Genomic DNA, 53976 nt, shown 5'->3' on the forward strand with positions numbered 1-53976 from the left:
CCGAGGGCTTGACCTCTCTTTCTACATGGTGATGATGATGACTTATTTCTCTGCAGTCTTCAGGGTTTTTTACCCTTCTAGTTTTTCGGTCTCTACACAGACGCACTGCCACCAATCCGATTCCATCCTCAACTCGGTTGTTAAATCCCCATGTGGCGAAGATATTTGGCGGGTCACTGCCTGAGAAAATAGATCGATGCCTGGGATTTTATAATAAGATAAAGCCTCTTTCTGATATCAAGAAAAGGGCCTTGTTTGTTGAGATGATTAAACAAAAAATAGAGAAAGGATACCGATCTGGGTTGTTGTTATGTTTATCTCTTTGCTGAGACTAATCTTGATTGTTCATATCTTCATGTTTGTTTACTTCTCTCAATTTACGACCCAAATATTTAGCTCCTCTACGACCGACAAACTTAGCTCCTGCTGATAAAATGCTTTGATCCTGTTCATGAGAATTGTTTGGGTTTTGGGGTTGTTGTTTGTCTCTCCCAAAACTAGCAATAAATTCAAAAGCTGTTATCAAGCCTACTAGCAATATTAGAACGACCAAAAATATCGACATCAGCAATAATCCCAGCAATAGTACAGCACCCTTACCCTTCAGACTAACCAAGATGATGGTGATAATGTTCTCCCACCAAGAACAGCCCCAGCGTCCACAAAATTCTGCCAAAATTAGTTGCATTAGATTTTTACTCCTTAAACTGTATGTCCCTAACTTTTTTGTTCTAACCGCGCTTCGTGCTTTCTTCAAGAGAAGAGCCGATCGCACTTTGGTAGAAATAGCAATCGCCCTGGTAAATTTAGCTAAGTATCAATCACTTTGGCTAAAGAAGGTGGTGCTGGTGGAGACTGAGAGGGTCGGGAAATATAGCTCAGTTTAGGACGACAAGCTTCTATAATTTCGTTCCGAAACTGGTTGATTTTATCATTTTTTGCACAAAACAGAATCAGATTATTTCTACTTGTATAAATGACAATATAACGCTGTTTTACAACAAAAGCCAACACAATAAATATAATACCAATGAAGAAGAAACCGAGGGTTAAAATTCCGAGTCCGAGCAGCCACCAAGTACAGCCTTCCCCAATTTCAACTGCTTTGACATTTTGAATGGGAATGACAATTTCTTTGATTTCTAAGCCAAAAAATGAAGTGAAATTTCCTTGTAAGGTGTCCCCAATAATTTTAAGAGTTCCAGTTCCACTGGTTCGGAGTGGAACTGCACCGACTAATTGACCGGGAAGACCGCTGATTTGTGTAACTGATTTAGACTTCATTTTCTTTGATTATTGTTGTACTAAAAATGACATGGCTCGTACAGAATTTGTTTTCCGCTGTGCCTGAGTTCTTGGTAGGGAAACGGCAGTGCTGTGTACCTACACCGATCGCTCTTCTGAGTTGGTATTACATTAAACCTTTAAGTCTTTCTAGTGCTTTTTTCTGTTTCAGGAATTTGAACTTGGTTACTGTCTTTGCTTTTTAAACAGCAACTTTTTTGTAAATGTAATCAACAGCCTGTTGAACCGTTTCTATGTTCTCCGCAGCTTCATCGGGAATTTCAATGTCGAATTCCTCCTCGATCGCCATGATTAGCTCTACTGCATCGAGAGAATCGGCTCCTAAATTATTGGCAAAATTAGCGTTGATGGTGACTTCACTTGCATCAACTTCTAGTTGCTTGGCAACAACGGCTTTGACTTTTTCATAAATTTGTTGCTTAACCTTATGGCTTGGGGAAGATTCTGCAACAACGGTAGGAGTAGCGGTATCAGTTGTAGTTCGATCGGCATCTAATTCTAATTCCTCTTCCGATTCATCTCGGACTCTGAAGTAGTAAAAGAGATTAGCAACAGCAAAATCAGAGGCTTTTTCCAAATTCGACGCTACTAAACTTTTATGACCCGTTATTTGCCCTTGCTTAATGATATAATCTTCATAATTTTCACGTCGCTGCCGATCGAGCATCCATTCCAGTTGAGTGCGAAGCGCATAAAAATGAGACTTCGGCCGCAAATTTTCATAAAATAACTGTTCGTCTGGGATTGCTAAAGCTGTTGCGGCTGAGTTTTTCTCCACCTTAACAGCCGAGTCAGATTTATTAAAATCAGCACTTTGCAACTGCTTTAACTCACTTGGCGGCAAAGATTTAATCCATTCAATCTGATGAAGCCAAATGTCTAATGCGGCTAAATCGTGATTGTGAATTCGCGTAATTTCAGGAAAAAGAAAGTCAAGCTCTTCGTCTGAGTCACAACAGTCTATAATACCGAGGCCGTCTTGACGGATTTTTTGTTGCAGTTGAGAAATCCGATCGCCCGCAGCACCAAATTCATTCTGCACCTGATACGTGCCGATAATACTTTGCTCGATCGCCCAACCGCACTCTAATCGGCGCAACTGTCCCGCCGCACAGGTTTCTGCCAACAAATGCGGGTTTCTGTAATCGGCTAAAGCTTCAAACAACATCCCCCGCGCCGCATCAATTTCAGCATTGCGGCGGTTGATATCTTCCAGTCGCAAAGCCGATCGCATTCGTTGAATTGCTTGATTAAATAACCCGTAAGCCTGCACTAAGACTAAACGGTGGTTCTCAAATTTTATATCTGCAACAACTTCGGAAATTAATTGCTTAATTTCCGCACCTTGGCCTTTCAAAAGTTGTTCTAAATTGATGAAACCGTTTTCTACTTTAACTTCCAGCTTTTCAACTGCTTTTTTTAGTTTCAATGTCTGGTGCAAATTCACCGCCGACAAGGCTACCCCGGCGAAAGTTCCAACACCAATGACGGCTGTTGTCGCTTGCAGCACGCCCAAACTGGCTTGGACGGCTTGAAAGCCCATGTGCATTTGCTGCATCTGCAAGCCGCCCATAACAAGCTGCATGGGAGAGACTAAGGGGGAGAGAGGGCTATTGTTGAGGGCCGCGCCGACGGCATGGGCCGCAAACTGTCCCGTCGCTGCATCTCTCGCCATGCCGATCGGCACTCCAGCAGATGTAAACACTTGTGCGTACTTGCCAGCCTCGATCGCAGCCTGTACCGCTGCGGGAAATACAAAGTTCATCATCAATTTTTACCCTGGTAGCAAACCACAGAATAACTAATATATTATGATAGTTTAAATAAAAAAAAATTATCACTACGCCCTGCAAATGGACACTTCGCTAATTAGTCCGCAAACGGTTGAGCTTGTTTCGCTGCTGACTGGGCAAAAACTACGAAAAGAGGATATTACTCCGCCTCTGCTTTTTCTGGCGGCGCTAGTGACGGTATTGTTGGGAGTCATTCATGCCGACGGTACGGTAAGTGCTGAGGAAAAGCAGCGATTGCGGACAACTTTTACGGAACTTATCCCCGCTAACAACAGTTTGCGCCCATTGGTAATGCCGATGGTTAAGAGCGTGCAAGACCGGCAAGTTTACAATAAAGTGACGGCGTTGCTGGCGCTGACAGCGTGTTTTTCTGAGGAGGAAAAACTACTGCTGATTAGTTTTGGGTATCAAATGTCGGCGGCAGATGGGACAATAGACGATCGCGAAAAACAGTATTTGCAAAACATCGCCAACAGACTCGGAATTGCTGGGCGATTTTTGACTGTTTTGGAAGCGAGTTTTAGCAATCAAGCAATCAGCGATACAGCAACTTTAGCAGAAGTCCACTCGTTACTCGCTCCAGCACAATTTCAATCTCTCGATTCTATGTTTGTCCGTGCTGCTAGTCACATTATCCAACATTTGCCAGCCAAACCGAAACAGCAAAAAAATCACAAAAATTCAGTCTCGTCCTATCAGGAGTTGAAAAATTTTCAGGAGTATCGGCAACAACTGGATGCTGTTTGTGGAAAACTAGGTTTAACCCTGCGAGATGGAAGCGATCGCAACGTGCTATCTCCTAATTTAACAGAAGAAGTAACAAAGATATCTCGTAAATTGCAATCTCAATGTTTCCGCGTGGCTGTTGTCGGCGAGTTTAGTAAAGGCAAATCAACTTTACTCAATGCTTTGCTGGGCGAAGAAATTCAACCCGTGCGGGATATTCCCTGTAGCGGTACGGTAACGGTTTTGAAACACGGGCTACATCAGCGGGTAATTTGCAAATACAACGATGGACGCGAAGAGGAGATTTCACCTGAGCAATATAAAGATAAAGCATCGATTTCTGAGGAAGCTGCTTTAGGTTCTGTTGGAGATGAAATTGTCAATTCCGAAATCAAAGAAATCATTTTCGAGCATCCGAATCTCGAATTGTGTACCAATGGTGTAGAAATTATTGATACTCCCGGATTGAACGAACAAGCGGAACGCACGTTAGTCACCGAACAGGTTCTCAAAACAACTGATGCGGTGATTTTTTTGACTCACGCTCAAAATGCTTTGACAGAAAAAGAGCGAGAACTCCTGTTGTACTTGAAAAAAGAGTTGAATCAGGGTAAAGATAATGAAGCTGCGAGAAATATTTTTGTTTTAGTTAATTTTGCCGATTTGCTGCGCCGGGAAGGAAGCGGAAAGCAGGTAAGAGAAAAGGTAGAAAGGTTTGTTAAAAATCACAATTTTATTGTGGGTGAAAACCGGATTCATTTTATTTCGGCTCAATCTGCACTTGAGGCAATTTTGGACGGAACGGAAAATGAGTATGTGAAATCTTTTCAGGATTTTACTAAATCTATGGAAGAGTTTTTGACAGTTGAACGGGGGGCGATCGCTCTTCAGCAATCTGCCGCCGGAATTAAGCAAATTATTAATACTGGCTGCGATGAATTGAGTCAATATAGGGAAATGTTAGAAGGAAATTTGACAGTTTCTCAAGGAGATAAGGCGAAGATTTTTGAACAAATGGCGGAAGCAAGCGGCCGCGATGTTAAGATTAGAATTTTAGCTAATGAACTGAGGGAGGAAGCTGTAGGAGAAGCTATTGAATCTTGGAATGAATGGGCGGAAGGATTGGGCGAGCGCCTCGCTACAAAAAGTAATAAATGGACTTCGGAGCATAATCATATTTTGAGCCAAGACAAATTAATTCTAAATTATGCTAATCAATTTGTGTTGGAACTAACACAAGAAATTGATATCTGGATCGAGCAAAAATTGCAGTTTATAGTAAAACAAAAAATAGAAAATTTAGAATTAAAAATTAAAGAAGAGATTTATGCAATCCGACAAGAGTTTCAAGAATTCGATCGGCGACTTAGCACTAGCCTTGTTACTCAATTCAAGAACTTAGGAATAGCAGAAAAGTTGGATAGAATTGGTATCGGTGGACTAGATATCGCTCCCTCAATCGACTCAGATATTGGAGGTGCTGGAGGTTTTTTGGGTGGTTTAGGTCTTGGTGGAGCCGTCGCGGCTATATTGCTGGCGTTTACAGGACTTGGTATTATTCCAGTAATTTTAGGGGGATTAGCGAGTGCTGCGGGTGGCTCATTTGGGTTCGGATGGCTAGATGTTGATGGAATTCATGTTCAGATTAAGCAAAAAGTCTTTGAGTTAGGGTTTAAGAAGTTCGACGAATCTTCGCAGTCGATTTTTGATAAGATACACGAAAGAATTATTGCAGTATTTGAAGAAAGAGTTGAGACGAGTAGCGGTGCTATCGCACAAGCAATGTCGCTGTGGGAAAATTTATTAGAACAGCAGGAAAAGCGCGATCGCCAAAATCAAGCAGAATGCGAGGTCCAAAAAGTTTGGCTGGCTGAAAAACGTCGGGAACTTCAAGAAATAGAAAGGCAAATTGAGGCAGTTTTAAATCAAAGTGCTGGATAATTTACCAAAGCTTGATTTGCGATATTTGTTACTCTAGCTGTTAAACTAATTACGATCGCACTAAACACGATTTCATGCTATGTGGGAGAAAATTGCCGCGCACATCTGTGAAACAGCCGGAGAAACATTTTCGATCGCCAATCGCCGTTCCGTCAGCGGTGGCTGCATCAATCAAGGCTATTCTATCAGCAGCAGTTCCCGCACTTACTTCGTGAAAATCAATCAAGCTTCCCAAGTCGCGATGTTTGAAGCAGAAGCGCTGGGTTTGCAGCAAATGCGGGAAACCCAGACGATTCGAGTACCTGAGCCGATTTGCTGGGGAACTGAGGGGAATTCCGCTTATATTGTGCTGGAATGGCTGGATTTGGGAAGTCGCGGGGGCGATCGAGCTTGGGAAGAAATGGGGCGAAAACTCGCCGAAATGCACAAATACACCCCCCCCAGCTCAGGGCGGGCACGGGGGCACCGCCCCTACACTTGGGGGGGAGAAGAGCTTGATTCTGCCTTGCTGAAGAGACGTTTTGGTTGGAGTGTTAATAATACGATCGGCTCAACTGTGCAAATTAATAATTGGACGGCCAATTGGGCAGAATTTTGGGCAGAACATCGGATTGGTTATCAGTTAAAATTGGCTAGGCGTCGGGGCGGTCATTTTCCGCAAGGGGAACGTTTATTAGAGATGATTCCTGAGTTGTTAGCAGGTTATGAACCTCAACCCTCGCTAGTTCACGGGGATTTGTGGGGGGGAAATGCGGGGGTGACATCTGCGGGGGAACCGGTCATTTTTGACCCAGCAACTTATTTGGGAGATAGAGAAGTTGATATCGCGATGACGGAGTTATTTGGCGGGTTTGCGCCGCAGTTTTATCGAGGATACAATCAGGTTTTGCCGTTGGATGGAGGCTACGAGCAGCGCAAAACTTTATATAATCTATATCACATTTTGAATCATTTTAATTTGTTTGGTGGGAGTTATGAGTCGCAGGCGAATCAGATTATTAATAGAATATGCGGTGAGAAATAGGGATTTTTTATTTCTCACCGCAGATGAACGCAGATGAACGCAGATGTAAGGTTTATCTACGACCGTTGCCGCTTTATTTTTGCTTAGCTGTTGCTTTTTTCTTCGCTTCTTTTTCAGCTTTTTTAGCCGCTTTTTCAGCTTCAAGTTTGGCGATTTTTGCTAGCTCTTTTTCTTCGGCTATTTTATCGAGATAGTAGTGGTAATCTCCCAAATAAGGGCGAAACTCTCCATCCCGGATTTCGACTATTTTGTTGGCGACTTGGGAGATGAAATAGCGATCGTGCGAAACGATAATTACGGTACCGTCATAATTCTGAATCGCTTCTTCCATCATCTCTTTCGCCGGAATGTCGAGGTGATTTGTCGGTTCGTCCAAAATCAGCAAATTCACGGGAGTCAACAGCATTTTTGCCAAAGCTAGGCGGGCTTTTTCGCCGCCGCTTAAAGCGCCAACCTGTTTGAATACTGTTTCGCCGGTAAACAAGAACCGCCCCAACAAAGTCCGAACTTCTTCATTTTTCCAGTCGGGTACTTCGTCGTGAATGGTTTCGATCACGCTTTTATTCAAATCTAAGGCTTCTGCCTGATTCTGTTCAAAGTAACCGGGGATGACGTTGTGGCCTCCCAATTTTACCGTACCTTCAGAAGGCTTTTCTAAACCCATAATCAGTCGTAGCAGGGTGGATTTGCCCGCGCCGTTGGGACCTAGAAAGGCTATACGATCGCCCCTTTCAATTAATAAGTCGGCTCCCAAAAATAGGATTTTTTCGCCGTAGGTGTGCACCAAATCTTCAATTATTGCTACTTCGCGGCCGCTGCGGGGTGCGGGGGGAAAGCGGAAATGCAAAGTTTTTAATCCGCCGGTGGGGGCTTCGATGCGTTCGATTTTGTCTAACTGTTTCTCGCGGCTTTTGGCTTGGGTGCTGCGAGTGGCGCTGGCGCGGAATTTTTCTACGAATGCTTGCTGTTTTTCGAGTTCTTTTTGCTGGCTTTCGTAGGCGCTGAGTTGGGCTTCTCTGGCTTCTGCTTTTTGCAGCAGGTAGGAGGAGTAGTTGCCGAGGTAGGTGCTGGAAACGCCGCGTTCGGTTTCGACGATTTGGGTGCAGAGCCGATCGAGAAATTCTCGGTCATGGGATACGATTACCATTGGGGTTGTCAGCCCTTTGAGGTATACTTCCAGCCATTCGATCGTTTCTAAGTCGAGGTGGTTGGTAGGTTCGTCTAACAGCAGGATGTCGGGTTTTTGGAGGAGAATTTTGCCCAAACTCATCCGCATTTGCCAGCCGCCGCTGAAGGCGCTGACTAATCGATCGCCATCTTCGGGTTCAAATCCGATTTCGGGCAGAATTTTCTCGATTTGGGCTTCTAAACCGTAGCCGTTTAAGCCTTCAAATTGCCGTTGCAGCCGATCCATTTTGTGGATCAGTTCGTCGAGATTTTCAGGGGAGGAGTTTTCCAAGTCTCGATGGACTTGCATCAGGGATTCGTGGACTTCGTTGGCTTCGCTGAAGGCGCGCCAAAATTCTTCTTTGACGGTGCGAGTTGGATCGACTTCAAATTCTTGGGAGAGGTAGGCGATGTGGAGGCTGGCGGGGCGAATGACTTCGCCTGCGGTGGGTTCTATTTCGCCGGCGATGATTTTGAGTTGGGTGGATTTACCGGCACCGTTAACGCCGACTAAGCCGATGCGATCGCCCGGTTTGACTTCCCAGGTGACATCTTTGAGTACGACGCCTGTGGGGTAAATTTTACTGATGTGTTCGAGTCGCAGCATTGTTGTAGGGACTGGGGAAGGGCAGGTTTAGCGGCGGATGGGATGCCGGCGCTGAGGTCGAGTTAATCTTAACAAATTTTAATTATATTTAGACAGTGGCAATATTTTTGATTTGGTGGGACTTACGCGAAGAAACCGGGTTTCTATGAAAAATCGCATATTCTCAACTAGAAATCTACGAATAAACCCGGTTTCTGGCCTCGACGTGGGTGCAGGACTATTTGGGTAGGGCGATCCTCTTCGAGGGCTTCGCTAACGGGCGATCGTGTTGTTTCAGATTGAATTTCTCGAATAATGGTTGAGACTTCTGCACATTATAAATAATAGTCAGTGTCAACCTCGATCGCAAAAGAGAGCGATCGTGCCAGCAAGAGACATTTATCATCAAGTTGTCAAACAGGCTCTCATTAAGGCTGGCTGGACAATTACCCACGATCCGTATACCTTGGCTTGGGCGAAGAGAAACCTATCGATCTTGGTGCCGAACAGCTATTAGTTGCTAAGAACAACGATCGCAAGATAGCCGTTGAAGTTAAAAGTTTGATCGGAGAGTCTAGAATTGCAGATTTAGAGCAAGCTTTGGGTCAATATACTCTTTACTATGACATCTTAAAACGGACGGAATCAGAAAGACAACTGTATCTGGCAATTCCACTAAATGCTTTTACAGAGCTTTGTGAAGGAGAAAATTTGGGTCAGATATTGCTAGATAATAACCGTCTAAATTTGGTTGTTTTCAACCAAAAAATAGAGGAAATAGTACAATGGATAGCTTAAATAATTATCGCAAACTTGTTAAGCAGCTCCTTACTGAATACGCTGAGATTCCCGTTTTTGACAGTAGAACCCAAAATGAAATAATTTTTGATTTGGAAAATGACCGTTATATGTTAATAAATATAGGTTGGTTTAATGAGTAGCGCATTCACCATTGCGTGATTCATATTGATATTATTGACGGTCAGGTGTGGATTCAAGCAAATAATACGGATCGCCTGATTGCTGAGGAGTTAGTTGCAGCGGGAGTTCCGGCTAAATCAATTGTTTTGGGGCTTCAACCGCCTGATGTTAGACCTTATACTGCTTAGGTCGTGCCTACTAGGGAGCAGCAGCGAGAATCTTTGAAAGTATGATGGAGTGGAAGGGATTTGAATTGGAGGGCGAGAATTTATGAGTCGATACAGTAAGGTAAAATGAAGATAATCGCTTAAAGGTTACAACTATGACTTCGGTATCAAGCGGAAAATCAACCATTATTCGCACCGAGCGCGGACTCACGATCGCAGGTACGCGGATTACACTTTATCAACTCATGGATTACATCTGCGCTGGCTATCCACCCAAGCTAATCCACAATCAGTTTTACATAACCGACGAACAATTCAACGCAGCAATGTCCTATATTGAAGCAAATCGTACTGAAGTAGAGGCAGAGTATCAAATAGTTTTGCAACAGGCAGAAGAAATCCGGCAGTATTGGGAAGATCGCAATCGCGATCGACTCGCTCAGATTGCAGGAATGCCGCCAAAGCCCGATCGAGAGGCAGCTTGGGCAAAACTTCAGGCACGAAAAGCTAGACTTGCTGTATCAAGCTGATGATTTTTATAATTGACCATAATATTGAGGGGCAAGCTCTCATGCTTTTTGGCAGCATAACTGCCGGAGGTTGGCTTGATTTACTATCGATTCGCTTCGTGATTTTTGAAGAAGTTCAGTTACCAATTAATAGTAGCGATCGAATAGTTTGGCGATTTGCTCAAGACAACCAGATGATTCTGCTGACAGCAAATCGCAGTATGAAAGGAACAGATTCGTTAGAGCAAGTTATTCGTGAAGAAAGTTCACCAACTTCGCTACCTGTTGTTACTCTCGGAAACATCGATCGAGTGGCTGAGCGTGACTATCGGGAGCAATGTGTCGATCGCTTGATTGAGCTTGTACTTTACATCGAAAACTATATAGGAGTTGGTCGGATTTTCATTCCTTAACACTGTCGGCTTTAAGGGACGATTGAGCGATCGGGCTTTTTATTATTTGTTAAGGGCGATCGCGCTTCAAAAACCTTTAAAGCAGGCGATGGGAGAAGGTTGTAGAAAGGTGAGGGTGATGAGGTGCGAGCGCTTTTAGGAGTGAAGGGGCGATCGTAATTCAAGGGCGTGTTTTTTACTATCAGGGACTTGGTGAAGGGCTAGGTGATGAAATTAACTCACCATTTTTCCAATTTCCTGATTTACGAGTGCCATCAGAATATATAATTATTCCTAAACCGTTGGCCTTGTCATTCTGCCACTGCCCTTCAAAGCGATTGCCATTAGCCCATGTGTATATTCCATAGCCATAATATTTTCCATAAAGCCAATTCCCGGAATAACGATCGCCATTAGACCAAATAATAGTACCTACACCGTTATAGTTGCCATTTTTCCACTCACCGTCATAACTTTGTGTCTCATTGTTTTTAGGGTAAGTCATATTTCCTTTACCATTGATTTCGTTGTCACGAAACTCACCTACATAACGCCGACCATCAGCATAGGTCAAAGTCCCTTTGCCATTGCGCTTTGTTCCGTCATTGCTCCAGTCTCCCTCATAGCGATCGCCATTCTTATAAATATACACACCCTTGATATAACTATTATTTTTCCACTCACCTTCTAGGCGATCGCCATTCGCATACATTAACAAGCCTTTACCATTTCTTTTATTATTGAGCCATTCCCCATCGTAGCGATCGCCATTCGTATAAGTAAATACCCCTTTACCATTCTTTTTATCATTGAGCCATTCCCCATCGTAATGACTATCATTGGTATAAGTAAACACGCCTTTACCATTGAATTTCCCTACCTTGAACTCCCCTTCATAGCGAGCACCCTTGGCAGAAGTCCATACTCCTTTACCATGTGGCTTACTATTTAAAATATCACCTTTATATCTACTACCAGTCTCGTATGTAATCTCATTAGTCAGAGGGCAGAAACCTGCTTGCCAACCAATACATTGTTTAATTTCACTCTGAAAAATATGGATTGACGATCCTACAATAGCTACTATTACTCCACATACTAGGGTTTTGATTATTCCTTGTTCGTTCATAAAAATTACTTAACAAAGCATTGAATAATAGAAGCAACCAACGGTTTGATTATCTACTGCAATAATCAATAGTTGCTTTGAGATAAGGCACTAATTCTCCAAACCAAGTACCCCAAGCCTGTTTTCCTTCACTGCTATTAATGAAAGAATTAACAGAATTTTGCCACTGAGAATCGTTAGCGGGAAGTATCATCCCATATACGTCACAGGAAAGAGGTTGGCTGGGCAATAAAGCAAAAGTATCTACAGGCAATCCTTGTCTGACTGCTTCTCCTACCAAAAGAACCGTATCGCCCGCAAATGCAGTAATTTTACCGTTCGATACTGCTGTTATGCCTAAATATCTTTCGGTAAACTGTACTATTTCAGCACGAGGATATACTCTGGCAACTGCTGCTAAATTAGCAGAACCTTGAAGGACGCCAATACTTGTATTTGACAAGTTGACGTTTCTATTTTGATTTTTGACAAGCAACTGTGTACCTGTAATAAAAAATGCTTGAGAATACTTAATATTTTCGACTTGTTCTTTAGCGCTGCTGATTGTGTTAGGCCCACACTCTATATGCACATTTCCGTTTCTCACGAGCGCCTCGCGATTTTGAATAGTAGAACGGACTGCCACTACATTAACATTTCTGTTTAGTTGTCGGCTGAGGCTGTTTGCTAGTGCACCTGCAAAAGTTGTACAATAGCCTTTCCAGCCTTGTCCGTCTTCATAGCCAAAAAACACAGCATCTTTTCTAATCCCAACTTTTAAAACTCCTGTTTGCTGAATTTCTTGCAACACAGTCCGCGCCCAGCTTGCCGAAGGAAAAAGCACTGTGCATATAATGCTAGATGTTAGAAATATCAGTTTTAATCGCTTATTCATTATTCTATATTGCTACCTATGGAGCACTGCTCGCGAGCTATTAGTGAAATACTTTATCAACTCGATCGCATCTTTGTCAGTGATAAAAAGTGATAAAAAGTGATAAAAAGTAAGGACTTTCCCCAAATTCCCCAAAAATCTCCTCTCAGATAGATGCTCCTAGAGTTAAACTCTTGTAAATAACCTTTCTCACAACCCAACTTTCTTGGCCTACGACAACACCTGCAAATATCTAGCCGAAAAATTCCCCGCAGCCTTCGTCCGCTGGCTGCTACCAATTGACGAACCCACCAGCGTTCAGGTACTCAAAACCGAACTAATTCAAGAGCCCATCCGAGCCGATTCTCTCGTTTTCCTGCAAACAGATAACCAAATCCTGCATCTGGAATTTGAAACCAGACCCTACTCCGACCCGCCGATCGCCTTCAGGATGCTAGACTACTACGTCAGGCTCAAACGGCAATACTCCTGTTCCATCAATCAAGTAGTAATCTTTTTGCAGCAAACAGCCTCAGAACAAGTTTTTGTATCGGAGTACACAGACGCGAACACCCGACACGGATATCGAGTTATTCGCCTCTGGGAACAAGACCCCGCTTTACTGCTGTCAGTCCCCGGCTTGCTCCCACTCGCAACACTATCTCAAACCAACTCGCCGCGAACTTTGTTAGAGCAAATAGCTACTCAGATTGCTACAATAGAAGAACCTACTCAACAAGCGGATTTACTCGCTTGCACCCAAGTGCTCGCAGGTTTGAGATTTGAAAAAGACTTAATCAGACAACTATTTAGGAAGGAAACTATGCGCGGTTCTGTGATTTACCAAGAAATTCGCGAAGATGGCCTCCTTGAAGGAAGGAAAAATGAGGCGCTGTCGTTCCTCAGTCGTCTGTTGATTCGACGTATCGGTACGATCGCACCTGAAACAACCGAGCAAATTCAGACTTTATCCGTAGAAGAATTAGAGGATTTAGGAGAGGCGCTGCTGGATTTTTCAGAAGCCTCAGATTTAACCAATTGGTTGAATGAACATCAGCCTTAATTCCTAAGATATAGCCTCTTATATTAATTTAATGGGTCGTTGCACATATCTCGATCCCCCTAAATCCCCCTTAAGAAGGGGGACTTTGATCAAAATCTTGTCCCCCCCCTTGTAGGGGCGGTGCGACCCCTACTCCCCGTGCCCGCCCGCCCTCTTTAGGGGGATCGGGTTCTATGCAGCATCATAAAAAAATGGTATTATTGTCAAAACTTCACCAAATATATACTTTAAGGAAACTTAAGCCATGACCGTTGATGAAGCAATCGCGATCGCAGAAACTCTCCTCGATGGCGAAGGCTTAAACGACGTGCAAGAGCTCATCTTCAGACAATGCTGGGAAGGCAGACATTCCTATGAGGAAATTTCTCAACTCTCTCAATATAATGATGAATACATCAAAGCGCTGGCGGCTAAACTCTGGAAACAACTCTCAGAGGCTTTTGATGAAAAGGTAAAAAAAAATAATTTACGCTCTGTTTTTAAGCGATACTTGCGGCGAAATCAAGTGACTTTACATCGAACTCAAGTTATTGGAGTTAACCTCAGCGGTGCTAACTTAAGCGGAGCCAGACTATCATTCGCAAACTTAAGTGAATCTGATTCGTCAGCAGATTTACACGGTGCAATTTTAGCTGATTATAATACAGTATCAGATGAAATTATCAAGGCCGAAGACGCGCACAACCAGGGAATTTTGTCGAGCATAGAAGAACGGATTTATCACTGGAATGATTTGCGCTTTCGCTGCGAAGAAGAAGTAAAAATAGCCGAAGCCCTCGATCGCACAAACACCCTATTCTTCCCCAACTCCAAAGCCCGCCTCACCACACCCGCAGGCCGACAAAACCAAGAACCAGATTTCCTCATATTTCACCAAGGCAAATGGGGAATTCTGGAAATATGGCATCCCGACACAGAAAAAGATGAAACGCGCGATCGCCTGTTTGCATCTCACGGTATCAGCATCATCCACTATTGCGACGCTAACAGATGCACAGAAGAACCCGATCGCATTGTCCAAGAGTTTTTAGACATATTGAGTCAGGGATAGGGCGATCGCATTTAGTTAAGGCGTATTTCTGTATCGATCGGCGATCGGGCCGCACGATTCAATGGTAAAATAGGAATAGTAAAGCGTTCTCAGTGGCTATGCCTGCCAAAGATCGATTTCATGAAGCCGTAAAAGTCGCCCTCCAAAAAGATGGCTGGACAATTACTGATGATCCACTTACAATCCCGATCGAGCGCCTCAGCAACCTCTACATTGACTTTGGAGCAGAGAAGTTACTCATAAGAATTAATACGGGATGCGGGAAACTCAGTGGCTTCAGCCCTGAGAGGGAAGCGACTCGGGGGACTTCAGTCAAGAGTGTCTTTCTTAATTAGCAGAGTGATGCGGATCTTCGATGTATTTCCTAACAACTTCACTACTAATATTGCCTGCGGTACTAACAAAATAGCTGCTCGTCCACAAGGACGGCAGCTTTTTTAATTCTGGAAATTCAGCCCTTAAATTATGACTAGAACGTCCCTTGAATGCCTTGACAACTAACGCAGGAGTATCCATCGGCTTAACCGCTACAAATAAGTGTACGTGATCTGGCGCTACTTCCAGAGCTAAAATATCCCAACCTTTCTCGATTGAAAGTGCTAAAAATATTTCACGCAGCTTAGTTGCTACACTGCCAACCAGAACTTTTTTCCGGCGTTTGGGATAAACACAAAATGGTAATTAAGTAGGAATTTGACGTGGTTGTGAGTCTGGTACTCAGGAATTGGCAACATAAAGTTTTGTTGTTATGGATTGACTTATCCACTATACTCACCTAAACTAAATAAATCAACTAAATTTCGGGAAAAAGAGGTGACTAAAGTCAAAAAAACAATGGGAGTGCAGCAAGTATTGTTGTCTCCTACCAAAGAAATTGAAGCCGTATTACAATATCTTTGTCGGCAATCCGGCAAGCTGTACAATAGTGCTGTTTACTTCGCTCGTCAAACACTTTTCAAAACAGGAAAACTGTTGACTGGAAAATTTGATTTATCTTTTGAACCGTCAATCGCAAAGTCGATGGTTGCTAAGTCGCTGCCTTCAACGCCTATGCAACAAACTTTGATGTCGGTTACGGAGGCGTTCAAAAGCTTCAAAGAGTTAAAAGCTTTGTATAGCAAAGGTCAATTGCACTTTAGACCCAAGCCTCCGAGCTATTTAACAGGCTCTAAATTGTTTAAAGTCGCCTACCCAAATTCTGGTGGATTAAAGCCAGCGCTTGTCGGCGACCAGTTGAGATTTTCCCTGGGCTTAACAGTACGGCGCTGGTTTGGGGTTTCTGAATTCTTTCTACCTATGCCGTCAAATATTGACTACACAAAGGTTAAAGAGTTCACGATTCTCCCTAAGAATGGCGCTTTCTATTTAGAAATGTCTTACGAAGTAGAATGTAAACAACATGATTTGGATTACAATCAAGCTCTATCAATTGACTTGGGGACGGCTGACAACTTAGCAGCTTGTGTTGACACGCTTGGAAATTCTTTCTTGGTTGATGCTCGCGCCATGAAGGCGATGAATCAACTTTGGAATAAGAAAGTAGCGACTAGAAAAGAAGGAAAGCCCACGGGTTATTGGGACAGTTGGTTAGACCGCGTAACCCGCAAGCGCAATCACCAGATGCGCGATGGTGTCAGCAAAGCTGCAAAGTTAATTATTGACCATTGTTTGAAACACGGTATCGGTAATCTAGTGATTGGATGGAACCAAGGGTTTAAGTCCAATGTTGATATGGGCAAACTGAACAATCAAAAGTTTGTTCAGATGCCATTAGGAAAACTGAAAGATCGCTTAAAGCAACTTTGTAATTTACACGGCATTAAGTTCACTGAAACAGAAGAAGCATACAGCTCTAAAGCTAGCTTTCTTGATGGAGACTTCCTACCCAGGTATGGTGAAAAACCGCTTGGATGGAAAGCATCTGGAAAGCGAATTAAACGTGGATTGTATCGCTCTGCTAATGGAACTATAATTAACGCGGATCTGAATGGCGCGGGCAATATTCTAAGAAAAGTAGCCAGTAAGTTAGGTGTAAAACTTGACCGACTGGGTAGACGGTGTTTGGCCACCGTAGCGAGAATTAGACTTTAGTAATAACTAGAGTTATTCTGTCAGCAGAATCTCAGTGGCTTTAGCCCGCTTGAGTGTCAATGCCGAGCGCAAGGGTCAAAAAATCGCTGTTGAGGTCAAAAGCTTTCTTGGAGCCTCTACACTTTCGGAATTTCATACTGCCTTGGGTCAGTGTCTTAACTATCGCTACGCACTCGAAGATACCGATCCCGATCGAAAACTTTACCTCGCCGTTCCTGTCAGCATTTATGACGACTTTTTTGTTGTTCCCTTCATTCAATCCGTCATTCAAAGGAGTCAAACCCGTCTCATCGTCTACGATCCTACCAGAGAGGAAATCAGACAATGGCTAAACTAGATCGTTATCGAAATGCCGTGCAGCAAGCCTTACTCAACTATGCTCAGATGCGTTCTGGAACTTCTAGCAATTCAGAGTTAGAACTCCAAATTCTGTTCGATCCACAGCGCGACCATTACCAATTAGTGTATGTCGGCTGGTACAAAAGTAAGCGTGTCTACGGCCCGATTTTACATCTCGATATTAAAGATGAAAAAATCTGGCTACAACTCAACACAACGGCAGACGATATCACCCTGGATTTAATGGAATTAGGTATTGCTAAAGATGATATTGTTCTGGGGTTCCATGCACCCTATATGCGCCAATTTACAGAATTTGCCGTAGGTTAATAGCATTCTGCTGCATCGATTGCTTTATTGTATCGATTAATCGATTGCTCATACTGGTTGTGAATCGCCACCCAAAACCGATTCCCGCAAATTCTGCCAGTACGCAGCCGTAACGGGTTCCCCATCCGAGTCTAAACCCTCTTGCAGCAAACCTTCTAGTTTAGCTTGTGCCTGTTTTCGCTGGCGATCTTGCTGCACCAAGTCTAGAAAATACTCTACCGCACTGGCATAAGCCCCTGCCTGAATTTGATCCTCAATATAGGTTTGCAGCTCTTCTGGTATGGCAAGAATAACGTTCATCGTCAACACAGATTTAGGATATCTATCATTGTATCGATCGGCGATCGGGCAGCGCCATAAAAATTAAAATTAGCAGCTTGAACATCGGTTTGACACTTTTGGATGTTCACGACTTAAAAGCTACTCGATCGTACCTACAAGAAAACTGGTCTATCTACATCAACCATACTTCCCAGAAGCTACAGCAGCAGCCAGTCGCTCCATACCAGCTCGAACAATCACTGCTAAGTCACTCAGTGGCATACATTGAATTTTCTTAAGCAGATCGTTAGTATCTACGGGTTCCTGCACCGGCTTGCCTTCGAGATGAGCCATAAGCTCTTCCATCGTAAAGCCTGCTCTTGTCGCAATCTGAGTCAAATTTTTCGTATCTGGAAGTACCTGCCCCTTTTCCCAATACAAGACAGAAGCAGCAGAAACTCCCAACAGCTTGCCAAAAGCGGTCAGACTCATCGAGCCCCGCGCTAATTTAACAACCTCACTCAGTTTTTTCTTAGCTTCTGCGTCCACGGTATCAGCCACGAGATAACCACAACTCCTAGTTTACAGATAAATTTGCTTCATATTCATTCTCCAGCAGCCTCAGCCGACGCAGCGAATCTATCCGCTACAGCTTTAGCAATTAGCGCCACCTGACTCAGAGGCAAAAACTGAATTTTTTTGAGAATATCGTTAATTTCTGAAGGTTGCGAGACTGGATTGCCATCCAAAATGCTGAGAAACTCTTCCAGAGTATAGCCTGCTCTCGCTGCGAGCTTACCCAAGTTTTCCGTCTCTGGAACCGTATCGCCCCTTTCCCAAAGCTGAACAGCAGTCGCAGAAACGCCTAAAAGCTTACCAAACGCTCGCTGACTCATTGTTCCACGAGCAGTTTTGATGATTTCACTAAGTTTTTGTCTATTTTGGATGTTCACAACTTAAAAGCTATGCGATCGTATCTACGAGTCTACTTACGAACAGATACATCAACTATATTTCCCAGACGACTCAGCCGCCGCCGCGAGTCTATCCATCACGGCTCTACCAACCACGGCTAACTCACTAATTGGTATACATTGAATTTTTTTCAGCAGATCGTTAGTATCTACCGGTTCACGCATGGGTTTGCCTTCCAGATGAGCCAGCAACTCTTCAAGTGTAAACCCTGCCCTCACAGCAATCTGAGCCAAATTTTCTGTATCTGGGATGCTCTGACCTTTTTCCCACAACTGAACCGCAGTCGCAGAGACACCCAGAAGCTTGCCGAATCCCCGCTGACTCATGGAACCGCGAGCTAGTTTGACAATCTCGATCAATTTTTTTTTAGCTTCTGCGTTCACAACTGCCGTCACTACTTAATCCCACATAATTCAGTTTACTTCCCAACTCCCAAATTTTCCACTTGCAATTCATAATTACACTTGACACAGGGGCGCATTGCAAGTAAACTAATAATTACAACCTAAGTGTTGATACGCCGAACGGGTCGCTAAACAAATGGTTCTGAGCTAGGAACCCAACATAAGGGGACAGCCCGATCGAACTTTGAAACCGAAGACAGACATCAGGGAAAGTAAAAATGACCAAGAGACGCAATCTAAAAACTCACAAGCCCAGCCGCACCCGTCAAAGCCTTACAGCCTCCGGTTGGCTAAAACCCCAGCGCTGGCAAATCTCCAAAATAGAAGCAGCCGAAGCCTTGAGAATGCCCGTCAACCGCATAGTCAAAGTTTACCCCAAACAACATCAAGTAATAGTCGTTTACCTGAACAAGAAAGGACAAAAATGCAGTTCCTTTTTCAGCTACAGACTATTTGCCAGATGGCAACAAGAGGCGATCGCAGCAATTGCCAGTTGTCGAAACCAGCAAATCCTAGCACCCCTAGAAGTCATTGTACAATACGACCTCGAACATTTCAAATATCCAGTAGCGATCGCCGATGCAATTTGGGAAGCCCTACTCAACCAGATCTCCCGCGTAACAAGGGAACTGAGGCTGAGCAAACAATGCGCCTAGCCCCCCATCACTCCATCAATTAGTAGAAGCAGCCAACTCAGCCAAACGTTCCTGCTGATCCTGAGAAATGCAAGTTTGAATAATCCCCTCAATATCTCCTTCCAAAACACTATTGAGCGAGAAATTTTCCCCCAAACGGTGGTCGGTAGCCCGATTGTCCTTATAGTTGTAAGTGCGAATCTTCTCCGATCGCGAACCAGTACCAACCTGAGCCAAACGCCGCGACTTCACCTCATCCTGCTGCTCCCGCAACTTCATCTCATAGAGCTTAGCCCGCAAAATCTGCATCGCCCGCTCCTTATTCTGCAACTGACTGCGCTCCTCAGTACAGAAAATCCGAATTCCCGTCGGCTTGTGAAACAAATCCGCCGCAGTTTCCACCTTGTTCACGTTTTGACCGCCAGCGCCGCCCGATCGAGCCGTGCTCATCTCAATATCCTTCGGATCGATGTGAATCTCCACATCATCAACCTCCGGCATCACAGCCACCGTCGCCGTCGAAGTATGCACCCGGCCGCCAGCCTCAGTCACAGGCACTCGCTGCACCCGGTGTACTCCAGCCTCAAACTTCAGCTTGCTGTAAACGCTGTCGCCTGTAACTTCCAGAATCACCTCTTTAAAGCCGCCCATTTCCGCCAGCGACTCGCTCACCAACTTCACCTGCCAGCCTTGAGTTTGAGCGTAGCGCGAATACAGCCGCAGCAAATCTCCCGCCCAAATACTAGCCTCATCTCCGCCAGTACCCGCCCGAATTTCCAGCATAATATTCTTGTCATCGTTCGGGTCGCGGGGGAGCAGCAAAACCTTCAAACGACTTTCCAAATTCTCCAGCTTCGCCTCAAGTTCCTGAACTTCCAGCCCAGCCATTTCTTGCATATCTCGATCGCCCGCGGCTTCCTTGAGAACCTGTCGCGCGCCCACCAAATCTTCCTGAGTGGTTTTCCACAAAGCAAAAGTATCGACCACTTCCTCCAAGGACGATCGAGCTTTCGCTACCCGTTGAAACTCTTGATTGTCCCTAGCCACATCCGGGTCAGCCATGCGGCGAGTCAACTCATTAAAAGTTTGCTCTACCGACTTCAATTTATCCAGCAAATAAGATTCAGCCATTGTCAGTTGTCCTTTGTCAATCGATTTTAGATTTTAGATTTTAGATCTTAGATTTTAGATTTGAAGAACAGTCGGGATAGAATCTCGATAGAACTCAACTGCCTGCATAGCGAAGTCTTCAATCTAAACTCTCCAATCCGAGGGCGGATCGATTTTAGATTTTAGATTTTAGATTTTAGATTTTAGAACTCAAGAGCAGTTAGGATAGAATGTCGATCGAACTCAACTCGATCGAACTCAACTGCCAGCCGTAGCAAGTCTTCAATCTAAAATCTAAAATCCAAGGGCGGTAAGTTGCCAGTAGAAAGAACTACTCTCAACAAACTGCGGACAAATGACAATCCGGCTACTTCTTCTTTTTGCCTTTAGCTGCTGCCTTAGAAGCATCTGCTTTCGGGTCTTCCATTTTCAGCGGTCCAGAGGAAGCATCTGCCTTCGGCATTTCTACCTCGGTCATGCCGTATTTCCGCATAAAGCGCTCCACACGACCTTCAGTATCAATAATCTTCTGAGTGCCAGTATAGAAAGGATGATTTCCCGACCAGACATCAACTTGAAGCTTTGGTCTAGTGGAACCCACAGTCATCACAAGTTCCCCGTTGCAATAAACCTGAGATTCGGGATACCACTCAGGGTGAATGCCTTCTTTTGCCATTGTTTTTTACTCTCTAATTTTTGACTTTACAACCATTTTAGCTGCCGCAGGACTTGTACACCAACAACAGCACGAATTTTGCCTTATATCTATTGCAACCAGGAATCAGGAATGGGAAATAAACTTCCAAAAAAGGCAGATATAATCTGGATAGATAATTTTTGCCTTTTCCTTCGTCCTTCTTCCTTCTTCCTTCTTCCTTCTTCCCTCGATTACCGCTTCGAGTATTGAGGAGCTTTGCGAGCTTTCCGCAAACCATACTTTTTCCGTTCTTTGGCCCGCGGGTCGCGAGTCAAATAGCCCTCAGTCTTCAGAGGCTTGCGGTTGTCCGGGTCTAATTGACAAAGTGCTCTAGCGACACCCAAGCGAATCGAGTCAGCCTGACCTGTCAAGCCACCGCCTTCGACTTTTACCAAAATGTCGTACTCATTTTCCAGACCCAAAGTTTCCAGAGGGGCCTTAGCGAGAGCCAAATAAGTAGGATTGAATTGCAGGTACAAATCCCCCTCTTTACCATTGACAGTCAGTATGCCAGTGCCGGGAACCAAGCGCACCCGCGCTACGGAACATTTGCGGCGGCCGGTACCCCAGTACACAGCGCGACCCGATGTATCTGTTGCTTGCATTACTCATTTCCTCCCGGAATCGTGTGAACAATTAATTCTTCTGGTTTTTGAGCTTGGTGCGGGTGGTTGGGGCCAGCGTACACCTTCAGTTTAGTAAACAGTTGTCTGCCCAGAGATGTGTGAGGCAGCATTCCCCGTATAGCTTCTTCGACAATTCTTTCGGGCAAACGTGCTTGCAATTTGGCAAAAGTTTCTGTTTTCATGCCGCCCGGTCTTCCAGAATGGCGGCGGTAGATTTTCTGGGTGCGTTTTTTGCCAGTAACAGCGATTTTGTCAGCATTGATGACAATTACGAAGTCGCCGGTATCCATAGAAGGAGTGTAAGTCGGTTTGTGTTTCCCCCGGAGGTACATGGCAACTTCAGTTGCCAGACGGCCCAGCCGCTGGTCGGCGGCATCGACCACGTACCACTTGTGCTCTAGGGAGTCTTGAGTAGGGACGTAAGTTTTGTTCATTGTTTGTTGTTAGTTGTCTATTAACTGTTAACTGTTGTTAGTTGTCAGTTGTCAGTTGTCAGTTGTCAGTTTTTAATTGTTAGTTGTCCTTAGTTTTTTATTAGTAGTTACCTAATGACTAATGACTAATGACTAATGACTAATGACTAATGACTAATTTTGGCTGGGTGTCGTACCAGACCTCTGGGGGAAAGGGAAATTCTGAATAGCCAACCCGCAGCAGGCACAAGCCTTGAGCGGGAGCGGCATATTTTACCATTTCTCGGCGTTCGTTGACCCAGATATCGGTGAAATTGTCGATCGGCCTTTCCCCGCGACCCACCTGCACCAGCAACCCCACCAGCAGCCGCATCATCCCGTACAGAAACCCGCTCGCCTGAACCTCAATATAGATAAGAGGCCCAGAACGCTGACACTCTGCCGCTTGTACGTCCACCCAGGAATGGGGGCGGGCAGAACCCGCGCGGTGGAAAGCAGCCAGGTGATGCCGCCCGATGAGCGGTGTCAAAGCTGTCTGAATCAAAGATTCATCCACAGGAGCGTGATAGCAGTGCCAAGCAAAAGGACGCACAAACAAATTAGGGGTCGGGTCTGTATAAAGGGTGTAGCGATAGCGCCGCCAACTGGCTGAGAACCGAGCGTGCCAGGTAGGTTCCACCTTTGCCGAAGCTCGAATTAAAATATCTTTTGCCAGTCGAGAGTTGAGAACGCTTGCCCAACGGTGAGCCGGAATTGGGCCGTGGGCATCAAAATGGGCTACTTGAGCAGCAGCGTGAACTCCCGCATCCGTTCTCCCAGCAGCGTGCAGCGTTACCGGGCGTTCCAGAACAGTCGATATTGCTGTTTCAATTTCTTCTTGTACTGTACGCTGGTTCGGCTGTCGCTGCCAACCGTGAAAGTTAGTGCCGAGGTATTGGATTACTAGAGCAACGCGCTGTATCGATTGGGGATTTTCGATTGGGGATTTTGGATTGTCAGTCATAAATCACAAATCTCCAACCCAAAATTGAATTAAACCAGTTCAACGATCGCCATTTCGGAATTGTCTCCTTGACGGGGGACTGTTCGTACTACGCGGGTGTAGCCCCCGTTGCGCGAGCCGTACCGTTCTTGTGCCGCCTCAAACAAGGCGTGTACTAACTGTTTATCGTAGATATAGCCCATAGCTTGGCGGCGAGCGGCCAAGGAGCCATCTTTTGCCAGGGTAATCATCCTGTCCGCCTCTGAACGCAGCGCTTTGGCGCGGGCGAGAGTGGTAGTGATTTTACCGTGGCGGATTAATTCGGTGGTCAGCGAGCGCAGTAGGGCGCGGCGCTGGTCAGCCGGTTTGCTGAGTTGGGGAACGCGACAGCGGTGACGCATAGCAGTTGGTAATTGGTAATTGGTAATTGGGCGCCGGGATAGTCCGCGATCTAGGGGGGTGAATTCTTTAACTTAAAAACTCACCTACTTAAAATTCAGAACTTTTTTACCCGTTACCCGTTGATTAACTTTTAGCTGATTTTTCCTGTGGCAAGGTAATGCCCAAGCGTTTTTGTAAAGCTTCAATCACTTCTTCTGCGGACTTCTGCCCGAAATTCTTGATCTCGAGCAAGTCTTCTTGGGTATAATCCAATAAGTCTGCGACTGAGTTGATCTGAGCCCGCTTGAGACAGTTGTAAGCCCGGACGGACAACTGCAATTCTTCGATCGGAATTTGGCTAGTAGGATCGGCTTCACCGGGATACTCTGGTTTGAGAGAATCTTGGGTGATGTCTTTGAGAGGTGCAAATAAATCTACCAGGATGTGGGCAGATTGACTCAAAGCTTCTTGAGGCGTCACGCTGCCATCAGTCCAGATTTCCATAATCAGCCGGTCTTTCTCGACCGTGCCGCCTACCCTAGCATCTTCAACGCTGTAGTTGACTCTGCGAATCGGCATAAAGATGGCGTCAATTTGGAGAAAATCCAAAGCCGATCCATCATCGCGACTGCGGTCTACTGCTCGGTATCCGATGCCTTTTTCAATTCTGAATTCCATTTCCAGAACTGAGCCTGGGGAGAGAGTTGCAATGTACTGGGATCGATCGATCAATTCCACCTCTGAGGGCAAATCGAATCGATCGGCCGTTACTGTTACAGGCCCCTCAATCCGCAACCTGCCGATTTGCGGCTGCTGAGAATGAGTTTTGAGGACGACCTCTTTCATGTTCAGGAGAATTTCTAGAACATCCTCACGTACCCCTTCGATCGTGGCAAACTCGTGATTGACGCCCGCGATTCGGACTGAAGTTACTGCTGTTCCTTCCAAATTTGACAGCAGAACTCGCCGAAGCGCATTCCCAACAGTTGTTCCCTGACCGCGATCGAGCGGTTCCAGGACGAATTTTCCGTACTGACTCCGGTCTTTGTCAGTGTTAGACTCTATACATTCAATTTGAAACTGCGCCACGGAGTGACCTCCCTTTTCCACTGTGGATTTTTGATTTTTGATTTTAGATTGCAGAGCATACCCCTGAATGGATTTCGGATTTTGGATGGACGGGGCAACAGTTAGAAGCATTAGTTTTTGACTTTAAGCAGTTAGCCATTATCCAAAATCTAAAATCTAAAATCTCAAATCGTTTTAGACTCTACGCCGCTTGGGAGGGCGACAGCCGTTGTGAGGAATTGGGGTAACATCTCTAATCAGGGTAATTTCCAGTCCCGCCCCTTGCAGCGCCCGAATAGCAGTTTCTCGACCTGCTCCGGGTCCGCTCACCATTACTTCTATTTGGCGCATTCCTTGGTCATTGGCTCTGCGGGCAGCACTTTCTGCTGCTGTTTGAGCCGCAAAGGGAGTGCCCTTCTTAGCTCCTTTAAAACCGCTGGAACCTGCGGATGCCCAGGATATCACTTCGCCGTTGAGGTCGGTAATAGTTACAATCGTGTTGTTAAAGGTAGACTGGATGTAGCCTACCCCATTGGGTACATTCCGTTTCTGCTTTTTTGCACCAGATTTCTTGCCTGTTTGTGGTCGCGCCATATTAGTCTCTTTAACGTTTCTCTCAACTAATGTCCCGAAGCGCTAGGAGCCAGCAGCCCCCAGCGTATTTTTCCCAAAAAGATGTTACTTCTTGGAAGGAGCCTTTTTCTTGCCCGCAACTGTTCGGCGGACGCCACGACGGGTTCTGGCGTTGGTACGGGTTCGTTGTCCCCGCACCGGCAGACCCAAACGGTGACGCCGACCGCGATAAGTTCCGATGTCCATCAGGCGCTTGATGTTCATTGACTCCCAGCGCCGGAGGTCTCCTTCGATTTGGTATGTTGTTTCTACATGAGCCCGCAGAGCTGTCACGTCGGCCTCTGTTAAATCCTTGACGCGAGTGTCAGGATTTACGCCTGTTGCAGCGATAATTTTTTGGGCCCGCGACAAGCCTATTCCGTAAATGTATGTCAGACCTATTTCGACGCGCTTATCGCGTGGAAGGTCTACCCCGGCAATCCGTGCCACACTTTTTGTCTCCCTAGTTTTCCTGTTTGGCTACAATGTTCAATTAGGATGCACCTGGGTGCAGTGCCCAATCTTCTTTTTTTCTAACCTTGGCGTTGTTTGTGTTTCGGGTTAGTGCATATCACCATCACTCGACCGCGACGGCGGATGACGCGACATTTCTCACAAATTTTTTTGACAGATGCTCGAACTTTCATCTTTCTTCCTGCCTGGAGAACCCCGCTCTACCGGAGAACAGGCACGCTGGGACTGCCCGTAGAGCGGTGGGAGGAGAGGCTGGGCAAGGTGTAGACCTCTCCTCGATTAAATTGTATAAAGTGCGGGTTGTTTCATGAAGGAGCCCGCTTGCACCCACTCCCATTGCTGGGGTAAAGTTCGCCTGCACAAAACAAAAATGTTGGCGAGCGATACTTTTACGGCGTAGCAATGACTTAACCCGGTACACCGGTGGGTTGTTGACGCCCTTCTCGGCAACACTACAAACGTAGCATTATAGCATAAATTTGAAGCTTTTTACCAAATTCTCTCTAATTAAACTTAGAATTAGTTTTTAGAAAGTTTTATCTAAGCCTATTTTTTCCGAAGGCGATAAGTAATCCTGCCTTTGGTCAAGTCGTAGGGAGTCAATTCGACTTTGACGCGATCGCCAGGCAGAATTTTGATGTAGTTGCGGCGGATCTTGCCGGAAATGTGAGCTAGCACGTTAAACCCATTATCTAGGTCAACGCGAAACATCGCATTGGGCAGGGATTCCGTCACTGTCCCTTCCATTTCAATTAAATCTTGCTTAGACAATTTGGTATTTACCTCAACTCTACATTTGATTAACTAGGAGTGTCCCGGCGTGAGCCTCAAAACCTATTTACTGGTAGGAGTCCAACGGGAACGGGGGGCAATAATTAGGGCGCCTCGTTCGACTTCTTGACTCAACCAACGGATCGCTTTAGCTTTACTTGAGTAAAGTTGTGGCAATTAGTATCGAGTTCAATCCGGTCTCTAGCAACCCTCACAAAACCTGATAGCACAAAAAGCTCCTAGTTAACATATCTTAGCAAAAGCTTGTGAGTAACAAGCTGTATTGAGAGGGTTCAAGAGTCGATCGAGAGAGATTGTTGCAGTTCTGCGGTGACTAATTCCATTGCTCGATCGCCATCAACCGCAACTAACTGTTGGCGGCCGCTGTAAAAATCAATCAAAGGCTCAGTTTGTTCGCGATAAACTTGCAACCTGCGGCGGATCGTCTCCTCATTGTCATCCTGCCGGCCCCGCGACAGCAGGCGAGACACCAAAATGTCGTCAGGCACGTCAAGATTAACAGCTTTGAGACCCGATTTTGGGTTGGGTGTACTCCCCTCGGCACCGCTAAGCTCCAGCAGCAGTTTGTCTAAAAAAGTTGCCTGGGCGACTGTGCGGGGAAAGCCGTCAAGAATCCAGCCCGCATTAGCGTCCGGTTCATTCAAGCGTTCCTGCACGATATCCATCAGCAATTGGTCGGGAACCAACTCACCCCTGTCCATGTAAGCTTGCGCCTTTAGACCCAAGGCAGTTTTCGCCACCACGCAGGCGCGCAGGATTTCGCCCGTAGAAATGTGGGGTATTTTCCAGAGAGCGCCTAATATCTGAGCCTGAGTTCCCTTTCCCGCCCCTGGAGGCCCCATGAAAATAAATTGCATTGCGATTACTTCACCATTCCTTCATATCGTTGGGAGATGACGTAAGTTTGAATTTGCTTAGCAGTTTCGATCGCCACACCTACTAGAATCAGTAGGGAAGTTGCGCCAAAACCTCTAAAAGTTTGCACGCCGATCGCGCTTTCTACAGCAGTTGGTACAATGGCCACCAGACCGAGAAAAATCGCTCCCAAGAAAGTCAAACGGTTCAAAACCTTCTCCACATAATCACTCGTTTTCTGACCCGGACGAATTCCAGGAATGCTGGCGCCCATTTTTTTCAAGTTCTGAGACATATCTACGGGGTTGACAATCAACGAAGCGTAGAAATAGCTGAAGAACAGAATCAAAGTCAGATAAAACAGCGCGTAAGCCCAAGGCGTCGGCCCGTTCGGACTCAAAACATTAGCAACTTGAACCAAAAACGGGTTATTGAGAGACTGAGCGAGGAAAGAAGGCACAATCAACACCGAAGATGCAAAAATAATCGGCATCACTCCGCCTTGATTCAAGCGCAGGGGCAGATAACTCCGGCTCTCCCGATAAACTTTGCGGCCGACTTGGCGGCGGGCCGAAATAATCGGAATGCGGCGAGTACCTTCCTGAACAAAAACAATCCCGACAATCGTCACCAAAAAGACCAGCAGCAGAACGACTACACGGCCGACAACTTGCGTGTCCCCACTTTGAGCCAATTCAAAAGTTTGTCCCAAAGAGCGCGGCAATACCGAGACAATATTGATAAAAATCAGCAGCGAGGCTCCGTTCCCGATACCTCGCTCCGTCACCACTTCCGATATCCACATCACAAACATGGAGCCGGCTGTCAGAGCCAAAGCAGTTTGTGCTATGAATAAAGGCGATGGAGATTGAGCAAAAGGGCTGACCCAAATCGCAATGCCAATACTTTGCAAAATTGCCCAGCCCAAAGAAACGTAGCGAGTAATTTGAGAAATCTTGCGCCGCCCTGCTTCTCCTTCATTTTTCTGCAACTCTTCTAAGCTTGGCAGAGCCGCCGTTAGAAGTTGCACAATAATTGAAGCATTAATGTAGGGCAAAATCCCCAGCGCGAAAATCCCCAAAGCTGACAAGCCACCTCCTGAGAACAAATCCAAAAAGCCAATTAAAGGGCTATTTTCGACGTTTTGGGCAAAGGCGACTCGATCGATGCCGGGGACTGGCAAGTGGACACCCAGGCGTACTAAAATCAGTAAGCCAATGGTTACGAGGATGCGGCCTCGTAAACCAGCAGCTTGAGCCATCTGCATGAACGTCTCTTGTGCAGTTGGCGCTTTCTCTCTACTAACGTCCATAGTTACGATTTGGGATTTTAGATTTGGGATTTTCGACTAAATCATTTTCTGATAGCAAGAAGAGAGGATTTGAGATTTGGACATACTCTCAAACCTCAAATCTTCACGCAACTAATTCGCAACTTCCGCCTGCAGCTTCAATTTTTGTGCGAGCACCTGCGGTAAAAGCCGAGGCGCGCACTTGCAAAGGTACATTCAGTTCACCATCTCCTAAGATTTTCAGCGGCCCATCGTCTGTGGTGACAATTTTGGCTTGGATCAAAGAGGTGAGAGTAACTTCGGTGTTTGCTGGCAGCGATGCTAATTTACTTACATTAATGGTAGTGTACTCTTTCCGGTTCACTAGAGGGAAGCTTTTCAACTTGGGGAGACGGCGGTAGAGAGGATTTTGACCTCCTTCAAAACCGGGTCTAGTGCCGCTACCGGCTCTAGATTTTTGACCGCGCATCCCTTTGCCGGAGCTCGCGCCTTGACCGGCAGAAATACCTCTGCCCAAGCGTCGGGGGCGCTTTTGGGAGCCTGCTTTGGGTCGGGCGTCTTGCAATCTCATAGTTTTAGTAATTGGTAATTGGTAATTGGTATTTAGAGAGGGGGTACGCAGTAGTTTTGAGTGCGTGAGTTTTGAGTTGCGGATTTTTTTATTTTCACCGCAAGCACTTAACACTCAAAACTTACAGTTTCCCGTTCTCGCGTGCCCTAACCGTAGAGATTTTCTACTGGAATTCCGCGCTCTTGAGCAACTTCGGACAAGGTGCGGAGGGTGGAGAGGGCATTGACTGCGGCTCGGGCGTTGTTTAAGGGATTTCCAGAACCTAGCTGTTTGGCTAAGATATTGCGGACTCCTGCGAGTTCGAGAACAGTTCGCACTGCTCCCCCTGCAATTACCCCGGTTCCCGGAGCGGCCGGCCGCATCATGACTTTAGCTCCGCCACCGTCACCGTTGATGGGGTGAGGGATGGAGTTAGATTTGGTGAGGGGGACTTCAATTAGGTGCTTTTTGCCGTCAGCGACGCCTTTTTTAACGGCACCGATTACGTCGCTAGCTTTGCCGACTCCTACTCCAACTTGACCGCGTTCGTTGCCGATAATGACTATGGCGCGGAAGCTGAGTTTTTTACCACCTTTGACTACTTTGGTAACGCGCCGAATCTGAACAACCCGTTCTTGCCATTCGGATTCTTTTTCGCGCCCTTTGTTGTTGCTGCTGCTTTTTTTCTTGTTGCGCTGTTCTTTTTGTTCTGCCATAGTTTTGTCCTGTGGGAATTAGTAATTGGTGAAAGGCGATCGGCAAGTGGTAATTGTTTGAGTAAAAAGTAAAAATAGAAGAAATCTGGATTTTGCCTTTTAACTTTCAACTTTTGACTTTTTACTTTTTAATTACTCATTACCCGCTACCCATTACCCCCTCTAAAAGTCTAACCCGGCTTCGCGAGCTGCTTCTGCGAGGGCTTTGACACGACCGTGATAGAGGTTGCCCCCCCGATCGAATACGACTTTGACTATGCCAGCGCTGGAACAGCGTTTGGCAATCAACTGACCGACTTGCACGCTCGCGGAGCAGTTGCCGCCAGAACTGAGAGCTGACTTCAATTCGGGATCGAGGGTTGACGCAGCAGCCAAAGTGTGCTGTGCCGTGTCGTCGATTACTTGAGCGTAGATGTGCTGATCTGAGCGAAATACCGCTAGTCTGGGACGTTCGGAGGTGCCGAACACCTTGCGCCGCACCCGGCGGTGTCTGCGCTGGACTGATTCTTTGCGAGTAAGCTTCATATAAATACTCGGTAAATGGGAAACGAGCGAGTCTTTAGACCTGAGAGAGAAATGACACTTCGGATTTGCTCCTCGGAGCCTCCCTTGCGGGGTGATGTTAGCTTCGCCAATGTTTTAAGAGCTTTTTAGACTTGCAACACTATCTCAGTGACCTTAAGACTGTTTAGTTGCAAATGACAGAGCAGGGAACTAGCTACGCATTCTCCCGGTGTCGTGACTCCAAAAACGTAGACATCGAAAGTCTTAGGCTGGTCAGTATGGCTTGCGGGAATTGCCCCTACAAGCGAGCGTGTCTTTAGACCTGGGTTACTGACGGTTACTTCTTACCTGTTTTGCCTGTTTTACCAGCTTTGCGACGGACAACTTCGCCACTGTAGCGAATGCCTTTTCCCTTGTAGACTTCGGGCGGACGCACCGCACGGATGCGGGCTGCTGTATTGCCTACGAGTTCTTTGTCAATGCCGGAGACAATGACGTTGGTGTTGCCTTCAACTGCCATTGTGATGCCTTCTGGAGGGGGCATTTCAACGGGTTTGCTGTAACCGACGTTTAAAATCAGGTTCCGTCCTTGAACCTGTGCCCGATAACCTGTGCCGATAATTTCGAGACGCCGCTGAAAACCTTGAGATACACCTTCGACCATGTTGGCGACTAGGGTGCGGCACAAGCCGTGCAGTTGTCTGGCGACGCGAGATTCGTCTCTGCGGGTAACGAGTAAAGTCTCGCCTTCAATTCCCATGAGGATTTCGGCTGGGATAACTCGGGAAAGTTCACCTTTAGGGCCTTTGACGGCTACTTTTTGACCGTCTAGGGTGACGGTGACTTTCGTGGGGATGCTAATCGGACGCTTGCCAATTCGCGACATAGTTTTTTGTCCTTTGTTTTTAGTTATTAGTCCTTGATTATTAGTGCTTAGTTATTAGTCCTTAGTGATTGATTTTTGAGTCTGTTGCCAACGACCAGTGACTAATGACTAATGACTAATGACTACCAAACATAACAAAGCACTTCACCGCCCAAACCTTGGCGTCGAGCTTCTCGATCGGTCATAATGCCGCTGGAGGTAGAAATAATGGCTATGCCAATTCCGCCTAACACTCTGGGCAATTCTTTACGGTTCGAGTAAACGCGCAGTCCTGGTTTGCTGACTCGCTTAAGTGCCGTGATAATGGGCTTGCGAGTTTTACCTTTGTACTTTAGAGAAAGCACTAAATGTCGCTTGACCCCTTCTGCTTCTGCTTCTTCAAATTCGCCGATGAAGCCTTCACTTTTGAGGACTTGGGCGATGCTGCGGGTCATTTTTGTAGCTGGAATTTGCGTTGTTTGGTGGCGCGCCATGCAAGAATTGCGAATGCGCGTCAACATATCTGCTATGGTATCGTTAGCTGCCATCTTTTGCTTCTTACTCTAGTGCTTAGTTGTCCCGGAACGGCATTCCCATTTCTTTAAGCAAGGCGCGTCCTTCTTCGTCGGTGTTTGCTGTGGTGATAATTGAAATGTCCATGCCTCGAATTTGATCGATGCGGTCATATTCTATTTCTGGAAAAATTAGCTGTTCTCTCAGACCCAAGCTGTAGTTGCCGCGCCCGTCGAAGCTTTTGGGGCTGATGCCGCGGAAGTCACGGATTCGGGGGAGTGCGAGGTTGATCAGCCGATCGAGAAAATCGTACATCCGATCGCCGCGCAGCGTCACCATAACGCCGACGGGTACTCCTTTGCGGATTTTGAAGCCTGCGATCGCTTTTTTCGCCCGCGTCACCACTGGTTTTTGACCGGTGATGATGCCAATTTCGTTGATCGACGAATCCAGTGCCTTAGCGTTTTGAGATGCTTCTCCCAAACCGCGGTTCACTGTGACTTTGACGAGTTTGGGGACCTGATGGATATTAGTATATTTAAACTGATCCATCAGTGTGGGAACGATTTTTCCTTGATAAAGAACCTTGAGTTTGTCCGGCATAGTTTTTGTGTTTCGTTAACTGTCCCTGGGCTTGGTCAGGGAATTATTAGTTGTCAGTTGACTGTTGTCAGTTGTCCGTTGTCAGTTGTCCGTTGACTGTTGTCCGTTGACTGTTGTCAGGAAAGCATTTGTCTAATGACTAATGACTAATGACTAATGACTAATGACTAATGACTAATTATCGATGATTTCTCCAGTTTTTTTGAGCTGTCGCAGTTTCCGGCCATCTTCGCTAAATGTATAGCAAACGCGGCTAGCTATTTTTTCTTTTTCGGAATAGTGCATGACATTGGAGCTGTGAATGGGAGCCTCAAACGTGAGTATTTTCCCGGACTCTCCCTCTTGCTGGGGCTTGACGTGCTTGGTTCTGATGTTTACACCTTTAACAATTACTTTGCTGACTTTAGGATATGTCTTTAAGATTTCTCCGACTTTTCCTTTCTCTTTGCCAGTAATTATTTGCACGGTGTCGCCTGCTTTGACGTGCATTCTGTAGCGCTGCGGCTCGCTAGTTGGTTTACCCTTTTTTCCGTACATTTTAAAGTACCTCCGGGGCTAAGGAAACGATTTTAGTAAAGTTTTTGTCGCGCAGTTCGCGGGCGACGGGGCCGAAGACGCGCGTGCCTTTGGGGTTGCCGTCTACGTTGATAATAACGGCGGCGTTATCGTCAAAACGAATGCTCATGCCACTGTCGCGGCGCAAACCTTTGCGGGTTCTGACAACGACGGCCCGAACGACATCTGATTTTTTGACGGCCATATTGGGGATGGCGTCTTTGACGACGGCAATGATAACATCGCCGACTCCGCCGTAGCGACGGTTGCCGCCTCCCAATACGCGGATGCACATCAGTTTGCGGGCTCCGCTATTGTCGGCGACATTGAGGTATGTCTGGGGTTGAATCATGGTGATTGTTGACTGTTAACTGTTGACTGTTGACGGCTAATTGATTAATCAAGTACCGATCGGGCGATCGCGAGATCGCAATTAACTGTTAGCCGTTTTTTGTCCCGAAAATCTCAGCAACCGTCCAACGTTTGGTTTTGCTCAGTGGTCTAGTTTCAGTGATGCGAACGCGATCGCCCGATTTGCACTGATTTTCTTCGTCATGAGCTTTGTAGCGCTTGGTGCGGACTACGATTTTGCCGTATTTGGTGTGGGAGGAGCGGTTTTCGATTGCTACCACGACGGTTTTATCCATCTTGTCGCTGACTACTACGCCAACTCGTTCTTTAATTGCCATAGCTACCTATTTTTGTTGTGCAATTGACTTGTTTTTAGCTACTGTGCGATCGTCGGCTCGGCTGCTTCTGACTCTTGGCTGACTGCTGCGGTTGCAGCAGGCTGTGCTACCTGTTTAGCTGCGGCTGATTTTGCTGCTGCTTCTTTCTCAGCAACGATTTGGCGCTCGCGTTCAACTGTCATCAATTGAGCTAGGCGGTGTTTGGCGTGCTTGAACAGGTGAGGCTTTTCCATGCGGCCGGTAGCTTGCTGGAGCCGCAATTCCATTAGTTGGCGCTTGACGGCTAAAATTTGCTCTGCTACTGCAGCATCGCTTAATTCTCTAGCTTCTTTAATCTTGGTCAAAGACATAATTGTGTGCTTTCTCGTTAGCGAGCGGTATGACAGAAGACAGAATTGTCTCGCTTGGCTGAAGGTCGAAGGAAAGAAAAGTTATGAAAGCCAGATTTTAAAATGCTGTAGCCGTTTAAAATGCTGATTAATACAGACCTAATTCTACCTTCGCTCTTCGCTATGACTGGTCTTCTTCGCGAGTGATGAACTTGGTTTTAATTGGTAATTTGAAAGATGCCAAACGCATTGCTTCGCGGGCAGTTTCTTCACTTACGCCGCCAATTTCAAACATTACCCGGCCCGGTTTGACCACGGCAACCCAAAACTCTGGTGAGCCTTTACCAGAACCCATCCGGGTTTCTGCTGCGCGCTGGGTGACTGGTTTGTCGGGAAAAATGCGAATCCAGATTTTGCCGCCCCGGCGGATATAACGGGTCATGGCGCGCCGTCCGGCTTCTATTTGGCGGGAAGTAATCCAGGCGGGTTCGACTGCTTGGAGCGCGAAGTCGCCAAAGCTAACTGTGTTGCCGCGGGTGGCAACACCGCTCATTCGCCCGCGCTGTTGTTTGCGGAATTTGGTTCTTTTAGGGCTTAACATGGCGAAAGGGAGTTGGGTAATTGGTAATTGGTAATTGGTAATTGGTGATTGCTAATTGCTAATTGGTTTGGAACAACTGACAATTAACAAGTGACAACTAACAGTTAACAATTAGCTAGCCTTCGTTCGATCGATCTTCAAAGTTCTGGCGACGGCGCTTTTGTTTGGTGCGGGGCACTGCTGCATTTGGTGCAGCCTCTTGTTCCTGTCCGGGAATAATTTCGCCTTTGAAAACCCAAACTTTAATGCCCAGAATACCGTAGATGGTTTGAGCAGTGCAGTAGGAGTAGTCGATGTCAGCCCGCAGCGTGTGCAAGGGGACTCTTCCTTCGCGCGTCCATTCGGTACGGGCGATTTCTGCGCCGTTGAGGCGTCCGCTGACTTGAATTTTGATGCCTTGGATGCCGACTTTTTGGGCGCGGGTGATTGCTTGGCGGACTACTCGGCGGAAGGATACGCGCCGTTCTAGTTGCTGAGCGATGTATTCCGCGATCAGTGTGGCATCGGCGTCTACTCGCTGAACTTCGACGACGTTGATGCGGATTTGGCGGTTGCTACCGAGTTGCTGCTGCAAACCGACGCGCAAGGTTTCGATGCCTGCTCCGCCGCGGCCTACGACAACGCCTGGTCTGGCGGTGAAGACTTCTAGGTCGATTTGATCGGCTTTCCGCTCAATTCTGACCGAGGAAATCCCAGCATTGCTGAGGGTTTTACGAACGTACTTGCGAATTTTATAGTCTTCTTGCAAGAGTTCTGGATAGTTTTTGGGATCAGCAAACCAGCGAGAGCGGTGCTCTTGGGTAATGCCGAGGCGAAAACCAATTGGATGTATTTTTTGGCCCATAATAGTTGATGAGTTAATTGGTAATTGGTAATTGGTAATTGGTAATTGGTAATTTGTGATTACCCATTTTTTTCAACTTTAAGCTGTTTATTACCTATTACGTTTTTCCCTGGTTTAGTTTTCTAGGAGCGGAGCTACTACTACGGTAATGTGACAGGTTGGCTTCCGAATTTGGTAGGCGCGACCTTGAGCGCGGGGTCTAAAGCGTTTGAGGACTGGGCCTTGGTCTGCGTAAGCTTGAGACACTACTAGCTTGGATTTATCCAATCCTGCGTTGTGTTCGGCGTTGGCTACTGCCGATCGCAAAACTTTGACGATTGGTTCGCAGGCGCGGTAGGGCATGAATTCGAGTAAAATCAGCGCTTCTTGATAGCTTTTGCCACGAATTTGGTCGAGGACTCGGCGCACTTTGAAGGGGGATGTTCTGATGTAACGGGCGATCGCCTTAATTTCGGATGTGGTATCTATAGCCATTTCGATTTCGGTAATTGGTAATTGGTAATTGGGCAAAAGGTAATTGGTAATTGGTAATTTTTTTTTTCCGACTACCTATTACCTGTCACCTAATTCGGCTATCTTTTCGCCTTTTTATCACCACTTTTCGCGTGACCTCTAAAGGTGCGAGTGGGGGAAAATTCTCCAAGTTTGTGACCTACCATTTGGTCGGTGAGGTAGACGGGTACGTGCTGTCTGCCGTTGTGAACGGCGATCGTGTGACCTACCATTTGGGGCAGGATTGTGGAAGAGCGCGACCAAGTTTTAATTACTTGTTTTTGGCCGGCGGCGTTGAGTTTTTCGATTTTTGTCATCAGAGCATCTGCGACAAAAGGCCCTTTTTTTAGCGATCGAGACATGATTTTTTTAGTAATTCAGGAGTCATTAGTCAGAATTAAGCAGTCATTGGTCATCAGTCCTCAGTCATTAGTTAGCAGTTAATAACTAAGCACTGAAGACTGCTGACTGATGACTAGCTTTGTCTGCCGCCCTTGCCGCGCTTGGAAGCTTTGCGGCGACGCCGGACTATTAAAGCGTCGCTGCGCTTGTTTTTGCGTCGAGTTTTTGCACCCAATGCTGGTTTACCCCAAGGAGTGACAGGCCCCGGACGCCCAATAGGAGCTCTGCCTTCGCCACCGCCGTGCGGGTGGTCTACCGGGTTCATGACGCTACCGCGAACGGTGGGTCTGCGACCTTTCCAGCGGGTGCGGCCGGCTTTACCCAGGCTGATGTTTCTGGCGTCGGTGTTGCCGACTTGACCGATGGTGGCGTAGCAGTCGGCGCGGACTTTGCGCTGTTCGCCGGATGGCAGTTTGAGGGTGACGTAGCTACCTTCTTTTGCCATTAGCTGAGCGCTGGAGCCGGCGGAGCGAACGATTTGTCCGCCTTTTCCGGGTACTAGCTCGACGTTGTGGATGCTGGTACCGAGGGGAATGTTCTTCAGGGGGAGGGCGTTACCGATTTCGATCGGCGCGTCTGGGCCTGAGACAATTACTGTACCGACGTTTAAGTTGAGCGGGTGCAGGATGTACCGTTTTTCGCCGTCTTTGTAGAACAGGAGGGCGATGCGGGCGTTGCGATTGGGGTCATATTCGATCGCCTTGACGGTAGCGGGAATGCTGTGTTTGTCGCGGCGGAAGTCAATGTCTCTATAAAGCCGTTTGTGACCGCCTCCCCGGTGGCGACAGGTGATGACGCCTCGGTTGTTGCGGCCTTGTTTGGTGTGCTTGTTGCTGGTTAGAGACTTTTCTGGCTCTGATCTGGTAATTTCAGCGAAGTCCGAGACGGTTTGTTCTCGGGTGCTGGAGGTATAAGGTCGGTAAGAACGGATGCCCATAATCGATCTATTTTAGATTTTGGATTTTGGATTTTGGATTTGACGTTTATCGATTTTAGATTTTAGGTTGAAGATTGGCGATCTTTGGTTAACTTACGAGTCTTCTGGTTCGAGAATTTTCACCAGTTAACCGCAATTTAAAATCTAAAATCTAAAATCTAAAATCCAAAATCGTCTAGACTTCTGGGAATAGGAGTTTGCGGATCGAGTCTCCGTCGGTCAGAGTTACGGTTGCTCGCTTGTAACAAGGTTTAAAGCCGACGAATTTGCCAACTCGACGCTTTTTGCGCGGCGGGTTTTGGGTGTTGACGCCGATGACTTTGACCTTAAATAGTTCTTCGATTGCAGCTTTGATTTGAGGCTTGGTCGCTTTGGGGGCTACGTCGAATGTGAATTGATTTAATTCCATCATTCGGGTAGCTTTCTCGGTGAGAATCGGACGCTGGATCAAATCTGCGTAGTCGCGGGGGTCGATTTTACTCACCGTAAATCTCCTGAATTTTAGCTATGGCTGTAGATGTGACGATAATTTTGTCAGCCGCGAGAACGTCGTAAACATTCAGGGATGTTGCCAAGATGACGTTTACTAATTCGATGTTGCGTCCTGATAAGTAGACGTTTGGTTGCGGTTCTGGCAAGATTAACAGAACTTTTGTATCGGGTTCGATGCCCCAGCGGGCGATCGCACTCAGCAATTCTTTGCTTTTGGGTCTCGGAAATTGCTCTGCAAATTCTTCAACCACAATGATGTCTTCGGTGCGACTTTGGAATGCTGTCCGCAAAGCGAGACGGCGTTCCTTTTTGTTCATTTTGACTTCAAAGTCTCTCGGTTTTGGCCCGAAGATGACACCGCCGCCCCGCCACAGCGGAGAACGGATAGAACCTGCTCTGGCTCGACCCGTGCCTTTTTGACGCCAGGGTTTGCGGCCACCGCCTCTGACTTCCGATCGAGTTTTGGTGCAAGCATTTCCTTGACGAGCGTTATTCAGTTGCCGCGTCAATGCTCTGTGAACGATGTGAGACGCATTTTCTTCTTTGGCTACGCGCAGTTCTAAAGTTGTTTCCCCAACTTCTTCGCCTTGCCAATTTCGGACTACACAATTAACCATATCTTTTGTCCTTTGTCTGTTGTTAGTTGTCTGTTGTTAGTTGTCTGTTGTCTGTTGTCTGTTGTCTGTTGTCTGTTCTCAGGTCTTAGTTTTCAGCTCTTAGTTTTCAGCTTTTAGTTCTTAGTTATTGCTTGCTACTAACGGCCAACCACTATCTACTGACTGCTGACTACTGACTACTTACTACTGACTAACGTCCTACTTTTTTCTCAGGCACAACATTGACTAAGGCGCCAGCTTTGCCGGGAACTGCTCCCTTAATTAGCAGTAAATTCTGCTCTGTATCCACCCGGACAATTGTTAGTTTGCGGACGGTGACTTGAACGTTGCCCATACGTCCTGCCATTCTTTTACCGGGATAAACGCGACCAGGAGTAGTTCCAGGTCCGATCGATCCAGGCTCGCGGTGGTTCTTGGAACCGTGAGACATGGGGCCTCGTTTAAAGTTGTGGCGCTTTTGAAAACCTGCAAAACCTTTACCGATGCTTGTACCGATGACATCTACTATTTGTCCCGGTGTAAAGGTATCTGCTTTTAGTTGTTGACCTAATTCAAATGAACTGGTGTCTTCCAATCGGTATTCCTGCAAGTGGCGCAGTGGATTCGCCCCCGACTTGGCAAGGTGTCCTAGTTCTGGCTTGTTGAGAGCCTTTGGTTTGACTTCGTTGTATCCAACTTGAACGGCACCGTAGCCGTCAGTTTGTTTTGTTTTGATTTGAGTTACTGTACAAGGCCCTGCTTGTATGACGGTGACGGGGATGGCTCTCCCTTCGGCGTCAAACACTTGAGTCATGCCTAGTTTAGTGCCAAGAATGCCTACAGACACGGATTTTCTTCCTTTTATTTACGCAAGAGGTTTCGGATTGCGAAGTTTTCGTCAATCCGCTTGCTCTTGTGCAGAAACATTTATTTCAGTGTTCCTGCAATTAACTGTTATCAACCAACAGCCTTCCTCGGTGTTTAAAATTTGAGTTTTAAATTTGGGAGCGAGCTTGTGGAAGTCTTGCAAGGGTTGAGATTCGCGGCTTTTTACCTGCTAGATCTCCGAGTTTTGTCTCGGTCTTGCTTGTTTGCGCCAGGACTTGAGCAGCAAACTACTCAGTATCCTTTACGGCGACAATTCACAATAGTACATGAAGTGTTTGGCGTTTGTCAAGGCCCGGATGAGAATTTTTCGGCTCAACTTTAGCATTTATAATATTTCCAGCTCGCAAGCAGCGATCGACCAAATTTTGATACAGCAGGAAACACAAATTTATGGGACTGATTACGACGGGATCTGATCTAATTCGGGATTTGGAAAAGTCGGGGTCGCTGGCCCTGTACGTTCCTTTAGAGGGAGGATTTGAGGGGCGCTACCTCCGCAGGCTGAGGGCTGCGGGCTACGGTGGGTACACGATTTCGGCGCGGGGTTTGGGTGATTTGGCGATGTATTTGACCGGGGTTCACGGCGTGCGGCCGCCGCATTTGGGCAAAAAAACTACTGGAAATGAAGGGGCTGTGGGTTATACGTACTTCGTGCCGCCGCTGTTGCAAACTCAATTAGACAATTTGCCGCCGAAAGCAAAAGGACTGGTGCTGTGGATTATTGAAGGGCAGATTTTGTCGAGTCAGGAGATTGAGTATTTGACTGTTTTGCCGACGTTAGAACCGCGAGTTAAAATAGCAGTTGAGATGGGGGGCGATCGAGCTTTTAGCTGGAAGCCACTTAAAGATGCTTTAGTTGCAGCTTAAATTCCGGTATTTGCGATCGCAAATCAACTAAAAAACGCAGCGAGCAACTAAAGCTCAACAGCTTCTGCTCGCTGGTTTTGATATTTTTGGAACTTAATTAACAGGAAAAATCTTATGCTTCAGAACCGCGATTATACCATAATTATTGACAAAAGCGGCAGTATGTACACAAAAGACCAGATAGGCGGTAAAAGTCGGTGGGCGCTCATGCAAGAATCGACGATCGCATTGGCGAATAAATGCGAAGAACTCGATCCTGATGGCATAACAGTTTATGTGTTTTCCGGTCGCTTCAAGCGATATGACAACGTAACAGCAGCTAAAGTCGTGCAAATTTTCCAAGAAAACGAACCTTCGGGAACTACGAATTTAGCTGCTGTTCTGCAAGACGCCCTGAACAGTTATTTTCAGCGCAAAGCATCCGGTAAGACCAAGCAAAATGGGGAAACAATATTAGTGGTGACGGACGGGGAACCGGACGATCGCAAAGAAGTGATGAAAACCATTATAGAGGCTTCGCGGAAGCTCGATCGAGATGAAGAGCTGGCGATTTCTTTCATTCAAGTAGGGAATGCGCCGGAAGCTACTAAGTTTCTCAAAATATTGGATGACGAACTGCAAAGCGCCGGGGCTAAATTCGATATCGTTGATACTGTCACGATGGATGATATTGAAGGAATGACCCTGACAGAGGTATTGCTGAATGCAATAACTGATTGAGGAGGCGGGCGAAGTTCACGCGATTATATTTGGGCTAGTTGGCCCAGCAGCATTTTTTAGGGGGTTTAAGTTATGGAATCTATCGATCGCCTGTTAGGTGAACTTAAGGCAGAGTATCAAGCATCTCAAAAAAATGCTGAGTTGAAAAGTCAGACGCCGGTGCAAGCACAAGCGCCTGTGCCACAAGCAGCAGTGCCGTCAAATCAAACATTTAAAACATCAGATATAAATTTGTATGCTGGTTCTTTGGATAAGGATTTAGCTCAAATTAAGGCTGAGTACGAAGCACAAAATCAAGCTCAGGAAGCAGTTTCACAGCAACCGCTTAAGGCTGAGCACGAAGCACAAAATCAAGCTCAGGCAGTGGCTTCACTGGAACCGCAGCCAGCAGAAAAAGTGGCGGGGCAGCAGTTGGACGTACAAACGCACAGACAGAAAGTTAGGCAAGCTCAGGTTTGGCTGAAAAAGTTGGATAAAAATTCCGATGAGGGATATTGGTTCGATCAGTTTGCTTTTAAGTATTCTTCGAGGATAGATGCGGCGATCGACTATTTGCAAGCGGTGAATGAGTTTGATTGATTGAACTACACGGTATTCACAATTTGTCAGGACGTTTTTGGGTTAATTGCCATCTCTATTTGTGGTAAGGACACGGCAGTGCTGTGTCTTTACAAAGGGTAAAATAAATATCACTTGTATCATATCAAATCCGTTAGCATCGGAATAGTAAATCCGAGTTCACTGTTCACTGTTCACTGTTCACTGTTCACTGTTCACTGTCAACAGTCAACAGTCAACAGTCAACAGTCAACCGTCAACCGTCAACATCATGTATGAGTGTAACCGGAAATGATATCACGCGGGATTTAGGATACGGCAGTGCCGTATCCCTACAAATTGCCAGCAAATAAATATCATTTATAGGAACACAGCACAGTTATTTCCTGTGGCTGCCACAACCACGGGGAGGATTGATCCTATACTAAATTTTTGGCCACAGATGTAGGATTCAACAAAAACAAAGCCGCCTTTTTTGCTGTATCTTCAGATAGCTGAATTTGTTTTAACTCAACAATACCTTCACTGATAAAAGTATCTCTCAAAGCAGCTTTTTCTCCGCTGTTAAAACTCGTTTCGTAAAACACTTCTCGAATTCCAGCCGCAATGACTAATTTCAAACAATAGATGCAGGGTTCTAAGGTGACGTAAATACTAGCCCCAGCAGTAGATATACCGTGTTTAGCAGCTTTGGCGATCGCATTTGCTTCCGCGTGAACCGCCCTTGAGGGCAAAGTTTTGCTCGCGTCGCAACTACTCAAACCTGGATAGCAGAAGCCTTGAGTAGTACAGTGTGCCGAACCTGACGGCGAACCGTTGTAACCCGTTGCTAAAACTTGCTTGTTTTTAGTTATCACGGCGCCTACAGGAAAAGCCAAACAAGTCGATCGAGTAGCAGCCAATTTTGCTAACATTAAAAAGTATTCATCCCAAGTCGGTCTGTCTTCTTCTAAATTCATCGTCTATCCTGGATGTATTGCTTGCTCGTTTTCAGACACTCGGCCGCCTTTTGCAATTCTATTCCCAAATAACCAATATGATCGGGTTGGATGGCAGGGGAAGCCGCACAAATTTCTCGCACTAACTTGAGAGGGTTTTTTCCAGAATAACAGGTGACAACTTCGCCGCTGCCCGGAGTGGTTTGCGTGACAACTATTTGATTGTCTGCTACTTCAACTAAAAAATTGCCCGCTGCATCGAAAAAGTCTCTATCTTCGCAGATTTTAGCATATTGGGTTTGAATAAGTCGATCGGCATTTTCAAAGGTATCGTCATACAAGTGAGCCGATTGACTCAGCGTTACCAACGGGCCCATTGTCAAATTATAATCGGAACGCCTCGCAATTTCATCTCGAATGTGCTGCTGCAAAGCCCGCAAGCCCATTGCATTTGCCGGCCAAGCCGCAAACATATCGTTACTGCGGAGAGTTGCTGTTAGCGATATTTCCTCATCCACAACTCGCACCCAAATGTGATTTAAACAAGGACTGCCGCTGTGCTGGTGGTCGGAGGAACCGTCAGGCCTTCTGTTAATATTTCCGCCGGCATCCCACAAACTAATTACAGCACTTGCCGCGTCAATTTCCTTAATTAGTTTGGCAATAACTTCTTCAATTTGATCGCGTCCAAACCACGACCGCATCCGCTGTGCGTAGGTATATTTAATGCCTTCGTTATATGGGGCATCTTCCAGCATTTGCGGTTTGTACTGTTCGAGAAAATCACGGTCTATTGGTAAGTAATTCGGTTCAGGAAAATAGAACTCCGCAGGTTCATCTGTAATCACTGCCATTAAGTCGATTAATTCTTGCCACTGTCCGTCGTAACCAGTCGGCCGCAAGGTGCCGGTGGTCTTAATTCGGTGGATAATTTTTACCCAAGTTTCGGCGATAGTTTTGCCTTCGATTCTGTGTCCGTATTTCTGGCCGGGGAGTACAGTCGGGACGATTTCGACTAACGGAAAAGTTACGGGTTCTCCCCAAGGTTCCACAGATTCTTTTTCGGAAAAAGACTTGACAAAGGTCACTGTGTCGGCTATATTTTGGGCTTCTTTCCATTCTATTGAATGACGCAATAGTTCTAAGGCTTCTGCCGCTATTTCAATATCAATGTAGCCAAATATTGAAGATTTAATTAGCCAGCAATCTCTACCAGTATCGCTTTTTCCCGCTTCAAAGCCGTTGCGAAAAAAGTCGAGTAAGCACGCGGCAGCACCGGAGTTGCTGTCTTCTTTGGTAGCGTTGAGAATTACTAAAAAGCGGACGTGGGGATTGCACAGCAAGTTTCTAATTAAGAAGTTGATGCCGCGAGTAGGAGAGTATAGTTGTCCGATGACAGCAAACTCGTTGGGTTGTAATTTTTTGCCGTTAGCGCAGCCCTTGGAAAGGATCGCACTTTTTACTGTCCAGCCGCTGACAATGGCTGTTTGCCCCGTTCCACAAATTAATTGATTTGGTTTGTATAGGGGTTTGTACTCAAATTTATTGACGAGATTTGTGGCTGTCATGGTTTACCGTTTTTTGCACCGCGTAAGCTGTTGGGCATCTAAATTGTATTTTTTGGGCGGGCGAGACGCCCAACCCCTACTCCCCACAAGACTTTTCTTAAATTTGACTCTACAATTTAAATGCACTTCAGCTTACTACTATATCAATAGTTTGGAGGGTTTGAAGAGGGGATTAATCAGGTTTCTGCTGCCGCTGCAACGATTTGTTATACTGCGTCAACGCAGATCCTTGCCTGAATGTCTTTTACAGCGATCGCCCTCACCGGAATTGAAATCACAAACTCTGTACCTTCACCTAAAGTTGAGTTAACTTCTAGAGTTCCAGAGTGTTTCTCGACTACGATTTGATGAGCGATCGCCAATCCCAGCCCTGTTCCTTGCCCCACGCCTTTGGTTGTAAACAAATGCTCAAAGATTTTTGGCTTCACCGCATCCGTAATGCCAATCCCATTATCCTGAATTCGGATCACTGCCTGAGATTCCGACAATTGGGTTTTGACAGTAATCTGGTTGGGGTTGGCTTTGATCTGAGCAAAACTGCGTCCTTTATTTGATTCCTCAAGGGCATCGATCGCATTTGCCAGCACATTCATAAATACCTGATTCAACTGTCCCGCAAAGCATTCTACCGATGGCAGATCGCCATAGTCTGTGATGACTGCAATTTCCGGGCGACATTCGTTGGCTTTGAGGCGATGCTTGAGAATCAAGATTGTGCTGTCAAGCCCGTCGTGGATATTGTAAGGAATGGGGCGATCGCAATCCGAACGCGAGAAGGTTCTTAAACTGGTGCTGATTGTGTGAATGCGATCGACTCCTTCTTGCATCGAATCAATTAACTTGGGTAAATCCTCTTGTAAGTATTCCAAGTCTATTTCCTCCAGGAACTCCTGTAGCGTGGCACTTGGATAAGGGAGTTCTTTTTGGTAGAGAGCGATAACTTGAAAGAGGTCTTTTATACAATCCTGAGCGGGTTTCAGATTACCAGCAATAAAGCCAAGCGGGTTATTAATTTCGTGCGCGACACCCGCCACTAAATTGCCCAAAGCAGACATTTTTTCGGTGTGGACTAACTGAAGCTGAGACTGTTGCAGTTGTGTGAGTGCTGCTTCTAAATCAGCGGTTTTCTCAGCTACACGCTGTTCGAGATTTTTAGTTAACTGCCGTAGCTGCAAATGAGTTTTTACCCGTGCTAGCACCTCCTGTTCTTGAAAGGGTTTGGTGATGTAGTCCACAGCACCCAGGACAAATCCTTTCACCTTACTATCGGCATCGGAGAGAGCGGTCATAAAAATGATGGGAATACTTGCGGTTTTCGGATCTGCCTTCAGACGCTTGCAGGTTTCAAAGCCGTCAATTCCTGGCATTTGAACATCGAGTAAGATCAGATCCGGAGGATAAGCTTGGACTCGCTTAAGAGCGCGATCGCCATTGATTGCGGTTGCTACTTCGTACCCCGCATCACTTAAAGTTTCACAAACTACTTCTAAGTTTGCAGGGGTATCATCCACTACCAGAATTAATTCAGGACTAGACATCGGCTTTCTTCTCTGTGAGATGTTGTTGTAGCAACTCTTCAATCTCTTCGGCTTTAAATTGCTTGGCCAACTGAAGAATTTTTGAGGCAAAATTAGCGTAGCGAGGGTTAGATTGAGCAATATGCTCTGTGTGCGATCGTAGCCGTTTTAAGTTGCCTTGTTGTGCCAATTCTAGTAACTTTTTTAAGTCTACCGCAGAAGGAATAATCATCCCTTCTGGGTTCTCTAATGCAGTGGTTGGAGTGGATGGTTCAGACTCGTTGGAGCCGGTCATTTCATATTTCCATTTTAATTCCAAATGAGTGGCTAAGAGGTTAAATAATTCACTGACTTCCACTGGCTTTGCCAGGAAATCATTTCCCCCTGCATCTAAACTCATCTGTCGATAGGCTTGTGATACTGATGCAGAAGAGACTACGATCTTCTGGTGTTGCAAATCCTTTGCACTCCGAATTTGTTTGAGCAGTTCAAAGCCGTCCATGACTGGCATTGCCAAGTCTGTAATCACTAAGTCAGGTTGAGACTGTCGTATTTTTTCCAATCCTGCTTGTCCATTTTCTGCCTCACTAAGTTGGAATCCTAGCGGCTCTAACAAGTTGACCAGAACGGCTCGGTTTTCCCAACGATCGTCTACTACAAGTATGCTGCGTCGTTGTCCTTCGTAACCAATAATTTGTTTTCCTGTTGTGAAGGAGTTTTGCTGTACCCAATCGGTGGCGATCGCCAGTTCCACCTCAAAAAAGAACTCACTCCCGACTCCGGGTTGGCTGTTAACTTGGATTTGTCCGTTCATAAGTTGGACAATTCTTTGGCTAATTGCCAGTCCTAAACCGGTGCCCTCGGCTTGGCGCTGGCGATCGCCCACTTGTTCAAAAGCCTGAAAAATTTTCTCCAAATGATTGGGCGCAATTCCTACACCCGTATCCTCAACTTGAAATTTGAAAGCAGGAGTGGATGGATTGGGAGGATTCTCAACTACGGCAACCTTGAGCGTGACAGAACCTTTGTCGGTGAATTTAATCGCATTTCCCACCAAGTTGAGTAACACCTGACGCAGCCGTTTTTCATCGGCAAAAATCCCTTCAGGCAAATGTGGATCGGGCTCGTAAACGAAGCCAATGTTTTTTTGGTCGGCACGAATGCGGCAGATTTCAGCGACACCTTGGAGGAATGAGGGAAAGTGAATCGCTTGAAGTGCGAGTTCTAATTTACCGGCTTCAATTTTGGACAAGTCCAACACATCGTTAATCAGCGTCAGCAAATGAGAACCACACTGGTGAATGATTTCTACCCCATGACGTTCTTTCGCTGGCAATGCGCTGCTGCGGTTGAGGATTTGAGCATAGCCCAAAATACCGTTGAGGGGAGTGCGGAGTTCGTGGCTCATGTTGGCAAGAAATTCGCTTTTTGCTTGGTTTGCGCCATCGGCTACCAGTTTTGCTTCTTTCAGTTCTGCGGTGCGTTCCTCAACACGGCTTTCCAGTTCGATAAAGGAGGCTTTGAGTTGACTCGCCATCTGATTAAAGGAATCTGCCAGCGATTCTAATTCACTAATGCCTTGCACCTGAAGTGTTTGATCCAACTGTCCCGAACTAATTGCCTGACTGGCTTTTTGTAGCTGCAAAATCGGTTTGGTAATCCAACTCGAAGTAAAAAGACCCAGTATAGTCGTCACCACCAAAGCCCCTAGACACAGCAAAATTGTGGTGCGAGTATTGGCATTGATTTGTGCCATGAAATCTGATTCAGGCACTACAACGACGCTGAACCAATCGATACCTCGTTCGTCTCGAATGGCGGAAACCTGCACGAACTGCCGTTGGTTGGCCAGCATAAAATCAAGCTGTTGATTCTGTGCAATAGCGTTGAAGTTGCCAAATCGATCGAGGATGGCTTGCGCGGTGGTACGAATTACAAGATTTTCAGACTTGACGGCAGGAATTTGTTGCAACTCCTCATTTTTAAGATCCAGAATGTAAGGCTGTTTGATCATGGAACTGGCAATCAGATTGCCCGATCGATCTACGATAAACGTTTGTCCCGTTTGACCCACCTTCAACTCGCTCAGAAAACGATGAATCTTGTCCAGCCGAAAGGTGCTTTTTTGCACCCCTAGTAACGTTCCATCGCGATTGTAAATCGGCTGGGATAGAGCCAGCGTAGCCGATTGATACGAACTGCTGACGTAGGGCACAGATGTCCAGGCTGATTTTCCAGCTTTCTGTACAACTTGATACCAGGGTCGAGTCCGAGGGTCAAACTCTGCCTGAGTTTTGAGCAGTGCGACTCGTTGACCTCGATCGTCAAGTTTGTAGAATTGGCGTTGAGGTAGACGCGCTTTGTCACTGAGGCGAGAAACGATGCCGTCATTGATTGTTGTCTCTAGGGCAATATTCATTCCATCCTCTAAACCAATTTGCACGTCTTCGAGGGTATTTTGGCTGACTAACCGCCACAAAGTTCGTTCCAGTTTGGTGAAATCTGTTAAATCAAGCTGACTCTCTTGGGCGGCAGCTACGATCACTTGTCCGGCAATATAAGGTTTTTCCACATAGTTTAGAACTTGCAGGTTGAGGCGATAGCTCATCTCTTGTCGTAACTGACTGGCAACTTCATTGACTGCCTTCTGTCCATTTCTCAGAGAAATATATCCCGTTAATCCAACTGCTGCAAAGATTTGTACAACAAACGGGACAATCAAGAGCGATCGCAGGGAAAGTTTGCGCTTAAGTTTAAATAGATTCAGGGATGAGTTTGGCAGAGACATGGTAGTAGCTTCTCTATAAAATAGACTTTGAGGAATTGCTAGCTTGATATTCAATCCACCTTGGTAAAGCTTTCAAGGCGCTTAAATTCCTGCCTAGACACCGACGCTAACAATTAATGTCGTACCTCCAACCAGCAGTCGCATTAGCAAGCTGCAAGTGGTTTTCTCTTTCTCACGCAACTGCAACAATCGCCCTCGTTGGTTGATGTGCCGTTGGTTGCTGGAGTGGCTGGGAGACTGCGATCAGCGGGCGATCTGTTAGCCGAGTGTTTTTTTAGTAAATCGGGCGATCGTTCTGGCTCAAATTTAAAGGCGATCGCACTCCACCAACAATCTCTCAACCTCATTCCAATGGAAGACTACCGTTTACAGAAAATCCCAAAGAAAGCCCTGGGCTTTTAGTCGTGGGATGAATCTGCTTACCCTTTAGGGTCAGTCCTTTTCAGTCTATGCCGCAGTCCCCTAATTAGATGTTAACTGTATCAATACTTCAAAGTTACCTGTAGGTCGATCTTAAACTCGATTTGATCGTTCCCACATTCTCATTAAACCCAGTCTTAAGCTAAAGTTTCTCACCGTGAGTTTCTCTTTTTAGGATTTTAATAAATTAGTTTAACAAATACCTCAAGCCAACAATTCACTCACAGCTACGCTAAAACCTGCAAGCACACTTTGAGTGTTAACAACTTCATCCGTATTAAACAACCGCCAGCGTTGCCCTGCATTGACAAATATTAATCTAGCTTCAGGAAACAACAACCAAACTTCTAAACATCCCGATTCCAAATATTCCTGAGCTTTCGCAAATAACTCTTCGCCGCTATCTTCCGGAGAAGCAACTTCCGCTATCAAAGGAAAACTTTGGGAAAATGCTGTAAAATTGCCTGATTCTGGCAGCAGTTCAGGAGTAATGTAAGCAACATCGGGACGGCGACCCTGTTTGTTAGTGCGGCAAAGTATTTCGGTGAGAACTTCTCCTCCCTGTCCGCTGGAGTCTTTGTAATTTCCCCAGTAACGGGCTAATTTAGATTGAGCTAGACTGTGCTTGAATGTCATTCCTGTTTTCTCCACTAAGTTGCCGTCAACCCATTCCATTCTATCAGCAGGTCTGACTAAAAAATCTGCCAGAGATATGACTTTTTTAGGCTCAGATTCTGGCGGAATTTCTGGTATGTTTTCTAATTTTTGCGGTAATTCTGGCTCGGAGTTTTGGTCGGGATTTTTTGGTATAATTATAGTAGCTGTCATGCTCGCAACCTCGGTTTAACGATTATAAATTTACAAGCGATCGCTCTCGATCGCATTCGATGACATGATTGAAATTGGTAGATTTTGTCTTTTCAACTTAGCCGGACAATTTATATATCATAGCAATTCAGAAAGGTGACTTTCATGATTCTCTCAAACCGTTTTTCAGAAGCCCTCACCTATGCCGCCGAATTGCACGCTACCCAAGTTCGCAAAGGTTCCGGCGTGCCCTACATTGCCCATTTGTTGGGCACTGCTAGTATAGCTTTAGAATATGGGGCCAATGAAGATGAGGCGATCGCAGCTTTGCTTCATGATGCGATCGAAGATCAAGGCGGCGCCACCACCCGCGAAGCCATCCGCCGCCGCTTTGGCGATACCGTCAATCGATTTTAGATTTTAGATTTTAGATTTTAGATTGAAGAATTGACCCCACCGATAAATTCGGGGGGCAAGTTTCATCAGATACAGGTTTTTTATTTCTGGACGGATGAATCACGTGGCGGGTATCCTGGATGCTTTCGGTCACAGCGATTGTAGACGGCTGTACCGACAGTGACGCGACGCCGAAACCCCCTTGGCGTCAGCGAAAACAAGCTTATATCGATCGCATTTCTACGGCTTCTGCCTCGGTCAGATTAGTCTCGGCTGCTGATAAACTTTATAATGCTCGATCGATCCTGAAAGATTCCCGTCAATTAGGAGATACTGTTTGGGAACGCTTCAAAGGCGGCAAAGAGGGTTCTCTCTGGTATTATCGTTCTTTAGTAGAAGCATTCCGCAAAGCTGAGTTAACGCCTATAGTTGAAGAATTAGACCGCACAGTTTTAGAATTGGAACAGTTTTCTGAACGCTGAAAGATGAAGGTAAAAAGCACTAATTATCAATTACCAATTACAATTAAAAAATGGCAAATGTTCGCTTAGAAAATATTACCCGACGCTACCAAAACGTCACCGCGATCGAAAACATCAGCTTCAAAATCCCGGACGGGGAATTTTGGGTATTAGTCGGGCCCTCCGGCTGCGGGAAATCCACAATTATGCGGACAATTGCAGGTTTAGAAACCGCTACTTCCGGCAATCTTTACATCGGAGATAATTTAGTTAACAACATTCCGGCGAGACAGCGGGATGTAGCAATGGTGTTTCAAAATTACGCGCTTTATCCGCACATGACTGTCGCAGAAAACTTGGCATTTGGATTGCGGATGCGGAATGTTGACCCGACTAAAATTCAAGAACGAGTCGAAACAGTAGCCCGATCGCTCTCGATCGACCATCTCCTCAAACGTAAGCCCAAACAGCTATCAGGCGGACAGCAGCAGCGGGTAGCACTGGGAAGGGCGATCGCCCGCGAACCGAAAGTATTCCTTTTAGATGAACCGCTTTCTAACCTCGATGCTCAACTGCGAGATGACACTAGAGCCGAGCTTAAACAACTGCATCAACGGCTGGGAATTACCACAATTTACGTCACCCACGACCAAGTGGAAGCGATGACTTTAGCGGATAAGATTGTAGTCTTAAATGGGGGAAAAATTCAACAAATTGGAGACCCGCAAAGCATTTATGCGAAACCAGCTAACCGCATGGTTGCAACATTTTTAGGCAATCCCGCCATGAACATTTTGCCGGCCATTTATACTAACGAATCCTTTCAAATAGGAGAGCAAGCTTTAGCCTGTCCGCCCTCGATTCAGAAAAAATTGCAGGCGAGAGAAGGACAAGGATTTGATTTGGGTATCCGTCCAGAAAATATAGAAATCTTTACGCCACAAACAGTAGAAGATGATGATGATTTGAAAACCGATGTTTGGGCTTTAGAAAAAGTTCCCCTCGATGTAGAGGTAAAAGTAGTGGAACCTCTGGGGCGAGAAACTTTAATTCGGGCGAGTTTGCCTTCGGGGAGCGCTGAAACTACTGTACAGGTGCAAGTACCTGCGAGTGTTCGCTTGCGATCGGGCGATCGGCTGACGGTACAGCTTGACTTCGATCGACTATTTATATTTGACCCTTCCACCGGTGAAGCGCTGTATCCTTAACGGGCTTGAACAGGACTTACGCACGGGTAATCAGCCACCGCAATACGCTTGGGTTAACACTGTTAATTCCGGGCGAGATCCCCCTAAATCCCCCTTAAGAAGGGGAGTAGGGGTTGACTTTGAACAACTTCTTGTCCCCCCCTTCGTAGGGGCGGTGCCAAGAGTGCCCGCCCTCTTGGCTAGGGGGGATCAGTCTTATCTGAACCGTATTGAATCAGCCACCGGGGTTTTTTTAGTCGCCGTGCCTAAGTCCTCTTCAATCTAAAATCTAAAATCTAAAATCTAAAATAGACTGAGCCTTCCAGTGGGAAAGTCTCGATTCGTAGTTACAAAAATTTACACTTGACATTTATTAATTTACCAAGTAATGATACGATTAGTATTGGCACAACGACAAAACGTCCCCCCAAAAGCTGATATTTCCTGAATCGGGGCGATCGCGACCCACAACGCCAGCATCTTCGCGCTAAGAAGCGGCTTTACGCCCTCACTTGGGAGCAACTGGCGAACCCAAAACTCAGAAAAACGTTCTAGCGGCATTTTTAGATGAATCCCGACAACCTGCCTCAAATGCTGCAAACAGGATTTCACCTAACTTTAGGTGCAACTTCCTTTTTAATTGAGACATTGCAAGATCCCCTGAAGCGAGAAGAAAATCTTGACAAACTGAAGTCAGATTTTGGCCAGCTAGCCGATGATCTGCTGGAAAAAGGAGAAATGACTGAGCGAGAAGCCCGGAATTTTGTAGATACTATTTTCTCTCAACCGGGCGATCGGGAGAATGCAGACAGCGAATCTGTCTCGTCCAAGCAATCAGATGCAGCGACTGATGCTCCTCCCGAGTCGGTTGTACAGCCTAACGTAAAGCTAGAGATTCAAGAATTAACAGCACACATGGCAGCGCTCAGAGCCGAGTTGGAAAATTTGCGCGCCGAAAATTCCTAGTATTAAAGAATCAAGAGTCTTTAACACAGCCGGAGTTTACTTGCCAACTTAATTTAAGAGAACCAAACTTTAGTCATTTTCCCATTTTTCAGAACCGATCAGGTCGGCGATGCGATCGCGCAGCAAGAAGTCGCATTTTTCTAATTCGCACTCTACACAAGCCCATTCCCGGGGGGGAATGAATTGGCACAGCGTGTAGATAGGCTGTTGGCGGCTCAGCACGCCCTCGTGGACGAGGTGACGCGCTTCATCTTGGATCACATCTAAAGAGTATTGGATTTGGGGAATAGTGGAGTGAATCATAATGCGCCCTCAATGTTTTACTAAAAAAATTTATGGCCCTGGTAATAATATAGTCCAAACTTACGAATATGGAAGTTAAATTTTGTCCGTATACAGCTATACAATTCACTGCCGTCAATTTAAAAAAATTATAGGAACGATCAGTAAGTGATGGGATCTGTCTTAGGATGTGGAGAAGCAGCACATTTTCCCCACAAGCAGGCGGATCTGCTGGAAAGCTCTATTGAGAACTTAGGAACCCGCGTCCAATTCCCGGTTTCTGGATACTTCGCCACCAAAGGCAGAATTTCTCGCGAGAAACCGGGTTGATGAATTTCACTCCTAACGCAGCAAGCAACAAAGGAAAGATTCCGAAGTCGGGCAACTCAAGCATTGCCCTTTGCGTCAATGCCGAATAGCACTTCTAGAACGATAGATTGCGCTGCCGGCATCTGCCCAAAACAAAATACATAGGGAATACTCGGAGGCAAGTGTGGCAAAAATTGCTCTAAAACGTAGGGACTGCCGTAAATTAACACGGCTTGCAGTTCTCCCGTTTTTAATAATTTCTTAAACCAATCTTGAGCTGCTTCGGTCAAACCAGCACTGCCTCGGAAGCAATTGCCGCGAATGAAAATTTGCAGCAGTGTCGGAGAAAAATGCTCTGCACCTGTATTATCAGCGATCGCCCCTGTGCGATCGTCAATCAGTTGCAATTCGTAACCAAACTGTTCGGGAAGGGCGATCGCCGGAGTGTGGTTTCCCAAAAACTCGCACCCCAAAACATCATCTACAACAATCAAATTCCGCAAAAGCTGGTTTTCTGCTGGTTTTGCCACCTGCAAAGGTAGATTGCCGCCAAATTTCAAAGAATCTCGCAAAATATCGGCAGCAGTGGCCCTTGCCTGGGGAGTTGCCAGCAAACCTAAGTCGATCGACTCGATCGATTCTAAATTCTTGCT

General features: G+C 46.1%; 68 protein-coding genes and 4 pseudogenes (1 of these 72 only partly in view). 23 read left to right on the forward strand and 49 right to left on the reverse strand.

All coding sequences use genetic code 11. From position 1 onward, the window contains the following. The coding region (locus QUB12_RS09480; protein ID WP_333306529.1) for a hypothetical protein at positions 1-184 on the forward strand (184 nt) is incomplete at its 5' end. A gap of 147 nt (positions 185-331) precedes the next feature. Here QUB12_RS09480 and QUB12_RS09485 read toward each other — a convergent pair. The 3 genes from QUB12_RS09485 to acpP form a co-directional block, all read right to left on the reverse strand. Then, positions 332-688, reverse strand: coding sequence for a hypothetical protein (locus QUB12_RS09485; RefSeq protein WP_333101778.1), 357 nt, complete (start codon positions 686-688; stop codon positions 332-334). Positions 689-810: 122 nt separating this feature from the next. Beyond that, positions 811-1284 (reverse strand): hypothetical protein, encoded by a 474-nt coding sequence (locus QUB12_RS09490; RefSeq protein ID WP_333147641.1) that lies wholly within the window; start codon positions 1282-1284, stop codon positions 811-813. 202 nt (positions 1285-1486) lie between these two features. Continuing rightward, positions 1487-1717 (reverse strand): acyl carrier protein, encoded by a 231-nt coding sequence (acpP, locus tag QUB12_RS09495; RefSeq protein ID WP_333283457.1) that lies wholly within the window; start codon positions 1715-1717, stop codon positions 1487-1489. Between the two features lie 1441 nt (positions 1718-3158). Here acpP and QUB12_RS09500 point away from each other — a divergent pair. Continuing rightward, a complete protein-coding gene (locus QUB12_RS09500; RefSeq protein WP_333306531.1) occupies positions 3159-5765 on the forward strand; it encodes a dynamin family protein in 2607 nt (868 codons plus the stop codon). Between the two features lie 79 nt (positions 5766-5844). Next, positions 5845-6789: a fructosamine kinase family protein gene (locus QUB12_RS09505; protein ID WP_333306533.1), complete on the forward strand. Its 945-nt coding sequence runs from the start codon at positions 5845-5847 to the stop codon at positions 6787-6789. A gap of 73 nt (positions 6790-6862) precedes the next feature. On the opposite strand, the gene QUB12_RS09510 is transcribed toward QUB12_RS09505, so the two are convergent. Further along, on the reverse strand, positions 6863-8563 hold the full coding sequence (locus tag QUB12_RS09510; protein ID WP_333306534.1) for an ABC-F family ATP-binding cassette domain-containing protein: 1701 nt from the start codon (positions 8561-8563) through the stop codon (positions 6863-6865). Positions 8564-8924: 361 nt separating this feature from the next. On the opposite strand from QUB12_RS09510, the pseudogene QUB12_RS09515 reads away from it, so the two are divergent. The 4 genes and pseudogenes from QUB12_RS09515 to QUB12_RS09530 all read left to right on the forward strand — a co-directional run bounded on the left by QUB12_RS09515 (position 8925) and on the right by QUB12_RS09530 (position 10552). Beyond that, positions 8925-9340 (forward strand): annotated as a pseudogene (locus QUB12_RS09515) (element excision factor XisH family protein). Continuing rightward, positions 9328-9651: pseudogene (locus tag QUB12_RS09520) on the forward strand (XisI protein). The pseudogenes QUB12_RS09515 and QUB12_RS09520 overlap by 13 nt, the downstream one beginning before the upstream one ends. Positions 9652-9785: 134 nt before the next feature. Then, positions 9786-10160, forward strand: coding sequence for a DUF433 domain-containing protein (locus tag QUB12_RS09525; protein ID WP_333147652.1), 375 nt, complete (start codon positions 9786-9788; stop codon positions 10158-10160). Then, positions 10160-10552: an ACP S-malonyltransferase gene (locus QUB12_RS09530; RefSeq protein ID WP_333147654.1), complete on the forward strand. Its 393-nt coding sequence runs from the start codon at positions 10160-10162 to the stop codon at positions 10550-10552. The genes QUB12_RS09525 and QUB12_RS09530 overlap by 1 nt, the downstream gene beginning before the upstream one ends. A gap of 181 nt (positions 10553-10733) precedes the next feature. Here QUB12_RS09530 and QUB12_RS09535 read toward each other — a convergent pair whose 3' ends face one another. Together QUB12_RS09535 and QUB12_RS09540 are read right to left on the reverse strand one after the other, a co-directional pair. Then, a complete protein-coding gene (locus tag QUB12_RS09535; RefSeq protein WP_333306536.1) occupies positions 10734-11660 on the reverse strand; it encodes a hypothetical protein in 927 nt (308 codons plus the stop codon). 49 nt (positions 11661-11709) lie between these two features. Further along, positions 11710-12534 (reverse strand): amino acid ABC transporter substrate-binding protein, encoded by an 825-nt coding sequence (locus QUB12_RS09540; RefSeq protein ID WP_333300287.1) that lies wholly within the window; start codon positions 12532-12534, stop codon positions 11710-11712. A gap of 205 nt (positions 12535-12739) precedes the next feature. On the opposite strand from QUB12_RS09540, the gene QUB12_RS09545 reads away from it, so the two are divergent. From QUB12_RS09545 to QUB12_RS09555, 3 genes are all read left to right on the forward strand, one after another. Beyond that, on the forward strand, positions 12740-13576 hold the full coding sequence (locus QUB12_RS09545) for an Rpn family recombination-promoting nuclease/putative transposase (protein WP_333142816.1): 837 nt from the start codon (positions 12740-12742) through the stop codon (positions 13574-13576). 244 nt (positions 13577-13820) lie between these two features. After that, complete coding sequence (locus QUB12_RS09550; protein ID WP_333306539.1) at positions 13821-14627, forward strand: pentapeptide repeat-containing protein; 807 nt, start codon at positions 13821-13823, stop codon at positions 14625-14627. A gap of 98 nt (positions 14628-14725) precedes the next feature. Next, positions 14726-14962 carry an element excision factor XisH family protein gene (locus QUB12_RS09555; RefSeq protein ID WP_333142818.1) on the forward strand — a complete coding sequence of 79 codons (237 nt, stop codon included), beginning with the start codon at positions 14726-14728 and terminating at the stop codon, positions 14960-14962. Here the strand turns inward: QUB12_RS09555 and tnpA are convergent. Further along, a pseudogene (tnpA, locus tag QUB12_RS09560) lies at positions 14955-15361 on the reverse strand (IS200/IS605 family transposase). The gene QUB12_RS09555 and the pseudogene tnpA sit on opposite strands and share 8 nt — an antisense overlap. Positions 15362-15440: 79 nt before the next feature. Here tnpA and QUB12_RS09565 point away from each other — a divergent pair. The 3 genes from QUB12_RS09565 to QUB12_RS09575 are packed head-to-tail and all read left to right on the forward strand — an operon-like array spanning position 15441 to position 17387. Then, positions 15441-16718 (forward strand): transposase, encoded by a 1278-nt coding sequence (locus QUB12_RS09565; RefSeq protein WP_333300285.1) that lies wholly within the window; start codon positions 15441-15443, stop codon positions 16716-16718. Between the two features lie 34 nt (positions 16719-16752). Beyond that, complete coding sequence (locus QUB12_RS09570) at positions 16753-17055, forward strand: element excision factor XisH family protein (protein WP_333142820.1); 303 nt, start codon at positions 16753-16755, stop codon at positions 17053-17055. After that, entirely contained in the window at positions 17043-17387 is a 345-nt protein-coding gene (locus QUB12_RS09575; protein WP_333101792.1) for a XisI protein, read from the forward strand. The genes QUB12_RS09570 and QUB12_RS09575 overlap by 13 nt, the downstream gene beginning before the upstream one ends. Positions 17388-17435: 48 nt before the next feature. Here the strand turns inward: QUB12_RS09575 and QUB12_RS09580 are convergent, their stop codons facing one another. From QUB12_RS09580 to QUB12_RS09595, 4 genes are all read right to left on the reverse strand, one after another. Then, positions 17436-17687, reverse strand: coding sequence for a hypothetical protein (locus tag QUB12_RS09580; protein WP_333142821.1), 252 nt, complete (start codon positions 17685-17687; stop codon positions 17436-17438). A gap of 159 nt (positions 17688-17846) precedes the next feature. Then, the gene (locus QUB12_RS09585; protein ID WP_333142822.1) at positions 17847-18209 is read right to left on the reverse strand and encodes a helix-turn-helix domain-containing protein; all 363 of its coding nucleotides are present in this window, start codon (positions 18207-18209) and stop codon (positions 17847-17849) included. A 44-nt stretch (positions 18210-18253) separates the two neighbouring features. Beyond that, positions 18254-18544, reverse strand: a complete 291-nt coding sequence (locus tag QUB12_RS09590) for a helix-turn-helix domain-containing protein (RefSeq protein ID WP_236504535.1) — start codon at positions 18542-18544, stop codon at positions 18254-18256. Between the two features lie 108 nt (positions 18545-18652). Continuing rightward, a complete protein-coding gene (locus QUB12_RS09595) occupies positions 18653-19018 on the reverse strand; it encodes a helix-turn-helix transcriptional regulator (RefSeq protein WP_333032907.1) in 366 nt (121 codons plus the stop codon). Between the two features lie 227 nt (positions 19019-19245). Between QUB12_RS09595 and QUB12_RS09600 the strand changes: the two genes are divergently transcribed. Continuing rightward, positions 19246-19683, forward strand: coding sequence for a hypothetical protein (locus tag QUB12_RS09600; protein ID WP_333306541.1), 438 nt, complete (start codon positions 19246-19248; stop codon positions 19681-19683). Between the two features lie 15 nt (positions 19684-19698). On the opposite strand, the gene prfA is transcribed toward QUB12_RS09600, so the two are convergent. The 31 genes from prfA to rplC form a co-directional block, all read right to left on the reverse strand. Next, the gene (prfA, locus tag QUB12_RS09605) at positions 19699-20793 is read right to left on the reverse strand and encodes a peptide chain release factor 1 (RefSeq protein WP_333057797.1); all 1095 of its coding nucleotides are present in this window, start codon (positions 20791-20793) and stop codon (positions 19699-19701) included. A 346-nt stretch (positions 20794-21139) separates the two neighbouring features. Beyond that, a complete protein-coding gene (gene rpmE, locus QUB12_RS09610; protein ID WP_333306543.1) occupies positions 21140-21448 on the reverse strand; it encodes a 50S ribosomal protein L31 in 309 nt (102 codons plus the stop codon). Between the two features lie 212 nt (positions 21449-21660). Beyond that, positions 21661-22074 (reverse strand): 30S ribosomal protein S9, encoded by a 414-nt coding sequence (gene rpsI, locus QUB12_RS09615; RefSeq protein WP_194067224.1) that lies wholly within the window; start codon positions 22072-22074, stop codon positions 21661-21663. Beyond that, the gene (rplM, locus tag QUB12_RS09620; protein WP_015178725.1) at positions 22074-22529 is read right to left on the reverse strand and encodes a 50S ribosomal protein L13; all 456 of its coding nucleotides are present in this window, start codon (positions 22527-22529) and stop codon (positions 22074-22076) included. The genes rpsI and rplM overlap by 1 nt, the downstream gene beginning before the upstream one ends. Before the next feature lie 139 nt (positions 22530-22668). Beyond that, entirely contained in the window at positions 22669-23511 is an 843-nt protein-coding gene (truA, locus tag QUB12_RS09625; protein WP_333057795.1) for a tRNA pseudouridine(38-40) synthase TruA, read from the reverse strand. Positions 23512-23540: 29 nt separating this feature from the next. Beyond that, positions 23541-23891 carry a 50S ribosomal protein L17 gene (gene rplQ, locus QUB12_RS09630; protein ID WP_242719721.1) on the reverse strand — a complete coding sequence of 117 codons (351 nt, stop codon included), beginning with the start codon at positions 23889-23891 and terminating at the stop codon, positions 23541-23543. Positions 23892-24015: 124 nt separating this feature from the next. Further along, a complete protein-coding gene (locus QUB12_RS09635) occupies positions 24016-24960 on the reverse strand; it encodes a DNA-directed RNA polymerase subunit alpha (RefSeq protein ID WP_332958426.1) in 945 nt (314 codons plus the stop codon). Positions 24961-25134: 174 nt separating this feature from the next. After that, positions 25135-25533: a 30S ribosomal protein S11 gene (rpsK, locus tag QUB12_RS09640; protein ID WP_332978136.1), complete on the reverse strand. Its 399-nt coding sequence runs from the start codon at positions 25531-25533 to the stop codon at positions 25135-25137. A gap of 84 nt (positions 25534-25617) precedes the next feature. Further along, positions 25618-26001, reverse strand: a complete 384-nt coding sequence (rpsM, locus tag QUB12_RS09645; RefSeq protein WP_006634981.1) for a 30S ribosomal protein S13 — start codon at positions 25999-26001, stop codon at positions 25618-25620. An 83-nt stretch (positions 26002-26084) separates the two neighbouring features. Further along, positions 26085-26198 (reverse strand): 50S ribosomal protein L36, encoded by a 114-nt coding sequence (gene rpmJ, locus QUB12_RS09650; RefSeq protein WP_015178722.1) that lies wholly within the window; start codon positions 26196-26198, stop codon positions 26085-26087. A gap of 373 nt (positions 26199-26571) precedes the next feature. Next, on the reverse strand, positions 26572-26796 hold the full coding sequence (gene infA / locus QUB12_RS09655; RefSeq protein ID WP_006276978.1) for a translation initiation factor IF-1: 225 nt from the start codon (positions 26794-26796) through the stop codon (positions 26572-26574). Between the two features lie 293 nt (positions 26797-27089). Next, the gene (locus tag QUB12_RS09660) at positions 27090-27674 is read right to left on the reverse strand and encodes an adenylate kinase (RefSeq protein ID WP_333142826.1); all 585 of its coding nucleotides are present in this window, start codon (positions 27672-27674) and stop codon (positions 27090-27092) included. Between the two features lie 5 nt (positions 27675-27679). Then, the gene (gene secY, locus QUB12_RS09665) at positions 27680-28984 is read right to left on the reverse strand and encodes a preprotein translocase subunit SecY (protein ID WP_333142827.1); all 1305 of its coding nucleotides are present in this window, start codon (positions 28982-28984) and stop codon (positions 27680-27682) included. A 103-nt stretch (positions 28985-29087) separates the two neighbouring features. Continuing rightward, entirely contained in the window at positions 29088-29534 is a 447-nt protein-coding gene (gene rplO, locus QUB12_RS09670) for a 50S ribosomal protein L15 (RefSeq protein ID WP_006634984.1), read from the reverse strand. 146 nt (positions 29535-29680) lie between these two features. Further along, complete coding sequence (gene rpsE, locus QUB12_RS09675) at positions 29681-30229, reverse strand: 30S ribosomal protein S5 (RefSeq protein ID WP_190745441.1); 549 nt, start codon at positions 30227-30229, stop codon at positions 29681-29683. Between the two features lie 162 nt (positions 30230-30391). Further along, the gene (gene rplR / locus QUB12_RS09680) at positions 30392-30754 is read right to left on the reverse strand and encodes a 50S ribosomal protein L18 (protein WP_333142828.1); all 363 of its coding nucleotides are present in this window, start codon (positions 30752-30754) and stop codon (positions 30392-30394) included. 316 nt (positions 30755-31070) lie between these two features. Next, positions 31071-31619, reverse strand: coding sequence for a 50S ribosomal protein L6 (gene rplF / locus QUB12_RS09685; protein WP_333039622.1), 549 nt, complete (start codon positions 31617-31619; stop codon positions 31071-31073). 122 nt (positions 31620-31741) lie between these two features. Then, complete coding sequence (gene rpsH, locus QUB12_RS09690) at positions 31742-32146, reverse strand: 30S ribosomal protein S8 (RefSeq protein WP_190657976.1); 405 nt, start codon at positions 32144-32146, stop codon at positions 31742-31744. A gap of 22 nt (positions 32147-32168) precedes the next feature. Continuing rightward, positions 32169-32714, reverse strand: a complete 546-nt coding sequence (rplE, locus tag QUB12_RS09695) for a 50S ribosomal protein L5 (RefSeq protein WP_006634989.1) — start codon at positions 32712-32714, stop codon at positions 32169-32171. Between the two features lie 174 nt (positions 32715-32888). Continuing rightward, the gene (gene rplX / locus QUB12_RS09700; RefSeq protein ID WP_333057790.1) at positions 32889-33251 is read right to left on the reverse strand and encodes a 50S ribosomal protein L24; all 363 of its coding nucleotides are present in this window, start codon (positions 33249-33251) and stop codon (positions 32889-32891) included. A gap of 1 nt (position 33252) precedes the next feature. After that, the gene (gene rplN / locus QUB12_RS09705) at positions 33253-33621 is read right to left on the reverse strand and encodes a 50S ribosomal protein L14 (RefSeq protein WP_333101805.1); all 369 of its coding nucleotides are present in this window, start codon (positions 33619-33621) and stop codon (positions 33253-33255) included. 88 nt (positions 33622-33709) lie between these two features. Then, the gene (gene rpsQ / locus QUB12_RS09710; RefSeq protein ID WP_006634992.1) at positions 33710-33958 is read right to left on the reverse strand and encodes a 30S ribosomal protein S17; all 249 of its coding nucleotides are present in this window, start codon (positions 33956-33958) and stop codon (positions 33710-33712) included. A gap of 38 nt (positions 33959-33996) precedes the next feature. Next, positions 33997-34308, reverse strand: a complete 312-nt coding sequence (rpmC, locus tag QUB12_RS09715) for a 50S ribosomal protein L29 (RefSeq protein WP_333101806.1) — start codon at positions 34306-34308, stop codon at positions 33997-33999. Between the two features lie 160 nt (positions 34309-34468). Further along, positions 34469-34888: a 50S ribosomal protein L16 gene (rplP, locus tag QUB12_RS09720; RefSeq protein WP_333057788.1), complete on the reverse strand. Its 420-nt coding sequence runs from the start codon at positions 34886-34888 to the stop codon at positions 34469-34471. Between the two features lie 115 nt (positions 34889-35003). Beyond that, complete coding sequence (gene rpsC / locus QUB12_RS09725) at positions 35004-35732, reverse strand: 30S ribosomal protein S3 (protein ID WP_242719701.1); 729 nt, start codon at positions 35730-35732, stop codon at positions 35004-35006. 114 nt (positions 35733-35846) lie between these two features. After that, a complete protein-coding gene (rplV, locus tag QUB12_RS09730) occupies positions 35847-36206 on the reverse strand; it encodes a 50S ribosomal protein L22 (protein WP_015178707.1) in 360 nt (119 codons plus the stop codon). A gap of 98 nt (positions 36207-36304) precedes the next feature. Further along, positions 36305-36586, reverse strand: a complete 282-nt coding sequence (rpsS, locus tag QUB12_RS09735; RefSeq protein WP_006634997.1) for a 30S ribosomal protein S19 — start codon at positions 36584-36586, stop codon at positions 36305-36307. 113 nt (positions 36587-36699) lie between these two features. Next, positions 36700-37563: a 50S ribosomal protein L2 gene (gene rplB, locus QUB12_RS09740; protein WP_333057787.1), complete on the reverse strand. Its 864-nt coding sequence runs from the start codon at positions 37561-37563 to the stop codon at positions 36700-36702. Positions 37564-37738: 175 nt separating this feature from the next. After that, on the reverse strand, positions 37739-38047 hold the full coding sequence (locus QUB12_RS09745; protein ID WP_006634999.1) for a 50S ribosomal protein L23: 309 nt from the start codon (positions 38045-38047) through the stop codon (positions 37739-37741). After that, positions 38040-38672, reverse strand: a complete 633-nt coding sequence (rplD, locus tag QUB12_RS09750) for a 50S ribosomal protein L4 (protein ID WP_190657994.1) — start codon at positions 38670-38672, stop codon at positions 38040-38042. The genes QUB12_RS09745 and rplD overlap by 8 nt, the downstream gene beginning before the upstream one ends. Before the next feature lie 190 nt (positions 38673-38862). Further along, positions 38863-39498, reverse strand: a complete 636-nt coding sequence (gene rplC / locus QUB12_RS09755; protein WP_333039608.1) for a 50S ribosomal protein L3 — start codon at positions 39496-39498, stop codon at positions 38863-38865. Between the two features lie 431 nt (positions 39499-39929). Between rplC and QUB12_RS09760 the strand changes: the two genes are divergently transcribed. The 3 genes from QUB12_RS09760 to QUB12_RS09770 all read left to right on the forward strand — a co-directional run bounded on the left by QUB12_RS09760 (position 39930) and on the right by QUB12_RS09770 (position 41705). Next, positions 39930-40406: an NAD(P)H-quinone oxidoreductase subunit N gene (locus QUB12_RS09760; protein ID WP_333306546.1), complete on the forward strand. Its 477-nt coding sequence runs from the start codon at positions 39930-39932 to the stop codon at positions 40404-40406. Positions 40407-40520: 114 nt separating this feature from the next. After that, positions 40521-41126 carry a VWA domain-containing protein gene (locus QUB12_RS09765; RefSeq protein WP_333142830.1) on the forward strand — a complete coding sequence of 202 codons (606 nt, stop codon included), beginning with the start codon at positions 40521-40523 and terminating at the stop codon, positions 41124-41126. 72 nt (positions 41127-41198) lie between these two features. Next, positions 41199-41705: a salt stress protein, Slr1339 family gene (locus QUB12_RS09770; protein WP_333306549.1), complete on the forward strand. Its 507-nt coding sequence runs from the start codon at positions 41199-41201 to the stop codon at positions 41703-41705. Positions 41706-42103: 398 nt separating this feature from the next. Here QUB12_RS09770 and QUB12_RS09775 read toward each other — a convergent pair whose 3' ends face one another. The 4 genes from QUB12_RS09775 to QUB12_RS09790 form a co-directional block, all read right to left on the reverse strand. Further along, positions 42104-42643, reverse strand: a complete 540-nt coding sequence (locus QUB12_RS09775) for a dCMP deaminase family protein (protein ID WP_333306551.1) — start codon at positions 42641-42643, stop codon at positions 42104-42106. Next, positions 42640-44190: a thymidylate synthase gene (locus QUB12_RS09780; protein ID WP_333306553.1), complete on the reverse strand. Its 1551-nt coding sequence runs from the start codon at positions 44188-44190 to the stop codon at positions 42640-42642. The genes QUB12_RS09775 and QUB12_RS09780 overlap by 4 nt, the downstream gene beginning before the upstream one ends. A 206-nt stretch (positions 44191-44396) precedes the next feature. Continuing rightward, positions 44397-45728 (reverse strand): response regulator, encoded by a 1332-nt coding sequence (locus QUB12_RS09785; RefSeq protein ID WP_333306554.1) that lies wholly within the window; start codon positions 45726-45728, stop codon positions 44397-44399. Beyond that, positions 45721-48549 carry an ATP-binding protein gene (locus tag QUB12_RS09790; RefSeq protein ID WP_333306556.1) on the reverse strand — a complete coding sequence of 943 codons (2829 nt, stop codon included), beginning with the start codon at positions 48547-48549 and terminating at the stop codon, positions 45721-45723. Before QUB12_RS09790 ends, QUB12_RS09785 begins: the two co-directional genes overlap by 8 nt. A gap of 153 nt (positions 48550-48702) precedes the next feature. Between QUB12_RS09790 and QUB12_RS09795 the strand changes: the two genes are divergently transcribed. After that, positions 48703-48897, forward strand: a complete 195-nt coding sequence (locus tag QUB12_RS09795; RefSeq protein WP_333306558.1) for a hypothetical protein — start codon at positions 48703-48705, stop codon at positions 48895-48897. Positions 48898-49119: 222 nt separating this feature from the next. Here QUB12_RS09795 and QUB12_RS09800 read toward each other — a convergent pair whose 3' ends face one another. Next, the gene (locus QUB12_RS09800) at positions 49120-49743 is read right to left on the reverse strand and encodes a Uma2 family endonuclease (protein WP_333142835.1); all 624 of its coding nucleotides are present in this window, start codon (positions 49741-49743) and stop codon (positions 49120-49122) included. 144 nt (positions 49744-49887) lie between these two features. Here QUB12_RS09800 and QUB12_RS09805 point away from each other — a divergent pair. From QUB12_RS09805 to QUB12_RS09820, 4 genes and pseudogenes are all read left to right on the forward strand, one after another. Further along, a pseudogene (locus tag QUB12_RS09805) lies at positions 49888-50124 on the forward strand (HD domain-containing protein); the annotation flags it as partial. A 134-nt stretch (positions 50125-50258) separates the two neighbouring features. Next, positions 50259-50600, forward strand: coding sequence for a hypothetical protein (locus tag QUB12_RS09810; RefSeq protein ID WP_445300659.1), 342 nt, complete (start codon positions 50259-50261; stop codon positions 50598-50600). A 50-nt stretch (positions 50601-50650) separates the two neighbouring features. Continuing rightward, positions 50651-51787: an ABC transporter ATP-binding protein gene (locus QUB12_RS09815; RefSeq protein ID WP_333142836.1), complete on the forward strand. Its 1137-nt coding sequence runs from the start codon at positions 50651-50653 to the stop codon at positions 51785-51787. Between the two features lie 546 nt (positions 51788-52333). Beyond that, positions 52334-52732 carry a hypothetical protein gene (locus tag QUB12_RS09820; protein ID WP_333142837.1) on the forward strand — a complete coding sequence of 133 codons (399 nt, stop codon included), beginning with the start codon at positions 52334-52336 and terminating at the stop codon, positions 52730-52732. Positions 52733-52801: 69 nt separating this feature from the next. On the opposite strand, the gene QUB12_RS09825 is transcribed toward QUB12_RS09820, so the two are convergent. Continuing rightward, complete coding sequence (locus QUB12_RS09825; RefSeq protein ID WP_333255834.1) at positions 52802-53035, reverse strand: DUF4327 family protein; 234 nt, start codon at positions 53033-53035, stop codon at positions 52802-52804. Between the two features lie 150 nt (positions 53036-53185). On the opposite strand from QUB12_RS09825, the gene QUB12_RS09830 reads away from it, so the two are divergent. Further along, complete coding sequence (locus QUB12_RS09830) at positions 53186-53344, forward strand: hypothetical protein (RefSeq protein WP_333306560.1); 159 nt, start codon at positions 53186-53188, stop codon at positions 53342-53344. Between the two features lie 56 nt (positions 53345-53400). Here the strand turns inward: QUB12_RS09830 and QUB12_RS09835 are convergent, their stop codons facing one another. Continuing rightward, positions 53401-53976 carry the end of a glycoside hydrolase family 3 N-terminal domain-containing protein gene (locus QUB12_RS09835; protein WP_333306562.1) on the reverse strand. The gene runs 1224 nt beyond the window's last position, so only the last 576 of its 1800 coding nucleotides appear in the window; its start codon lies off the right edge, out of view — the gene reads right to left on this strand; the stop codon is at positions 53401-53403.

The organism is Microcoleus sp. B7-D4 (genome assembly GCF_036705125.1).
In the GTDB taxonomy this organism is placed as follows: Bacteria; Cyanobacteriota; Cyanobacteriia; order Cyanobacteriales; family Microcoleaceae; genus Microcoleus.

Excerpts from the sequence above, each read along its gene's own strand:
- prfA (WP_333057797.1), bottom strand. The coding sequence starts at position 20,793 with ATGGCTGAATCTTATTTGCTGGATAAATTGAAGTCGGTAGAGCAAACT.
- QUB12_RS09555 (WP_333142818.1), top strand. The coding sequence starts at position 14,726 with ATGCCTGCCAAAGATCGATTTCATGAAGCCGTAAAAGTCGCCCTCCAA.
- QUB12_RS09825 (WP_333255834.1), bottom strand. The coding sequence starts at position 53,035 with ATGATTCACTCCACTATTCCCCAAATCCAATACTCTTTAGATGTGATC.
- rplQ (WP_242719721.1), bottom strand. The coding sequence starts at position 23,891 with ATGCGTCACCGCTGTCGCGTTCCCCAACTCAGCAAACCGGCTGACCAG.
- truA (WP_333057795.1), bottom strand. The coding sequence starts at position 23,511 with ATGACTGACAATCCAAAATCCCCAATCGAAAATCCCCAATCGATACAG.
- rplV (WP_015178707.1), bottom strand. The coding sequence starts at position 36,206 with ATGGCTATAGATACCACATCCGAAATTAAGGCGATCGCCCGTTACATC.
- rplN (WP_333101805.1), bottom strand. The coding sequence starts at position 33,621 with ATGATTCAACCCCAGACATACCTCAATGTCGCCGACAATAGCGGAGCC.
- rpmE (WP_333306543.1), bottom strand. The coding sequence starts at position 21,448 with ATGGCAAAAGAAGGCATTCACCCTGAGTGGTATCCCGAATCTCAGGTT.
- QUB12_RS09505 (WP_333306533.1), top strand. The coding sequence starts at position 5,845 with ATGTGGGAGAAAATTGCCGCGCACATCTGTGAAACAGCCGGAGAAACA.
- QUB12_RS09785 (WP_333306554.1), bottom strand. The coding sequence starts at position 45,728 with ATGTCTAGTCCTGAATTAATTCTGGTAGTGGATGATACCCCTGCAAAC.
- QUB12_RS09540 (WP_333300287.1), bottom strand. The coding sequence starts at position 12,534 with ATGAATAAGCGATTAAAACTGATATTTCTAACATCTAGCATTATATGC.
- QUB12_RS09830 (WP_333306560.1), top strand. The coding sequence starts at position 53,186 with ATGGGATCTGTCTTAGGATGTGGAGAAGCAGCACATTTTCCCCACAAG.
- QUB12_RS09600 (WP_333306541.1), top strand. The coding sequence starts at position 19,246 with ATGACCAAGAGACGCAATCTAAAAACTCACAAGCCCAGCCGCACCCGT.
- rpmC (WP_333101806.1), bottom strand. The coding sequence starts at position 34,308 with ATGTCTTTGACCAAGATTAAAGAAGCTAGAGAATTAAGCGATGCTGCA.
- QUB12_RS09525 (WP_333147652.1), top strand. The coding sequence starts at position 9,786 with ATGACTTCGGTATCAAGCGGAAAATCAACCATTATTCGCACCGAGCGC.
- QUB12_RS09590 (WP_236504535.1), bottom strand. The coding sequence starts at position 18,544 with ATGAGTCAGCGAGCGTTTGGTAAGCTTTTAGGCGTTTCTGCGACTGCT.
- QUB12_RS09580 (WP_333142821.1), bottom strand. The coding sequence starts at position 17,687 with ATGAACGTTATTCTTGCCATACCAGAAGAGCTGCAAACCTATATTGAG.
- QUB12_RS09810 (WP_445300659.1), top strand. The coding sequence starts at position 50,259 with ATGCTTTCGGTCACAGCGATTGTAGACGGCTGTACCGACAGTGACGCG.
- QUB12_RS09820 (WP_333142837.1), top strand. The coding sequence starts at position 52,334 with ATGAATCCCGACAACCTGCCTCAAATGCTGCAAACAGGATTTCACCTA.
- rpsK (WP_332978136.1), bottom strand. The coding sequence starts at position 25,533 with ATGGCGCGACCACAAACAGGCAAGAAATCTGGTGCAAAAAAGCAGAAA.
- QUB12_RS09760 (WP_333306546.1), top strand. The coding sequence starts at position 39,930 with ATGGGACTGATTACGACGGGATCTGATCTAATTCGGGATTTGGAAAAG.
- QUB12_RS09775 (WP_333306551.1), bottom strand. The coding sequence starts at position 42,643 with ATGAATTTAGAAGAAGACAGACCGACTTGGGATGAATACTTTTTAATG.
- QUB12_RS09490 (WP_333147641.1), bottom strand. The coding sequence starts at position 1,284 with ATGAAGTCTAAATCAGTTACACAAATCAGCGGTCTTCCCGGTCAATTA.
- rplB (WP_333057787.1), bottom strand. The coding sequence starts at position 37,563 with ATGGGCATCCGTTCTTACCGACCTTATACCTCCAGCACCCGAGAACAA.
- secY (WP_333142827.1), bottom strand. The coding sequence starts at position 28,984 with ATGGACGTTAGTAGAGAGAAAGCGCCAACTGCACAAGAGACGTTCATG.
- rpsH (WP_190657976.1), bottom strand. The coding sequence starts at position 32,146 with ATGGCAGCTAACGATACCATAGCAGATATGTTGACGCGCATTCGCAAT.
- rplE (WP_006634989.1), bottom strand. The coding sequence starts at position 32,714 with ATGCCGGACAAACTCAAGGTTCTTTATCAAGGAAAAATCGTTCCCACA.
- QUB12_RS09815 (WP_333142836.1), top strand. The coding sequence starts at position 50,651 with ATGGCAAATGTTCGCTTAGAAAATATTACCCGACGCTACCAAAACGTC.
- rpsE (WP_190745441.1), bottom strand. The coding sequence starts at position 30,229 with ATGGCAGAACAAAAAGAACAGCGCAACAAGAAAAAAAGCAGCAGCAAC.
- QUB12_RS09660 (WP_333142826.1), bottom strand. The coding sequence starts at position 27,674 with ATGCAATTTATTTTCATGGGGCCTCCAGGGGCGGGAAAGGGAACTCAG.
- rplD (WP_190657994.1), bottom strand. The coding sequence starts at position 38,672 with ATGGTTAATTGTGTAGTCCGAAATTGGCAAGGCGAAGAAGTTGGGGAA.
- QUB12_RS09780 (WP_333306553.1), bottom strand. The coding sequence starts at position 44,190 with ATGACAGCCACAAATCTCGTCAATAAATTTGAGTACAAACCCCTATAC.
- QUB12_RS09535 (WP_333306536.1), bottom strand. The coding sequence starts at position 11,660 with ATGAACGAACAAGGAATAATCAAAACCCTAGTATGTGGAGTAATAGTA.
- QUB12_RS09550 (WP_333306539.1), top strand. The coding sequence starts at position 13,821 with ATGACCGTTGATGAAGCAATCGCGATCGCAGAAACTCTCCTCGATGGC.
- QUB12_RS09485 (WP_333101778.1), bottom strand. The coding sequence starts at position 688 with ATGCAACTAATTTTGGCAGAATTTTGTGGACGCTGGGGCTGTTCTTGG.
- rplM (WP_015178725.1), bottom strand. The coding sequence starts at position 22,529 with ATGAACAAAACTTACGTCCCTACTCAAGACTCCCTAGAGCACAAGTGG.
- rpsI (WP_194067224.1), bottom strand. The coding sequence starts at position 22,074 with ATGCAAGCAACAGATACATCGGGTCGCGCTGTGTACTGGGGTACCGGC.
- rplO (WP_006634984.1), bottom strand. The coding sequence starts at position 29,534 with ATGAGATTGCAAGACGCCCGACCCAAAGCAGGCTCCCAAAAGCGCCCC.
- QUB12_RS09765 (WP_333142830.1), top strand. The coding sequence starts at position 40,521 with ATGCTTCAGAACCGCGATTATACCATAATTATTGACAAAAGCGGCAGT.
- QUB12_RS09530 (WP_333147654.1), top strand. The coding sequence starts at position 10,160 with ATGATTTTTATAATTGACCATAATATTGAGGGGCAAGCTCTCATGCTT.
- rplF (WP_333039622.1), bottom strand. The coding sequence starts at position 31,619 with ATGTCGCGAATTGGCAAGCGTCCGATTAGCATCCCCACGAAAGTCACC.
- QUB12_RS09770 (WP_333306549.1), top strand. The coding sequence starts at position 41,199 with ATGGAATCTATCGATCGCCTGTTAGGTGAACTTAAGGCAGAGTATCAA.
- QUB12_RS09500 (WP_333306531.1), top strand. The coding sequence starts at position 3,159 with ATGGACACTTCGCTAATTAGTCCGCAAACGGTTGAGCTTGTTTCGCTG.
- rplP (WP_333057788.1), bottom strand. The coding sequence starts at position 34,888 with ATGTTAAGCCCTAAAAGAACCAAATTCCGCAAACAACAGCGCGGGCGA.
- rplX (WP_333057790.1), bottom strand. The coding sequence starts at position 33,251 with ATGTACGGAAAAAAGGGTAAACCAACTAGCGAGCCGCAGCGCTACAGA.
- rpsQ (WP_006634992.1), bottom strand. The coding sequence starts at position 33,958 with ATGGCAATTAAAGAACGAGTTGGCGTAGTAGTCAGCGACAAGATGGAT.
- QUB12_RS09800 (WP_333142835.1), bottom strand. The coding sequence starts at position 49,743 with ATGACAGCTACTATAATTATACCAAAAAATCCCGACCAAAACTCCGAG.
- rpsS (WP_006634997.1), bottom strand. The coding sequence starts at position 36,586 with ATGTCTCGATCGCTAAAAAAAGGGCCTTTTGTCGCAGATGCTCTGATG.
- rpmJ (WP_015178722.1), bottom strand. The coding sequence starts at position 26,198 with ATGAAAGTTCGAGCATCTGTCAAAAAAATTTGTGAGAAATGTCGCGTC.
- QUB12_RS09510 (WP_333306534.1), bottom strand. The coding sequence starts at position 8,563 with ATGCTGCGACTCGAACACATCAGTAAAATTTACCCCACAGGCGTCGTA.
- rplR (WP_333142828.1), bottom strand. The coding sequence starts at position 30,754 with ATGAAGCTTACTCGCAAAGAATCAGTCCAGCGCAGACACCGCCGGGTG.
- QUB12_RS09575 (WP_333101792.1), top strand. The coding sequence starts at position 17,043 with ATGGCTAAACTAGATCGTTATCGAAATGCCGTGCAGCAAGCCTTACTC.
- rpsC (WP_242719701.1), bottom strand. The coding sequence starts at position 35,732 with ATGGGCCAAAAAATACATCCAATTGGTTTTCGCCTCGGCATTACCCAA.